This window comes from Streptomyces sp. NPDC047853 (assembly GCF_043204535.1).
Classification (GTDB): Bacteria; Actinomycetota; Actinomycetes; order Streptomycetales; family Streptomycetaceae; genus Streptomyces.
Map to the genome: position 1 here is coordinate 1 of NZ_JBIDCI010000002.1, position 56422 is coordinate 56422.

Annotated in this window: 50 protein-coding genes (1 of these 50 cut by a window edge); 19 read left to right on the plus strand and 31 right to left on the minus strand. The window is 73.0% G+C overall.

The window, feature by feature from the left end:
- The first annotated feature begins 573 nt into the window (after positions 1-573).
- On the plus strand, positions 574-1584 hold the full coding sequence (trpS, locus tag ACGF5T_RS03950) for a tryptophan--tRNA ligase (protein WP_366768915.1): 1011 nt from the start codon (positions 574-576) through the stop codon (positions 1582-1584).
- A 71-nt stretch (positions 1585-1655) separates the two neighbouring features.
- Here the strand turns inward: trpS and proC are convergent, their stop codons facing one another.
- The 6 genes from proC to ACGF5T_RS03980 all read right to left on the minus strand — a co-directional run bounded on the left by proC (position 1656) and on the right by ACGF5T_RS03980 (position 6069).
- Positions 1656-2468, minus strand: coding sequence for a pyrroline-5-carboxylate reductase (gene proC, locus ACGF5T_RS03955; RefSeq protein ID WP_356612577.1), 813 nt, complete (start codon positions 2466-2468; stop codon positions 1656-1658).
- A 118-nt stretch (positions 2469-2586) separates the two neighbouring features.
- Positions 2587-3396 carry an ABC transporter permease gene (locus ACGF5T_RS03960; protein ID WP_366768914.1) on the minus strand — a complete coding sequence of 270 codons (810 nt, stop codon included), beginning with the start codon at positions 3394-3396 and terminating at the stop codon, positions 2587-2589.
- Complete coding sequence (locus ACGF5T_RS03965) at positions 3393-4205, minus strand: ABC transporter ATP-binding protein (RefSeq protein WP_392886796.1); 813 nt, start codon at positions 4203-4205, stop codon at positions 3393-3395. The genes ACGF5T_RS03960 and ACGF5T_RS03965 overlap by 4 nt, the downstream gene beginning before the upstream one ends.
- Positions 4206-4237: 32 nt before the next feature.
- Complete coding sequence (locus tag ACGF5T_RS03970) at positions 4238-5068, minus strand: class I SAM-dependent methyltransferase (protein WP_366768913.1); 831 nt, start codon at positions 5066-5068, stop codon at positions 4238-4240.
- 121 nt (positions 5069-5189) lie between these two features.
- A complete protein-coding gene (locus ACGF5T_RS03975; protein WP_366768912.1) occupies positions 5190-5708 on the minus strand; it encodes an EamA/RhaT family transporter in 519 nt (172 codons plus the stop codon).
- A 43-nt stretch (positions 5709-5751) separates the two neighbouring features.
- Complete coding sequence (locus ACGF5T_RS03980) at positions 5752-6069, minus strand: SH3 domain-containing protein (RefSeq protein ID WP_356612585.1); 318 nt, start codon at positions 6067-6069, stop codon at positions 5752-5754.
- A gap of 182 nt (positions 6070-6251) precedes the next feature.
- On the opposite strand from ACGF5T_RS03980, the gene ACGF5T_RS03985 reads away from it, so the two are divergent.
- Positions 6252-8363, plus strand: coding sequence for a serine/threonine-protein kinase (locus ACGF5T_RS03985; protein WP_366768911.1), 2112 nt, complete (start codon positions 6252-6254; stop codon positions 8361-8363).
- 25 nt (positions 8364-8388) lie between these two features.
- On the opposite strand, the gene ilvD is transcribed toward ACGF5T_RS03985, so the two are convergent.
- The 4 genes from ilvD to ACGF5T_RS04005 all read right to left on the minus strand — a co-directional run bounded on the left by ilvD (position 8389) and on the right by ACGF5T_RS04005 (position 12891).
- The gene (gene ilvD / locus ACGF5T_RS03990) at positions 8389-10242 is read right to left on the minus strand and encodes a dihydroxy-acid dehydratase (RefSeq protein ID WP_356612588.1); all 1854 of its coding nucleotides are present in this window, start codon (positions 10240-10242) and stop codon (positions 8389-8391) included.
- A 134-nt stretch (positions 10243-10376) separates the two neighbouring features.
- Positions 10377-10988, minus strand: a complete 612-nt coding sequence (locus ACGF5T_RS03995) for a TetR family transcriptional regulator (RefSeq protein ID WP_356612589.1) — start codon at positions 10986-10988, stop codon at positions 10377-10379.
- Complete coding sequence (locus tag ACGF5T_RS04000; RefSeq protein ID WP_356612591.1) at positions 10985-11842, minus strand: sugar phosphate isomerase/epimerase; 858 nt, start codon at positions 11840-11842, stop codon at positions 10985-10987. The genes ACGF5T_RS03995 and ACGF5T_RS04000 overlap by 4 nt, the downstream gene beginning before the upstream one ends.
- A gap of 116 nt (positions 11843-11958) precedes the next feature.
- Complete coding sequence (locus ACGF5T_RS04005; protein ID WP_356612593.1) at positions 11959-12891, minus strand: Ppx/GppA phosphatase family protein; 933 nt, start codon at positions 12889-12891, stop codon at positions 11959-11961.
- A gap of 71 nt (positions 12892-12962) precedes the next feature.
- Here ACGF5T_RS04005 and ACGF5T_RS04010 point away from each other — a divergent pair, with 71 nt between their 5' ends.
- A complete protein-coding gene (locus ACGF5T_RS04010) occupies positions 12963-13775 on the plus strand; it encodes a hypothetical protein (RefSeq protein ID WP_366768910.1) in 813 nt (270 codons plus the stop codon).
- 8 nt (positions 13776-13783) lie between these two features.
- On the opposite strand, the gene ACGF5T_RS04015 is transcribed toward ACGF5T_RS04010, so the two are convergent.
- The gene (locus tag ACGF5T_RS04015) at positions 13784-15535 is read right to left on the minus strand and encodes a hypothetical protein (RefSeq protein ID WP_366768916.1); all 1752 of its coding nucleotides are present in this window, start codon (positions 15533-15535) and stop codon (positions 13784-13786) included.
- A gap of 317 nt (positions 15536-15852) precedes the next feature.
- Here ACGF5T_RS04015 and radA point away from each other — a divergent pair, with 317 nt between their 5' ends.
- Together radA and disA are read left to right on the plus strand one after the other, a co-directional pair.
- Positions 15853-17262, plus strand: a complete 1410-nt coding sequence (gene radA, locus ACGF5T_RS04020; RefSeq protein WP_356612598.1) for a DNA repair protein RadA — start codon at positions 15853-15855, stop codon at positions 17260-17262.
- 80 nt (positions 17263-17342) lie between these two features.
- Positions 17343-18467 (plus strand): DNA integrity scanning diadenylate cyclase DisA, encoded by a 1125-nt coding sequence (gene disA, locus ACGF5T_RS04025; protein ID WP_356612599.1) that lies wholly within the window; start codon positions 17343-17345, stop codon positions 18465-18467.
- Positions 18468-18593: 126 nt separating this feature from the next.
- Here the strand turns inward: disA and ACGF5T_RS04030 are convergent, their stop codons facing one another.
- Positions 18594-19442 (minus strand): hypothetical protein, encoded by an 849-nt coding sequence (locus ACGF5T_RS04030; RefSeq protein ID WP_366768909.1) that lies wholly within the window; start codon positions 19440-19442, stop codon positions 18594-18596.
- Between the two features lie 462 nt (positions 19443-19904).
- On the opposite strand from ACGF5T_RS04030, the gene ACGF5T_RS04035 reads away from it, so the two are divergent.
- The 5 genes from ACGF5T_RS04035 (at position 19905) to cseC (ending at position 24968) form a co-directional block, all read left to right on the plus strand.
- Positions 19905-20966, plus strand: coding sequence for an A/G-specific adenine glycosylase (locus ACGF5T_RS04035; protein ID WP_366768908.1), 1062 nt, complete (start codon positions 19905-19907; stop codon positions 20964-20966).
- A gap of 297 nt (positions 20967-21263) precedes the next feature.
- The gene (locus tag ACGF5T_RS04040; RefSeq protein WP_053134953.1) at positions 21264-21803 is read left to right on the plus strand and encodes a SigE family RNA polymerase sigma factor; all 540 of its coding nucleotides are present in this window, start codon (positions 21264-21266) and stop codon (positions 21801-21803) included.
- On the plus strand, positions 21791-22456 hold the full coding sequence (locus tag ACGF5T_RS04045) for a hypothetical protein (protein ID WP_366768907.1): 666 nt from the start codon (positions 21791-21793) through the stop codon (positions 22454-22456). Before ACGF5T_RS04040 ends, ACGF5T_RS04045 begins: the two co-directional genes overlap by 13 nt.
- A 346-nt stretch (positions 22457-22802) precedes the next feature.
- Complete coding sequence (gene cseB, locus ACGF5T_RS04050) at positions 22803-23507, plus strand: two-component system response regulator CseB (protein ID WP_366768906.1); 705 nt, start codon at positions 22803-22805, stop codon at positions 23505-23507.
- A 24-nt stretch (positions 23508-23531) separates the two neighbouring features.
- Entirely contained in the window at positions 23532-24968 is a 1437-nt protein-coding gene (gene cseC, locus ACGF5T_RS04055) for a two-component system sensor histidine kinase CseC (RefSeq protein ID WP_361011740.1), read from the plus strand.
- A 169-nt stretch (positions 24969-25137) separates the two neighbouring features.
- On the opposite strand, the gene ACGF5T_RS04060 is transcribed toward cseC, so the two are convergent.
- Positions 25138-26742 (minus strand): MDR family MFS transporter, encoded by a 1605-nt coding sequence (locus ACGF5T_RS04060; RefSeq protein ID WP_361011743.1) that lies wholly within the window; start codon positions 26740-26742, stop codon positions 25138-25140.
- 158 nt (positions 26743-26900) lie between these two features.
- On the opposite strand from ACGF5T_RS04060, the gene ACGF5T_RS04065 reads away from it, so the two are divergent.
- Positions 26901-27500 (plus strand): helix-turn-helix domain-containing protein, encoded by a 600-nt coding sequence (locus tag ACGF5T_RS04065; RefSeq protein WP_356612612.1) that lies wholly within the window; start codon positions 26901-26903, stop codon positions 27498-27500.
- 10 nt (positions 27501-27510) lie between these two features.
- Here ACGF5T_RS04065 and ACGF5T_RS04070 read toward each other — a convergent pair whose 3' ends face one another.
- Entirely contained in the window at positions 27511-28191 is a 681-nt protein-coding gene (locus ACGF5T_RS04070; RefSeq protein ID WP_366768905.1) for a M23 family metallopeptidase, read from the minus strand.
- Positions 28192-28768: 577 nt separating this feature from the next.
- On the opposite strand from ACGF5T_RS04070, the gene ACGF5T_RS04075 reads away from it, so the two are divergent.
- Positions 28769-29461, plus strand: coding sequence for an HAD family acid phosphatase (locus ACGF5T_RS04075; protein ID WP_356612616.1), 693 nt, complete (start codon positions 28769-28771; stop codon positions 29459-29461).
- A 43-nt stretch (positions 29462-29504) separates the two neighbouring features.
- Positions 29505-32468 carry an NACHT domain-containing protein gene (locus tag ACGF5T_RS04080; RefSeq protein WP_366768903.1) on the plus strand — a complete coding sequence of 988 codons (2964 nt, stop codon included), beginning with the start codon at positions 29505-29507 and terminating at the stop codon, positions 32466-32468.
- A gap of 82 nt (positions 32469-32550) precedes the next feature.
- Here the strand turns inward: ACGF5T_RS04080 and ACGF5T_RS04085 are convergent, their stop codons facing one another.
- Positions 32551-35076 carry an ATP-dependent Clp protease ATP-binding subunit gene (locus tag ACGF5T_RS04085; protein ID WP_053134935.1) on the minus strand — a complete coding sequence of 842 codons (2526 nt, stop codon included), beginning with the start codon at positions 35074-35076 and terminating at the stop codon, positions 32551-32553.
- A gap of 430 nt (positions 35077-35506) precedes the next feature.
- Between ACGF5T_RS04085 and ACGF5T_RS04090 the strand changes: the two genes are divergently transcribed.
- Positions 35507-36175 carry an SCO3374 family protein gene (locus ACGF5T_RS04090; protein ID WP_361011750.1) on the plus strand — a complete coding sequence of 223 codons (669 nt, stop codon included), beginning with the start codon at positions 35507-35509 and terminating at the stop codon, positions 36173-36175.
- A 74-nt stretch (positions 36176-36249) separates the two neighbouring features.
- Here the strand turns inward: ACGF5T_RS04090 and ACGF5T_RS04095 are convergent, their stop codons facing one another.
- The 10 genes from ACGF5T_RS04095 to ACGF5T_RS04140 all read right to left on the minus strand — a co-directional run bounded on the left by ACGF5T_RS04095 (position 36250) and on the right by ACGF5T_RS04140 (position 44936).
- Positions 36250-36585: an Lsr2 family protein gene (locus ACGF5T_RS04095; protein WP_356612621.1), complete on the minus strand. Its 336-nt coding sequence runs from the start codon at positions 36583-36585 to the stop codon at positions 36250-36252.
- A 265-nt stretch (positions 36586-36850) separates the two neighbouring features.
- Positions 36851-37360 (minus strand): amino-acid N-acetyltransferase, encoded by a 510-nt coding sequence (locus ACGF5T_RS04100; protein WP_356612623.1) that lies wholly within the window; start codon positions 37358-37360, stop codon positions 36851-36853.
- Between the two features lie 9 nt (positions 37361-37369).
- Positions 37370-37768: a BlaI/MecI/CopY family transcriptional regulator gene (locus tag ACGF5T_RS04105; RefSeq protein ID WP_383650658.1), complete on the minus strand. Its 399-nt coding sequence runs from the start codon at positions 37766-37768 to the stop codon at positions 37370-37372.
- Positions 37769-37924: 156 nt separating this feature from the next.
- Positions 37925-38104, minus strand: coding sequence for a hypothetical protein (locus ACGF5T_RS04110; RefSeq protein WP_356612626.1), 180 nt, complete (start codon positions 38102-38104; stop codon positions 37925-37927).
- 23 nt (positions 38105-38127) lie between these two features.
- Positions 38128-38730 (minus strand): hypothetical protein, encoded by a 603-nt coding sequence (locus ACGF5T_RS04115; RefSeq protein ID WP_366768902.1) that lies wholly within the window; start codon positions 38728-38730, stop codon positions 38128-38130.
- Between the two features lie 514 nt (positions 38731-39244).
- Complete coding sequence (locus ACGF5T_RS04120) at positions 39245-40042, minus strand: type III pantothenate kinase (RefSeq protein WP_356602087.1); 798 nt, start codon at positions 40040-40042, stop codon at positions 39245-39247.
- A 4-nt stretch (positions 40043-40046) separates the two neighbouring features.
- Complete coding sequence (gene nadC, locus ACGF5T_RS04125; protein WP_366766522.1) at positions 40047-41027, minus strand: carboxylating nicotinate-nucleotide diphosphorylase; 981 nt, start codon at positions 41025-41027, stop codon at positions 40047-40049.
- Positions 41028-41032: 5 nt separating this feature from the next.
- Entirely contained in the window at positions 41033-42766 is a 1734-nt protein-coding gene (locus ACGF5T_RS04130) for an L-aspartate oxidase (protein ID WP_361011755.1), read from the minus strand.
- Complete coding sequence (gene panC / locus ACGF5T_RS04135; RefSeq protein WP_366766427.1) at positions 42763-43776, minus strand: pantoate--beta-alanine ligase; 1014 nt, start codon at positions 43774-43776, stop codon at positions 42763-42765. The genes ACGF5T_RS04130 and panC overlap by 4 nt, the downstream gene beginning before the upstream one ends.
- The gene (locus ACGF5T_RS04140) at positions 43773-44936 is read right to left on the minus strand and encodes a DUF2520 domain-containing protein (RefSeq protein WP_366766428.1); all 1164 of its coding nucleotides are present in this window, start codon (positions 44934-44936) and stop codon (positions 43773-43775) included. The genes panC and ACGF5T_RS04140 overlap by 4 nt, the downstream gene beginning before the upstream one ends.
- A 212-nt stretch (positions 44937-45148) precedes the next feature.
- Between ACGF5T_RS04140 and ACGF5T_RS04145 the strand changes: the two genes are divergently transcribed.
- Complete coding sequence (locus ACGF5T_RS04145; protein WP_366766429.1) at positions 45149-46387, plus strand: beta-eliminating lyase-related protein; 1239 nt, start codon at positions 45149-45151, stop codon at positions 46385-46387.
- 127 nt (positions 46388-46514) lie between these two features.
- Here ACGF5T_RS04145 and ACGF5T_RS04150 read toward each other — a convergent pair whose 3' ends face one another.
- Positions 46515-46691, minus strand: a complete 177-nt coding sequence (locus tag ACGF5T_RS04150) for a hypothetical protein (RefSeq protein ID WP_356602097.1) — start codon at positions 46689-46691, stop codon at positions 46515-46517.
- A gap of 160 nt (positions 46692-46851) precedes the next feature.
- Here ACGF5T_RS04150 and ACGF5T_RS04155 point away from each other — a divergent pair, with 160 nt between their 5' ends.
- A complete protein-coding gene (locus tag ACGF5T_RS04155) occupies positions 46852-47958 on the plus strand; it encodes a DUF5937 family protein (RefSeq protein WP_361011764.1) in 1107 nt (368 codons plus the stop codon).
- A gap of 24 nt (positions 47959-47982) precedes the next feature.
- Here ACGF5T_RS04155 and ACGF5T_RS04160 read toward each other — a convergent pair whose 3' ends face one another.
- Together ACGF5T_RS04160 and ACGF5T_RS04165 are read right to left on the minus strand one after the other, a co-directional pair.
- Positions 47983-48657 (minus strand): response regulator transcription factor, encoded by a 675-nt coding sequence (locus tag ACGF5T_RS04160; RefSeq protein ID WP_356602099.1) that lies wholly within the window; start codon positions 48655-48657, stop codon positions 47983-47985.
- 116 nt (positions 48658-48773) lie between these two features.
- The gene (locus ACGF5T_RS04165) at positions 48774-49976 is read right to left on the minus strand and encodes a sensor histidine kinase (RefSeq protein ID WP_356602101.1); all 1203 of its coding nucleotides are present in this window, start codon (positions 49974-49976) and stop codon (positions 48774-48776) included.
- A 118-nt stretch (positions 49977-50094) separates the two neighbouring features.
- Between ACGF5T_RS04165 and ACGF5T_RS04170 the strand changes: the two genes are divergently transcribed.
- A complete protein-coding gene (locus tag ACGF5T_RS04170; protein ID WP_366766430.1) occupies positions 50095-51294 on the plus strand; it encodes an SAM-dependent methyltransferase in 1200 nt (399 codons plus the stop codon).
- On the opposite strand, the gene ACGF5T_RS04175 is transcribed toward ACGF5T_RS04170, so the two are convergent.
- A complete protein-coding gene (locus tag ACGF5T_RS04175; protein WP_366766431.1) occupies positions 51259-52410 on the minus strand; it encodes an NADH-quinone oxidoreductase subunit D in 1152 nt (383 codons plus the stop codon). The genes ACGF5T_RS04170 and ACGF5T_RS04175 overlap by 36 nt on opposite strands.
- A 31-nt stretch (positions 52411-52441) precedes the next feature.
- Between ACGF5T_RS04175 and ACGF5T_RS04180 the strand changes: the two genes are divergently transcribed.
- Both ACGF5T_RS04180 and ACGF5T_RS04185 read left to right on the plus strand, forming a co-directional pair.
- Entirely contained in the window at positions 52442-52963 is a 522-nt protein-coding gene (locus ACGF5T_RS04180) for a PH domain-containing protein (protein ID WP_356602107.1), read from the plus strand.
- A 164-nt stretch (positions 52964-53127) separates the two neighbouring features.
- Positions 53128-54432: a PH domain-containing protein gene (locus tag ACGF5T_RS04185; RefSeq protein WP_366766432.1), complete on the plus strand. Its 1305-nt coding sequence runs from the start codon at positions 53128-53130 to the stop codon at positions 54430-54432.
- A gap of 48 nt (positions 54433-54480) precedes the next feature.
- Here ACGF5T_RS04185 and ACGF5T_RS04190 read toward each other — a convergent pair whose 3' ends face one another.
- Both ACGF5T_RS04190 and ACGF5T_RS04195 read right to left on the minus strand, forming a co-directional pair.
- Complete coding sequence (locus ACGF5T_RS04190) at positions 54481-55983, minus strand: hypothetical protein (RefSeq protein WP_366766433.1); 1503 nt, start codon at positions 55981-55983, stop codon at positions 54481-54483.
- Positions 55984-56136: 153 nt separating this feature from the next.
- Positions 56137-56422: the final stretch of an alpha/beta hydrolase-fold protein gene (locus ACGF5T_RS04195; RefSeq protein WP_356602113.1), read on the minus strand. It continues 890 nt past the right edge of the window; the window shows 286 of its 1176 coding nt (coding positions 891-1176); its start codon lies off the right edge, out of view; the stop codon is at positions 56137-56139.

A 56422-nucleotide genomic window follows, 5' to 3' on the forward strand; every position in this document is an offset into this window, starting at 1 on the left:
GATCTTTCCGACCCGATTTCCTCGGTGCTTTCCAGGTTCCCGCTTTCGCGTTTCCCTTTCCGGCGGTTCCGACTCTATCAGATCCTTTCGGGCTCCGATTCCCCGTCAGAAGGGGGTGTCTCCGCGGCTGTTGGGCCGTTTCAACGAGGTGAGACTCTAGCGGATTCCCGGCCCCCGAGCTAATCGGGGGTCGCGTCCTTTCGAACGTGGATTCCTCATTCCGTAAATACACACGCACACGTCAACGACGCCGACAATGCGACTGTTCGTCGAAGAGTGGTGGGTACTTGCGGAATCGCTGTCCGGGGACCGACCGGGGTCGGCGCTCACGTCGGACAACTCGGAGAACACTACGAGCGCGGCACCGGTGTGTCAAACCCCGGGCCCGGGGGCCTGCGCGGGCGTAGTGTGGGACGCGTGACGACGCGTACGTGTACCCAGCTCTGGTGGGCCGCCTGACGGCGGCCGTACGTACGTGTGCACTCAACGGCCGCCGCTTCGGCGGCCGTTCTCGTATCTCCCTCCGGGAGGGGCGGCCGACGGTGGCGGCGGTCCTGACCAGGAGGTAGAGGGATGACAAGGGTCTTCAGTGGGGTCAAGCCGACCGGGCACCTGACGCTGGGGAACTATCTGGGGGCCATGCGGCAGTGGGCCGCGGAGGACCAGCATCGGTCGGACGCCCTGTTCTGCGTCGTCGACCTGCACGCGCTGACCGTGGACCACGACCCCGCGCGGGTGCGGAGACTGAGCCGACAGGCCGCGTCCTTGCTGCTGGCGGCGGGGCTGGACCCCGACCTGTGCACCGTGTTCGTACAGAGCCACGTCGACGAGCACGCGCGGCTGTCGTACGTACTGGAGTGCGTCGCCACGGACGGGGAGATGCGGCGGATGATCCAGTACAAGGAGAAGGCCGCGCGGGAACGGGAGCGGGGCGGGAGTGTGCGGCTGTCGCTGCTGACGTATCCCGTGCTGATGGCGGCCGACATCCTGGCGTACGGGACGGACGACGTGCCGGTCGGAAATGACCAGACGCAGCACGTGGAGCTGGCGCGGGATCTCGCGGTGCGGTTCAACCAGCGGTACGGGCACACGTTCGTGGTGCCGCGGGCCACTAATCCGGCGGTGGCGGCCCGGGTGATGAATCTGCAGGAGCCGACCTCGAAGATGGGGAAGAGCGACGACGTCGGGCCCGGGATCGTCTATCTGCTGGACGAGCCGGACGTGGTGCGCAGGAAGGTCGCGCGGGCCGTGACCGACAGCGGGCGGGACGTCGTGTACGACCCGGCGGAGCGGCCCGGGCTCGCGAACCTGCTGGAGATCCTCGCCGCCTGCACGGGCGGGGAGCCGGCGGCACTGGCGGGCGCGTACGACTCGTACGGGGCGTTGAAGAAGGACACCGCGGAGGCGGTGGTCGAGGTGTTGCGGCCCGTGCAGGACCGGCACAAGGAGTTGTGCGCCGATCCCGGGCATGTGGAGCGGGTGCTGCGGGAGGGCGCGGAGAAGGCCCGGGCCATGGCCCGGCCCACCGTGGACGCCGCCTACCGGGCGATCGGACTGTTGCCACCGGTGGGCGGGGATCGGTAGCCCCGCTGGCTGGGACCCGGCCGCCGCGGGTGCTCCCCCGCGGCGGTGGCCCGGGGGCGTGCCCGCAGGTGTCAGTCCTTGGTGCCGGAGGCCAGTTCGCGGCTGCGGTCGCGGGCGGCCTCCAGGGCCGCGATCAGGGCGGCCCTGACGCCGTGGTTCTCCAGTTCGCGGATGGCGTTGATCGTGGTGCCGGCGGGGGACGTCACGTTCTCGCGGAGCCTCACCGGGTGCTCGCCGCTGTCGCGGAGCATGGTCGCGGCGCCGATCGCGGACTGGACGATCAGGTCGTGGGCCTTGTCGCGGGGCAGGCCGAGGAGGATGCCGGCGTCGGTCATCGCTTCGACCAGGTAGAAGAAGTACGCCGGGCCGGAGCCGGAGAGGGCGGTGCAGGCGTCCTGCTGGGACTCGGGGACGCGGAGGGTCTTGCCGACGGCGCCGAAGATCTCCTCGGTGTGGGCCAGGTGGCCGGCGGTGGCGTGGGTGCCGGCGGAGATGACGGACATGGCCTCGTCGACGAGGGCCGGGGTGTTCGTCATGACGCGGACGACCGGGGTGCCGGGGGCGAGGCGCTCCTCGAAGAAGGAGGTCGGGATGCCGGCCGCGCCGCTGATGACCAGGCGGTCGGCGGGGACGTGCGGCGCCAGCTCGTCGAGGAGGGTGCCCATGTCCTGCGGCTTGACCGTGAGGATGAGGGTGTCGGCGGACTTCGCGGCCTCGGCGTTGGTGACGGGGGTGACTCCGTGGCGGGTGCGGAGTTCCTCGGCCCGTTCCCGGCGGCGGGCCGTGACCAGGAGGTCGGCGGGTGCCCAGCCGGCTCCGATCATTCCGCTGAGCAGGGCTTCACCGATCTTGCCGGTGCCGAGGACTGCGACTTTCTGGGTCATGTTTTCGGTGCCCTCCGGGTGCCCTGTGCGGGTGCGTCGTCCGTCGCCATCCTCGCATCCCGGGGAGGCGTGGAGCCGGGGCGTCCGGTGGGCGGGATGCCGGTGGGGCGGATGCCGCCTACGCCGTGCGGCGTTTGAGGGTGGCGGCGCCCAGGGCGAGGACGAGGAGGGCGCAGCCCGCCACGACCAGGGCGTCCCGTACGAAGGCGGCCGTCATGTCGGTGTGGCGCAGGACCTCGTTCATGCCGTCGACCGCGTAGGACATGGGCAGGACGTCGGAGACGGCCTCCAGCGCCGGGTGCATGTCGTCGCGCGGGGTGAAGAGGCCGCACAGGAGGAGCTGGGGGAAGATCACGGCCGGCATGAACTGGACCGCCTGGAACTCGGAGGCCGCGAAGGCCGAGACGAAGAGGCCGAGCGCGGTGCCCAGGAGGGCGTCCAGCAGGGCGACCAGGAGGAGGAGCCAGGGGCTGCCGGTGACGTCGAGGCCCAGGAACCAGACCGCCAGGCCGGTCGCGAGGGCCGACTGGACGATGGCGAGGGCTCCGAAGGCGAGGGCGTAGCCCGCGATGAGGTCGGCCTTGCCCAGCGGCATGGCCAGGAGGCGTTCGAGGGTGCCGGAGGTGCGCTCGCGCAGGGTCGCGATCGAGGTGACCAGGAACATCGTGATCAGCGGGAAGATCCCGAGCAGCGAGGCGCCGATGTTGTCGAAGGTGCGCGGGCTGCCGTCGAAGACGTAGCGCAGCAGGAACAGCATCACGCAGGGGATCAGGAGCAGCAGGGCGATCGTGCGGGGGTCGTGGGCCAGCTGGCGCACGACGCGGGTCGCGGTGGCCGCGGTGCGGGCGGGGCTCAGGGGGCGGGTGGGGGCGGGGGGCACGGCCGTCGGCTTCGTCGGCGTGGTCGGCGTGGTCGTCCGCGTGGTCATCGGGTGGTCTCCTTCGCGCGGGCTGCCTCGGTCGCCTCGTCGACGAGGTGGAGGAAGGCCTCCTCGACCGTCTCGGCGGCGGTGCGGGTGCGCAGGGCGTCGGGGGTGTCCTCGGCGAGGACCCGGCCCTCGCGCATCAGCAGGAGGCGGTCGCAGCGCTCGGCCTCGTCCATGACGTGGGAGGAGACGAGGAGGGTGGCGCCGCGGTCTGCGGCGATGGAGTGGAAGAGGGCCCACAGGTCGCGGCGCAGGACGGGGTCGAGGCCGACGGTCGGTTCGTCGAGGACCAGCAGCTCGGGGGTGCCGAGGAGGGCGACGGCGAGGGAGACGCGGCTGCGCTGGCCGCCGGAGAGGTTGCCGGCCAGGGCGTCGGCGTGGGTGGTGAGGTCGACGTCGGCGACGGCCCGGGTGACGTGCTCGCGCCGGCGGTCGGCGGCGGCGCGGCCGGGGTCGAGTATCGCGGCGAAGTAGTCCAGGTTCTGGCGGACGGTCAGGTCGTCGAAGACCGAGGGGGCCTGGGTGACGTAGCCGATGCGGGTGCGCAGGCCCGGGTGGCCGGCCGGGCGGCCGAGGACGTCCAGGGTGCCGGTGACCTTCGCCTGGGTGCCGGCGATCGCGCGCATCAGGGTCGACTTGCCGCAGCCGGAGGGGCCGAGGAGGCCGGTGATCCGGCCCGGCGGAACCGTGAAGTCGAGGGAGCGCAGGACGGTGCGGGGGCCGCGGACGACGGTGAGGGCCTCGGCGCGGACGGCGGGCGCGGTGGGGGCCGGGCGTGGGGGGTCGGGAGGGCGGGAGGCGTAATTCATCATGTGATGAATAATGCTCTCCCGCCCGGATGCCGTCAAGCGGTCGCGGGGGCCCTGGCGAGCAGGAGGCGGACGTCGTACGTCTCCTCGACGACGCCGTCCGGGAAGTCGGCCAGGAGGTGCCGGCGCTCCTCGGCGAGGAAGGCGGCGCCGCGGTCCTCGCCGTCCGTCAGGAAGACCGAGCGGCTGCCGAGGTTGGCCAGGTGGGTGTCGAGCGGGACGCGGCGGCTCCAGCGGGCGGTGCGGTGGACGAAGTCGAGGAGGCCGGCCGGGTCCGCGGTGCGGGCGCCGACGTCGCGTTGCTGGGCGGAGAGTGCGAGGCCGAAGTGGCGGTCGACACGGACGGCCGCCGCCGCGATCCACGGCACGTCGAGGGCCGCCGTGTTCCACCACAGGGCCAGCGCGCCGCCGGGACGCAGCACGCGCAACGCCTCCGGCACGGCCCGGTCGGGGTCGGTCCAGTGCCAGGCCTGGGCGTACGTGAGGAGGTCGGCGCTGTGGTCGGCGAGCGGGAGGGCGTTGCCGCTGCCCCGGAGGACGGGGACGTCGGGGAGGGTGCGCCGGAACTCCGCGGCCATGCCGGCGCCGGGCTCGACGGCGATCACGTCGGCGCCGCGCGCGTGCAGGAGGGCGGTGGCGATGCCCGTGCCGGCGCCGACGTCCACCACGCGGGAGCCGGCCAGGGGGCGGCCGGCGAGTTCCTCCACCGCGTCGAGGAGGGCGGGCGGGTAGGAGGGGCGGTTGGCCGCGTACTGGGCGGCGGCCGCGTTGAAGGAGTGGGCCCGGGTGGCGCGGGTGACCTCGGGGGCGCGGGGGGTTCCGGCGGGGGGTGGGGTGGTGTTCGAGGTGGTGCCGGGTGTCGTCATACGGCCATGGTGGGGCCGGACGGGGGGCGTGGAGGGGGTGCCGGGGGGCGGGGCGGGGGCGGGTGCCGGGGGTTGAGCCGTGGGGCGTGCGGGGTGCTGCGAGGCGCCGGGGGCCGACAGGTCAGCGGCGGCGTTTCCTGGACGGGTTGCCCGAGCGGCGGGTGGTGCGCTTCTCGTACTCCTCGCGGGCCTTCTCGTACTCGGCGCGGTGGAGTTTCTCGCCCGGGGCCTCGGTGAAGGTGCGGAGGAAGTAGGCGAGGAGGGAGCCGACGAAGCCGATGGCCAGCAGGCCGCGGAGGGAGGCCTGGCGGTCGGGGTCGGGGCGGCTGGTGAAGGTGGACCAGGTGTGCCGGAAGGCCAGGGCGCTGCAGACCGCGAACATCACGACCATCAGCAGCGAGACGGCGCTGCCGACGTCGGCGATCCGGAGGCCGTCGTAGGCGACGCGCAGGACGACGCAGGCGGCGACCGCCGCGGCGAGGGAGCCGACGGCCAGGCCCGCCCGGCGCGCGGGGTAGCCGTGGTCGTGGTGCACCCACGTCGTGCCGTAGAACCGGATGGGTTCGGGGCGGGGGCCGGCGGGGAGGGAGGAGCCCGCGGGGGTGTCCGGGGTGCCGTGCGTACCGTTCTCTGCGCTCACGGTTCGATTATGGCGCCGGATGTGCTGCGGGCTCCGGGTGGGATCAGGCGCAGCGCGGGGCGACGTAGCCGTCGCTGCCGGTCTGCACGTAGGCGTCCGAGACGTACTGGCCGCTGCCGATGTTGTCCCAGATCTTGCTCGTGCCGTACGGGCCGGCCACCGTCGTGCCCGGCCGCTGGCAGTAGATGGGGATCTGGGCGCCCTCGGGCAGGACCCGCACCGTGCCGTAGCCGGTGCCGGGGCCGCTGCGGACGTTGAGGCGGACCCCCGGGGCCACCGAGTAGTACCGGACGACCGCGGCGACCCCCGCGACCGTGGTCGCCGTCTCGGCCGCGGCTTCCTGTACGCGGTCAACTGCCATGTGATGCTCCCCCCGTTGAGCCCCACGAGTCTCGTGGGGCCACGTTGATTCCCCAGGAACAAGCCACGAAACTCCCGTTCGCAACTCGCACGCGGAGGCTAGCAAGCCGCCTCGGTCCCGTACGAACCATCGACTAGGCTCCGAGCGTCGCGCGCGCGGACGAACAGCACGGGGGTGGTCCCATGGCGCCGCAGCGGAACGCCGGGGCGAGCACGGAAGCGGAACTTCCGCAGTACGCCGGTCACTACCGTCTGGAGTCCTGTCTGGGTTCGGGCGGCATGGGCGTCGTGCATCTGGCGCGCAGCACCTCCGGGATGCGCGTCGCGGTGAAGATCGTGCATGCGCCGTACGCCAAGGATCCCGAGTTCAGGGGCCGTTTCCGGCAGGAGGTCGCCGCGGCGCGGCAGGTGAGCGGGGCCTTCACGGCGCCGGTCGTCGATGCCGATCCGGACGCCGCACGGCCCTGGATGGCCACCCTCTACATCCCCGGTCCGACCCTCTCGGAGCAGGTGAAGCGGAACGGTCCCATGGACGAGGACCAGTTGCGCCGGCTGATGGCGGGGCTCGCCGAGGCGTTGCGTGACATCCACCGGGTCGGGGTGGTGCACCGGGACCTGAAGCCGAGCAACGTGCTGCTCGCCGAGGACGGGCCCAAGGTCATCGACTTCGGCATCTCCCGGCCGAAGGACAGCGAACTGCGCACCGAGACGGGCAAGCTGATCGGGACTCCCCCGTTCATGGCGCCCGAGCAGTTCCGGCGGCCCCGCGAGGTCGGTCCCGCCGCCGACGTCTTCGCCCTCGGGTCGCTCATGGTGCACGCGGCGACCGGACGCGGGCCGTTCGACTCCGACAGCCCCTACGTCGTCGCCTACCAGGTCGTGCACGACGAGCCCGACCTGACCGGCGTGTCCGAGTCGCTCGCGCCGTTGGTGCTGCGGTGTCTGGCCAAGGAGCCCGAGGACCGGCCCACGCCGGACGAGCTGATGCGGGAGCTGCGGTCGGTGGCGGCGGCCTACGACACCCAGGTGTTCGTGCCGGGCCGGCGGGCGGAGGAGGCGCCGGCCCCGGAGACGACCGGGGCCGCGGAGGCGGAGGCTCCCGCAGCACCGGCCGCGCGGCGGCTCGGGAAGCGGGCGGCGCTGGTGGCCGGGGCGCTCTGCCTCGCCGTGACCGGTGGGCTCGTCTCGGTCCAGGTGTTCGGCGACGCAAAGCCGGCGCACCGGACGCCCGCCGCCCGGAGCGCACCGGGTGGGTTCGGCGCGTGGGAGGCGGTGCCCGGCTCGCGGGAGGGCGGCACGCCCCTGTGCTCGTACGCGGCGCCGCGTCTGCTGTGCGCGCAGCCCGGGACGGTGTTCGCGGTCGATCCGGCCGACGGGAGCACGCTGTGGCGGCACCCCGTCGAGGAGGCCGTGCGGAGCCAGCCGCCGGTCCTCTCGGGCGGGCTCGTGCAGCCCGACGTCGGGCTGCTCGGCCCCCTGGAGGCGCTCGACCCGGCCACGGGTGAGCCGGCGTGGCGGGAGGAGATGCCCGCGTACGACGGCCTGCGGGTCGTCGGCGACATGCTCCTCCTCACCCGCGCCGACGGGATGGTCACCGGCGTGGACAGCGCCTCGGGGCGGACCCGGTGGTCGGGGCGGATTCCGGGGCAGTCCGTGCCGTACTTCACCTCGTTCGCCGGGGAGCGGCGCCCGGCGGCGTACGCGACCGGCGAGACCGCGGACGGGAACCGGACCCGGGTCACCGCGGTGGACCCGGCCAGCGGGGACGTGCGGTGGGACGCGGAGCTGGAGGGTGCGCTGGCCCTGGTGGGGGCCTCGGGCGGGTCCGTGTACCTCGTCCCCGAAGCGGCGACCCACGGGGACGTGAAGGCCGTGGTCCGCTACACGCCCGCCACCGGGGAGACCCGCCGGGCGGACCTGCCGGTGCCGGTCGAGCAGGCGGCGATCGGCGTCCACGGGGACACCGTCCACCTCGCGGGCGCGGGCGGCTCCCTGGTCGCCGTCGACATGGCGGCGGGGAGACAGAGGTGGCGGCTGGAGACGGGGGTGAGCCGTGGCTCGGTGCCCGTCTCCGACGGCCGGCACGTGTACATGACCGTTCCCGACGGACGGCTGCTGGGCGTCGACGCCCGCGAGGGCAGGCTCCTCGGGCAGACCCGGTCCCGGTTCGGCGCCGAGTCGGACCGGGTGCCCGCGACGCTGCCCGAGCCGCTGCTCGCGGGCGGGCACGTGTACGCCGGGGCGCCCGACGGGACCGTCTTCGGCGTGGCGGGACGGGACCCGGCCGCCTGGTGACCCCGCCGGGCGGCGGACCGGGCGGTCAGCCCAGCTTGCTCACGTCGCGCACCGCGCCCTTGTCGGCGCTGGTCGCCATCGCGGCGTACGCCTTCAGGGCCGCGGAGACCTTGCGGTCGCGGTTCCTCGGGGCGTACCTGCCGCCCAGGGCCTGGTCGCGGCGGGCCAGTTCGGCGTCGTCGACGAGCAGTTCGATGGAGCGGTTCGGGATGTCGATGCGGACCCGGTCGCCGTCCTCGACGAGGGCGATGGTGCCGCCCGCGGCCGCCTCGGGCGAGGCGTGGCCGATGGACAGGCCCGAGGTGCCGCCGGAGAAGCGGCCGTCGGTGACCAGGGCGCAGGTCTTCCCGAGGCCGCGGCCCTTCAGGTACGAGGTCGGGTAGAGCATCTCCTGCATGCCGGGGCCGCCCTTGGGGCCCTCGTAGCGGATGACGACGACGTCGCCCTCCTTGACCTGCTGGGTGAGGATCTTCTGGACGGCCTCCTCCTGCGACTCGCAGACGACCGCCGGGCCCTCGAAGGTCCAGATGGACTCGTCGACGCCGGCCGTCTTCACCACGCAGCCGTCGGCGGCGAGGTTGCCACGCAGGACCGCGAGGCCACCGTCCCTGGAGTAGGCGTGCTCGACGGAGCGGATGCAGCCGCCCTCGGCGTCCTGGTCGAGGGAGTCCCAGCGCTCGGACTGGGAGAAGGCCTCGGCGGAGCGCTTGCAGCCGGGGGCCGCGTGCCACAGCTCGACGGCCTCGGGGGCGGGGGAACCGCCCCGGACGTCCCAGGTCTTCAGCCAGTCGGCCAGCGAGGGGCTGTGGACGGAGTGGACGTCCTCGTCGAGCAGGCCGGCGCGGTGCAGTTCGCCGAGGAGGGCGGGGATGCCGCCGGCGCGGTGCACGTCCTCCATGTAGTACGTGCGGTCCTTGGCGACGTTGGGGGCGACCTTGGCGAGGCACGGGACGCGGCGCGAGAGGGCGTCCATCTCGGGGAGACCGAAGGGGACCTCCGCCTCCTGGGCGGCGGCCAGCAGGTGCAGGATCGTGTTGGTGGAGCCGCCCATCGCGATGTCCAGCGCCATGGCGTTCCCGAAGGCCGCGGGGGTGGCGATGTTGCGGGGCAGGACCGAGTCGTCGTCCTGCTCGTAGTAGCGGCGGGTCAGGTCCAGCACCGTGCGGGCGGCGTTCTCGTAGAGCGCCTTGCGGGCGGTGTGGGTGGCCAGGACCGAGCCGTTGCCCGGCAGGGAGAGGCCGATGGCCTCGGTGAGGCAGTTCATCGAGTTGGCGGTGAACATGCCGGAACAGGAGCCGCAGGTGGGACAGGCGTTCTCCTCGATGCGGAGGATGTCCTCGTCGGAGATCTTGTCGTTGACCGCCTCCGACATCGCGTCGACCAGGTCCAGGGTGCGGACCGTGCCGTCGACCAGGGTGGCGCGGCCGGACTCCATGGGGCCGCCGGAGACGAAGACCGTGGGGATGTTCAGGCGGAGCGCCGCGTTGAGCATGCCCGGGGTGATCTTGTCGCAGTTGGAGATGCAGATCAGGGCGTCGGCGCAGTGCGCCTCGACCATGTACTCCACGCTGTCCGCGATCAGGTCGCGGGAGGGCAGGGAGTAGAGCATGCCGCCGTGGCCCATGGCGATGCCGTCGTCGACGGCGATCGTGTTGAACTCGCGCGGGATGCCGCCGGCCGCGACGACCGCCTCGCTGACGATCCGGCCGACCGGCGCGAGGTGGGTGTGGCCCGGCACGAACTCCGTGAAGCTGTTGGCGACGGCGATGATCGGCTTCCGGCCGATGTCCGCGCCGGGTACACCGGAGGCGCGCATCAGGGCGCGGGCGCCCGCCATGTTGCGGCCGTGGGTGACTGTGCGGGACCTCAGCTCGGGCATCGTCGCTCGCCTCGCTCGTGGGCTCGTTGGGAGAGTAATGACTGCCGTCGAGCGTACGCCGGTCATCCAGGACTCGGGACAGGGTGTCCGGAATGCGGGACGCGCGTCTCGCCGTGCGGCACCGCGGGGCGCGCTCAGGGGCCGGTGAGGTGGCCCTGTACGACCGGTGCCAGGCGGGCGACGAGCTGCTCCGGGTCGGCCGAGGCCAGCGGCTCCGCCTTGATCACGTACCGGAGCACCGCGCACCCGACCAGCTGGGCGGCCGCCAGCTCGGTGCGCAGCTCCGCGTCCGGCCCGTCCAGCTGGGCGGCGACACGGCGCAGCAGCTGCGCGGCGACCAGCCGGCGGAAGACGGCGGCGGCGGTCTCGTTGTCGAAGGCGGAGCGGACGATGGCCAGCAGCGGGGTGCGGGTGGCCGGGTCCTCCCAGAGGCCGAAGAAGAAGCGGGTGAGCCGCTCGCCGACCCCGTCGGCGGGTCCGTCGGCGACCGCCCCCGAGGCCCCGCGGACGGGGGCGAAGGCGACCTCGATCGCCGCCTCGAAGACCTGCTCCTTGGTGCCGAAGTAGTGGTGCACCAGCGCCGGGTCGACGCCGGCGGCCTTGGCGATGCCGCGTACGGACGTCTTCTCGTAGCCGCGCTCGGAGAACTCCTCGCGGGCCGCGGTGAGGATGCGGTCGCGGGTGCCGGCGGACTCCGTGCGCGGGGGGCGGCCCCGGCGCCGGGTGCCTCCGGCCGGGGCGCTCATCGCCGGTGCGCCTTCGCCGGGTCCGCCGGCGCGTCCGCGGGGCCCGCCGAGGCCAGGTGGTGGCGGGTGAAGGCCAGCGCCTCGGCGAGATCGGCCTCACGTTCGGCGCTGGACATCGCGCGACGGGTGTTGACCTCGATGACGACATGGCCGTCGAAGCCGGAGCGGGCGACGCGTTCCAGCACCTCGGCGCAGGGCTGGTTGCCGCGGCCGGGGACGAGGTGCTCGTCCTTGGCGGAGCCCCTGCCGTCGGCGAGGTGGAGATGGCCCAGGCGGTCGCCCATGCGGTCGAGCATGTCCAGCGCGTCGCTCCGGGAGGTCGCGGCGTGGCTCAGGTCGATCGTGAAGTGGCGGTAGTCGTCCTTCGTCACGTCCCAGTCGGGGGCGTACGCCTGCATCTCGCGGTCGCGGTAGCGCCAGGGGTACATGTTCTCGACGGCGAACCGCACGTCGGTCTCGTTCGCCATCCGCCAGATGCCGTTGACGAAGTCCCGGGAGTACTGGCGCTGCCAGCGGAACGGCGGGTGGACGACGACGGTGTCCGCCCCGAGCTTCTCCGCGGCGGCGCGGGCGCGCTGCAGCTTGACCCAGGGGTCGGTGGACCAGACCCGCTGCGTGATGAGCAGGCAGGGGGCGTGCACGGCCAGGATCGGCATGTGGTGGTAGTCGCTGAGTCTGCGCAGCGCGTCGAGGTCCTGGCTGACCGGATCGGTCCACACCATGACTTCGACGCCGTCGTACCCGAGGCGTGCGGCGATCTCGAAGGCCGTCGCCGTCGACTCCGGGTAGACGGAAGCCGTCGACAGGGCGACCTTCGCGTCCGGGATGCGGACTACGTCCCTTGGTTCTGCCACGAGGGCCAGGTTACGGGGTGCGGTCGGGTGCCCGCGGGGCGGCCGTTCGCCGTTGTGGCGAGTCCCATACGGTCTCCTGCGTCCCAGGGCGCGCCCCAGGATGCGCCCAGGGGTGGCTACACCGGCCCCATGTGATCGAGTCTGCGCAGGATCACGCCCTCCCTCAGGGCCCAGGGGCAGATCTCCAGGTTCTCCACGCGGAAGAGGTCCATCGCGGCCTCGGCGACCAGGGCACCGGCGAGGAGCTGGCCCGCGCGGCCCTCGGAGACGCCCGGCAGCTCGGCGCGTTCGGCACTGGTCATGGCGGCCAGGCGGGGCACCCACGCCTCCAGGGAGGCCCGCTTCAGCTCGCGCTGCACGTAGAGGCCCTCGGCGGAGCGGGCGGCGCCGGCGATCCGGGCGAGCTGCCGGAAGGTCTTGGAGGTGGCGACCACGTGGTCCGGGGCGCCGAAGCGGCTGAAGTCGCCGACCGTGCGGGCGATCTCCGTACGGACGTGGCGGCGCAGTCTCCTGACGTCGTCCGCGTCGGGCGGGTCCCCCGGCAGCCAGGCGGCGGTCAGCCGGCCCGCGCCGAGCGGCAGCGACACGGCGGTGTCGGGCTCCTCGTCGATGCCGTAGGCGACCTCCAAGGAGCCGCCGCCGATGTCGAGGACCAACAGCTTGCCCGCGGACCAGCCGAACCAGCGGCGCACGGCGAGGAAGGTGAGCCGGGCCTCCTCGGCGCCGCTGAGGACCGTCAGCTCGACGCCGGTCTCCTCCCGCACGCGCGCGAGGACGTCGTCGGCGTTGGTCGCCTCGCGCACGGCGGAGGTGGCGAACGGCAGGAGATCCTCGACGCCCTTGTCCTCGGCGGCCTGGAGCGCCTCGCGGACGACCGCGACCAGCCGGTCGACGCCGTCGGCACCGATCGCGCCGTCCTCGTCGAGGAGCTGGGCGAGGCGCAGATCCGCCTTGTGCGAGTGGGCGGGCAGCGGGCGCGCGCCCGGGTGCGCGTCCACCACCAGCAGATGCACCGTGTTCGAACCCACGTCCAGGACACCGAGTCTCATGTACGGAACGCTACTGCCAGCGAGGAGTGCGGTGGTGCCGTCATCCGGCGCCGGCGACTTACCCTGGAACCGTGCCAAAGACGAAAAAGGCGAAGGACGAAAAGTCGGCCAAGAAGGACAAGAAGCGTGAAACGGGCGACGAGCAGGGGCTCGACTTCGCGCGCGCGTGGGTGGAGTTTCCGGACCCGGCGGACGACGAGCAGGTCTTCCGCTGCGATCTGACATGGCTGACCTCTCGCTGGAACTGCATCTTCGGCAGCGGCTGCCAGGGCATCCAGGCGGGCCGCGCGGACGACGGGTGCTGCTCGCTGGGCGCCCACTTCTCCGACGAGGACGACGAGAAGCGGGTCGCCGAGCACGTGGCGAGGCTCACGCCGGACGTCTGGCAGCACCATGCCGAGGGCACGCGGGGCGGCTGGATCTCCGAGGACGACGAGGGCTCCCGCCAGACCCGGCCCTTCCAGGGCTCGTGCATCTTCCAGAACCGGCCCGGCTTCGCCGGCGGCGCGGGCTGCTCGCTGCACATCCTGGCCCTGAAGGAGGGGCGGGAGCCGCTGGAGACCAAGCCCGACGTGTGCTGGCAGCTTCCGGTCCGGCGGACCTACGAGTGGATCGACCGGCCCGACGACACGCGCGTGCTCCAGGTGTCCATCGGTGAGTACGACCGCCGCGGCTGGGGCCCCGGCGGCCACGACCTGCACTGGTGGTGCACCTCGGCGACCTCGGCGCACGGCGCGGGCGACCCGGTGTACGTCTCGTACCGGCCGGAGCTGACCGAGTTGATGGGCAAGGCGGGCTACGACCGGCTGGTCGAGCTGTGCGAGCAGCGGCTCGCCTCGCAGCTGCCGCTGGTGGCCCCGCACCCCGCCGACCCGGTCCGCTGAGCGCGCCGCTACGAGGCGGAGCGGCTCGGGCCGTCGCCGGGCGGCGGTGACGAACCGCCCGTGCCGCCGGTGGGCGACGGGTCGTCGGTGGGTGTCGGGTCGGGGTCGGCCGAGGTCGGCGGTGGGTCGTCGGTGGGCGAGGGGTCCGGCGGCGCCGAGGTGGACGGTGAGGGGTCCGGGCCCGGGTCGGTCGGGGGCGGGGAGTGGTCGGGCGTGCTGGGCCGCGGGTTCGGACGGGAGGGGGCGGGCGCCGTGCCGTACCCGTTGATGGAGACGACGGCGCCGGCCGGTGAGACGGCCACCCGTGCGCTCCAGTGACCGGAGGGCTCGCGCAGGTGGTCGACGTACACCTTGACGGTGCGTGACTCGCCGGGGCGCAGGGTGCCCGAGGACTGGCTCAGGTAGAGCCAGGACGCGCCGGTGGACGCGGACCAGGCCACGGGGGCGTCGCCGGTCGCGGTGAGGGTGATCAGGGTCGTGTCGCCGTCGTGGCCGGCCGTCACGTCGAGGTGCCCGGCCCCCTTCGCGCCGGCGCCGGAGACGCTGACGACCTCCACGGAGACGTCGGCCTTGCCGTTCCTGCCGAAGCGGGTGCCGGGGGTGGTGCGCGTGTTGCCGGTGTTCTCGTAGCCGTAGGCGCCGCCCGCGGACGCGCCGTCCCGGCCGCCGGGGCTGTGCCCCTCGCTGGCGCTGGACGAGCGGCCGTCCTCGCCCTCGACGACCGGGGTGCCGCGGTAGGCCGCCCACAGGGCGAGCACCGGGGCCGCGACGACGGTGGCGACGACGGTGGTGGTGACGGCACGGGCGCGCAGGCGGTCCCGCCGGGCCGCGCGGTCCTTGGGGTCCATCGGGAAGCCGCGCCGGTCGAAACGGGGTGCGGTGCCTCCCGCGCGCGGGAGGTGCGTCATGGCCATGTGCAGCGCCGCGCGGGGTGCCTCCAGGACGGGCAGCTCGGCGGGCGTCACGCTGGTGCCGGGCCAGCGGCCGGGGACCGCGCGCTCCGCGGTACGGCGGCAGCGCGGGCAGTCGTCGACGTGCCGGACCAGCTCGCGGCGCAGGGCGGCGCTCAGGACGTACTGGTTGTCGCCGGTGAGGCGGGCCACGCCCGCGCAGGTGCCGGTCTGGACGACGGCCAGCGCGGCGCTGGTGCGCTCGACCTCGCAGGCGGCCGCGGCGAGCAGTTCGCGGGTGGCCGCCAGGTCCATGCCGAGGACGGCGGCGACCTCGTGGGCGGCGAGATGGTGGCGCACGGCGAGTTCGAGCGCCTCGCGCTGCTCCGGGGTGGTGCCGGCGGCCTCCGGCCAGGCGAGGAGGGCGAGTTCGCGGCGGTGGCGGCGCTGGTCCTCGTCGTCCCCGGCGGGCGGGGGCGGGGAGGCGGGCCGCTGCTGCGCGGTGCGCTGCCGGGCGGCGTCCGGGCGGCCCGCCGCGTGGTTGCCCGGACGTTTCTGCTTGGCCTCGGCGAGCTTGCGCAGGCACGCCCAGCGGGCCAGGGCGTAGAGCCAGGCCCTGCGGTCGTCGGCGGACCCGGGCCCGCGGTGGCCGCGGCGCTCGGCGAGCGCCAGGACGTCGCCCAGGGCGGCGATCGCGGAATCGTGGTCGCAGAGCACGGACAGGCAGTAGGTGAACAGGCCGTCCAGATACGCGTCGTAGCGCGCGGGCGGCCGTTGCGCCAGCGTGCGCGCCGCGGTGCGGTCACGCGCTTCCCGGTGCGCCCGGTGTGCGCCGGTCGTGCGGGTCGTGGTTTCCGGACTGCTCCTCATCACTCGGCGACCGTAGGGGCCCATGGGTGGCGCGAACTGGCGCATGGGCCCCTTTTAATCCGTACGGGTGAAACGATCCCTCATAAGGGGACAGGAGGCCGGTGTTCCGTGGCCGTTTCGGGGCGGACGTGGCCCGATCGGGGCGGTCGGGGTCGGTCGGGGGGGCGAGGTCGGTCGAGGGGGCGAGGTCGGTCGAGGGGCCGGGGTCGGTCGAGGGGGCGAGGTCGGTCGAGGGGCCGGGGCCGGTCGGCACGCGGGCGGGCGGGCGGGGCAGGCGGGCGGACCGCGTTGTCAGTGGGGGCGGTTACGGTTCGTGCATGGCTGCCCGTGCGAAGACCACCAAGGACCGGCCGTCCTACCGCTGCACCGAGTGCGGCTGGCAGACGGCCAAGTGGCTCGGCCGCTGCCCCGAATGCCAGGCGTGGGGCACGGTCGAGGAGTACGGCGCGCCCGCGGTACGTACGACGACGCCGGGGCGCGTCACCACCTCCGCGCTGCCCATCGGCCAGGTCGACGGCCGGCAGGCCACCGCGCGCTCGACCGGCGTGCCCGAGCTGGACCGGGTGCTCGGCGGCGGACTCGTGCCGGGCGCCGTGGTGCTGGTGGCGGGCGAGCCCGGCGTCGGCAAGTCCACCCTGCTGCTGGACGTGGCGGCCAAGTCGGCGAGCGAGGAGCACAAGACGCTCTACGTCACCGGTGAGGAGTCGGCGAGCCAGGTCCGGCTGCGCGCCGACCGCATCAAGGCCATCGACGACCACCTGTACCTCGCCGCCGAGACCGACCTCGCGGCGGTGCTGGGCCACCTGGACGCGGTCAAGCCCTCGCTGCTGATCCTCGACTCCGTGCAGACCGTGGCCTCTCCCGAGATCGACGGCGCTCCCGGCGGCATGGCCCAGGTGCGGGAGGTGGCGGGGGCGCTGATCCGCGCCTCCAAGGACCGCGGGATGTCCACCCTGCTGGTGGGTCACGTCACCAAGGACGGCGCCATCGCGGGCCCGCGGCTGCTGGAGCACCTCGTGGACGTCGTGCTGCACTTCGAGGGCGACCGGCACGCCCGCCTGAGGCTGGTGCGGGGCGTCAAGAACCGGTACGGCACCACCGACGAGGTCGGCTGCTTCGAGCTGCACGACGAGGGCATCACCGGCCTGACCGACCCGAGCGGTCTGTTCCTCACCCGGCGTGCCGAGCCGGTGCCCGGCACCTGTCTGACCGTCACGCTGGAGGGGCGCCGTCCGCTGGTGGCCGAGGTGCAGGCGCTGACCGTCGACTCCCAGATCCCGTCCCCCCGGCGCACCACGTCCGGTCTGGAGACCTCCCGCGTCTCCATGATGCTGGCCGTCCTGGAACAGCGCGGCCGCATCAGCGCGCTGGGCAAAAGGGACATCTACTCCGCGACGGTGGGCGGGGTGAAGCTCTCCGAGCCGGCCGCCGACCTGGCCGTCGCGCTCGCGCTGGCGAGTGCCGCGAGCGACACCCCGCTGCCCAAGAACCTCGTCGCGATCGGCGAGGTCGGCCTCGCCGGAGAGGTGAGACGGGTCACGGGCGTGCAGCGCAGGCTCTCCGAGGCGCACCGCCTGGGCTTCACCCACGCCCTGGTACCGACCGACCCCGGACGGGTCCCTGACGGTATGAAGGTCCTGGAGGTCGCGGACATAGGGGACGCCCTGCGGGTGCTTCCGCGCTCGCGTCGGCGAGAGGCCCCACGGGACGAGGAGGACCGCCGGTAGACTTTGCCCTGGTCTCGTCCGTCCGTACGACCGAGTGTGCGACACGGGAGCGCCAGACGACCTGCGACCGGAGGAGTGCAGTGGCAGCCAACGACCGGGCAGCAGCTCCCGGAAAGTCCGGTGGGAGTGCCGGTGCCGATGGCCTGATGCGCGCCTCGCTGAGCGCGGTGGCGCCCGGCACGCTCCTGCGGGACGGCCTGGAACGGGTCCTTCGCGGCAACACCGGCGGTCTGATCGTGCTGGGCTCCGACAAGACCGTCGAGTCGATGTGCACGGGCGGCTTCGTGCTGGACGTCGAGTTCACGGCGACCCGGCTGCGCGAGCTGTGCAAGCTCGACGGCGGCATCGTGCTCTCCTCGGACCTCGGCAAGATCCTGCGGGCGGGCGTGCAGCTGCTCCCCGACCCGACGATCCCCACCGAGGAGACCGGCACCCGCCACCGTACGGCGGACCGGGTCAGCAAGCAGGTCGGCTTCCCGGTCGTCTCCGTCTCCCAGTCCATGCGCCTCATCGCCCTCTACGTCGACGGCCAGCGCCGCGTTCTGGAGGACTCCGCGGCGATCCTGTCCCGCGCCAACCAGGCGCTGGCGACCCTGGAGCGCTACAAGCTGCGCCTCGACGAGGTCGCGGGCACGCTGTCGGCGCTGGAGATCGAGGACCTGGTCACCGTCCGCGACGTCTCGGCGGTGTCCCAGCGGCTGGAGATGGTGCGGCGCATCGCGACCGAGATCGCCGAGTACGTGGTGGAGCTGGGCACGGACGGGCGTCTGCTGGCGCTCCAGCTGGACGAGTTGATCGCCGGCGTGGAACCCGAGCGCGAACTGGTCGTGCGCGACTACGTGCCCGAGCCGACCGCCAAGCGCTCCCGCACCGTCGACGAGGCGCTCGTCGAGCTGGACAAGCTGAGCCACGCCGAGCTGCTCGAACTGTCCACGGTGGCCCGTGCCCTGGGCTACACCGGCTCACCGGAGACCCTGGACACGGCGGTGTCGCCGCGCGGCTTCCGGCTGCTGGCGAAGGTGCCGCGGCTGCCCGGGGCGATCATCGACCGCCTGGTGGAGCACTTCGGCGGACTGCAGAAGCTGCTCGCCGCCAGTGTGGACGACCTCCAGACGGTGGACGGCGTCGGTGAGGCGCGGGCGCGCAGCGTGCGGGAGGGCCTGTCGCGGCTCGCGGAGTCGTCGATCCTGGAGCGCTACGTCTGAGGCCGCGAGAGGCGCGTCCGGGGCGGGCCCGGGGCGCCGAGCCTGGGGCTTGTGTCAGGTCCCCCCGGGGGCTTTGCGTCAGGTCCCCGCGAGGGCCCTGCGTCAGGCCCCCCGCGGGGGCCCGCGTCAGTCGTTCTTCAGCACGAACGACGTCCGCACCTTCTCGAATCCGGCCGCCTTGGCCTCCACCAGGTACGTCCCCGCCTTGGCCGACCCCGCGGGCGGCGTCCCGCACTCCTCGGCGCTCGGCTTGCGGTCCCACTTCACGGTGTAGGTGATGCCGCTGCCGGCCGCCACCCGGTACTGCAGGCTGCCCGCGCCCTTGACGCAGGCGTCGGAGGACCAGTACGCGTCCTCGCCCTCGGCCGGCGTGATCGTCAACACCGCGCGCTTGGGGCCGAGATCGACCTTGCAGTCGCTGCCAGAGGTGTTCCGCGCGGTCAGTTCGAAGGTGGGGGTCTCACCGGGCGCGTAGTTGTTGCGGACGCTCCGCAGGCTCAACTTGACCGCTCCGGACGTGCAGTTGGGGAGGCTGGTGCCACCCGGCAGCGCGTCACCCGCGCCGACGCCGGTCGCCGCACCGCCCGCCGAACCACCGGAGCCCGCACCGCCGGAGCCGCCGGCACCACCGGCCCCACCACTCGAACCGGAACCGTCGCCGGAACCGTCGCCGCTCCCGGACCCCGAGCCGGAACCGGATCCGGAACCGCTGGAGTCCCCGCTGCCCGACTCGTCACGGCCGCCCGGCGCCTGACTGATCGCCGGCCCGGAGCCCGAAGGTCCAGGAGTGATCGAAGGGGCCGGGTTCTTGCCGTCGGCGCCGTCCTCACGGCCCTTGCCGCCGTCACCGCCGCCGGACACCACGATCAAGGTGATCAGCAGTGCCAACAGAGCGAGCAGGGACAGCAGTACGGCCCTCCGTCGCCAGTAGATGGAGGAGGGAAGCGGCCCGACCGGATTGCGCAGAGATCCCACGGCGCAAACTGTACGAGAGATCGGCGCGTTCCCTTGTCCCACCCGCCGTTCGGGGCAGCAACTTTTACGGATCATCATCCCGGAGACGGTCCCGACCCCCCGCCGATCGTCGGGCGCGGTGCGCCTTGATCGCAGGGTGTCACCGAATCCGGGGACCGCTTACCGTCCGTGAACACGGCTTTCGGGGGACGACGCGTGGCGCGGCGGCGACACCGGCTCCCCCCGGACACCTCCTCACCGGTTCGCGATCGCGGCGCTTGCACCTGTGGCCATGGCTGTGGTGCAGGGGTCGGGTGTCGGAAGCGGTCGGGTGTCGGAAGCGGTCAGGTGCCGGAAGCGGTCGGTTGCCGGTGCTGGAGGCCCTCGGCCGTGCGGTGCCCGCGTCGGTCGTCGGGTGTCCCGCCCGCCACAGGGTGGTGGTGCACCCGCGCGGCGGTCCTCCCGTGGCAGGATCGGAGGGTCATGACTGCGCCCACGAAGCCCTCGCACGACGGCCCCTCCGACCCCGCCGCGAACCCGCCCCGCACCCCGGACCAGGCGCTGGCCGCCCCGGACACCGTCCCGGACCAGGCCCCGGCCCCGGACCAAGCCCCGGCCCCGGACACCGCCACGGTCCCGGGCCCCGCCCCGGCCGGAGAGCCGGACGCCTCCGGTGTGCCGCTGCACGCCCCCGTCATCGACTGGTTCGACGAGCACGCCCGCGACCTGCCCTGGCGGCGCCCGGAAGCCGGCGCCTGGGGGGTGATGGTCAGTGAGTTCATGCTCCAGCAGACGCCGGTGAGCCGCGTCCTGCCCGTCTACGAACAGTGGCTGGCCCGCTGGCCGCGCCCCGCCGACCTCGCCGCGGAAGCGCCCGGCGAGGCCGTCCGCGCCTGGGGCCGGCTCGGCTACCCCCGCCGCGCCCTGCGCCTGCACGGCGCCGCCGCGGCCATAACGGAACGGCACGGCGGCGACGTACCCGCGGACCACGCGCAGCTGCTGGCGCTGCCCGGCATCGGGGAGTACACGGCCGCCGCGGTGGCCTCCTTCGCCTACGGCCAGCGGCACGCCGTGCTGGACACCAACGTCCGCCGGGTCTTCGCCCGCGCGGTCACCGGCGTGCAGTACCCGCCGAACGCCACCACCGCCGCCGAGCGGAAGCTGGCCCGGGCGCTGCTGCCGGACGACGAGGCGAGCGCCGCGCGCTGGGCCGCCGCCTCCATGGAGCTGGGCGCCCTCGTCTGCACGGCGAAGAACGAGTCCTGCCACCGCTGTCCGATCGCGGGCCAGTGCGCCTGGCGGCTGGCCGGCAAGCCCGCCCACGACGGACCGCCGCGGCGCGGTCAGACGTACGCCGGCACCGACCGGCAGGTGCGCGGCCGGCTGCTCGCGGTGCTCCGGGACGCGCACGTGCCGGTGCCTCAGTCGGCCCTCGACCAGGTGTGGCACGAACCGGTCCAGCGCGCCCGCGCGCTGGACGGCCTCGTCGCCGACGGTCTGGTGGAGCCGCTGGCGGACGGGACGTACCGGCTGCCGCTGAGCTGACGCACGGCCGCGGCACACCGGTGGACACCGTGCCGCGACGGCTTCCGTGACAGCGGCATCGACGGACAAATCGCCACCCATCCCCCGCAAGTACCCCATCGCTCGGTCCGGTTCCCGCCTCCGTTACACAACCGACGGACAGCCGAGGGTTTGCCGCAGGCTGCTTCGCACAGCGCCGTGACAACGCTTCCCTACCTTCGTTTGTGTGCCCCCAGGGCACGGGACGACTACGGACCACAGGCAGTGGGACCGGCGGTGCGCAAGGCCGCCGGAACGGGGATCGGAAGGCGGTTGACCATGGCGCAGGGCGAGGTGCTCGAGTTCGAGGAGTACGTCCGTACCCGGCAGGACGCGCTGTTGCGCAGCGCACGGCGCCTGGTCCCCGACCCCGTCGACGCCCAGGACCTGCTGCAGACCGCGCTGGCCCGGACGTACCGCCGCTGGTCGACCATCGAGGACAAGCGGCTGGCGGACGCCTACCTGCGCCGGGTGATGATCAACACGCGGACCGAGTGGTGGCGGGCGCGGAAGCTGGAGGAGGTGCCGACCGAGCAGCTCCCGGAGTCCTGCGTGGACGACTCGACCGAGCAGCACGCGGACCGCGCCCTGCTGATGGACGTCATGAAGGTGCTCGCCCCGAAGCAGCGCAGTGTCGTGGTGCTGCGACACTGGGAGCAGATGTCAACGGAGGAGACGGCCGCCGCCCTCGGCATGTCGGCCGGTACGGTCAAGAGCACGCTGCACCGGGCGCTCGCCCGGCTCCGCGAGGAGCTGGTCGCCCGCGATCTGGACGCACGGGCGCTGGAGCGTGAGGAGCGGGAGCGTTGCGCGGCCTGACCGTCGGTCGATCACCCGGGGAGGCCCGGAAGAGCGTGCAGGCGGCGAGTACGGCGTTGGCCGTGTTCGTCGCCCTCGGCGTCTCCCTCGCCGGGTGCGGAGCCGGTGGCACCGGCGCCCGCGACGAGGGCCCGGCCCACGCGGACACGGTCGGCGGCGCCGCCTCCTCCACGCCCGCGGCCTCCCCCTCCAAGGTTCCCGACCGCGTGGACGCGGTGCGGTTGGTCAAGACCGATCCCGAGGTCTCCGCGGAGGTCAAGCGCGAGCTGAAGCCGTGTGTCGCCGACCAGTACCCCGTCGACGTGTCGTACGGGAAGGTGACCGGGGGCTCGGCGGAGGACGTCGTCGTCAACGTGCTGACGTGCGGTGACGCGGTGGGTGTGGGCAGTTACGTGTACCGCGAGGAGGGGGGCGCGTACCAGAATGTGTTCAAGGCCGAGGAGCCCCCGGTCTACGCGGAGATCGACCGCGGTGACCTGGTGGTGACCAAGCAGGTCTACGAGAAGGGTGACCCGGTGTCCAGTCCGTCCGCCGAGAACGTGATCACGTACCGCTGGGCCTCGAACCGGTTCACCGAGGAGTACCGCACGCACAACGACTACAGCAACGCGGTCGGCAGCGCGCCCTCACCGGCTCCGGAGCCGGACAGCTGACGCGCGCGGACGGCCGGCGCGCGGGTGACGGCCGACGTGGTGGACGGCGTCCGCACGTGACGCCGACGCACACGGACGGTCTGCCCGCGGGTGACGACCGCGGGCCCGGACGGCCGACGGGCCCGGACACCTGGCGCGCACGAAGACCCGAGGCGCACGAAGACCCGACGCGCGCGGACACCGTCGGGAAACCCACGAGACACCCCCCGCGCAGGGCACCGGACGCCCCCGTGAACCGAGCGGGCCGCTCGGACCGATGGAGACATGAACACCGACCGAGAAGTGAACGCGGCGCGCGCTCCCCGCGTCTCCCCAGTGACGGCACACGAGGACTGAGAGCACCGGGATGGCAGACCAGACACACGTCCTGTTCGTCGAGGACGACGACGTCATCCGCGAGGCGACCCAGCTCGCCCTGGAGCGGGACGGCTTCGCGGTCACCGCGATGCCCGACGGGTTGTCGGGCCTGGAGGCGTTCCGGGCCGACCGCCCCGACATCGCGCTGCTGGACGTCATGGTCCCCGGCCTGGACGGGGTCAGCCTGTGCCGCCGGATCCGGAACGAGTCCACCGTGCCGGTGATCATGCTGTCGGCGCGGGCGGACTCCATCGACGTCGTCCTCGGACTGGAGGCGGGCGCCGACGACTACGTCACCAAGCCGTTCGACGGGGCCGTGCTGGTCGCCCGGATCCGGGCGGTGCTGCGCCGTTTCGGTCACGCGGGCGGCGGCGACCGGTCGGACGCGGGGGCCGGCGCGGACACCGGGGGCCTGCTGACCTTCGGTGAGCTGGAGGTCGACACCGAGGGCATGGAGGTGCGCCGGGCCGGGCGGCCGGTGGCGCTGACCCCGACCGAGATGCGGCTGCTGCTGGAGTTCTCCTCCGCGCCGGGCACGGTGCTCTCCCGCGACAAGCTCCTGGAACGGGTGTGGGACTACGGCTGGGGCGGGGACACCCGCGTCGTCGACGTCCATGTGCAGCGGCTGCGCACCAAGATCGGCCAGGACCGGATCGAGACGGTCCGCGGCTTCGGCTACAAGTTGAAGGCCTGAGCGGGGATACGGGGACACAGGGACATGCGGAGGTTCTTCCGACGCCCGACCGCCTCGCCACCGGGGCGCCCGGGCAACCGCAGAGGGCCGGGCAACCGTGCGCTGAGCATCCGTACCGGCCTGCGCTGGAAACTCAGCGCCGCCATCGCGCTGGTCGGCGCGCTGGTCGCGATCGCGCTGAGCCTGGTCGTGCACAACGCGGCCCGGGTGTCGATGCTGGACAACGCGCGCGACCTCGCGGACGACCGGGTCCTGATCGCCCAGCGCAACTACGAGCTGTCCGGGCGGCAGAACTTCCCCAACGCCCAGATCGACGACCCCGAGCTGCCGGCCGAGCTGCGCAGGAAGGTCGAGGACGGGCGGCGGGCGACGTACGTCTCCGAGGGGGCGGACGGGGTGACGGACATCTGGGCGGCGGTGCCGCTGAAGGACGGGCACGTGATGTCCCTGCACTCCGGGTTCACCGACCGCAGCGCGGACATCCTCAAGGACCTCGACCAGGCCCTGGTCATCGGCTCCATCGCGGTCGTCCTCGGGGGCAGCGCGCTCGGCGTGCTCATCGGCGGCCAGTTGTCGCGCCGGCTGCGCAAGGCCGCCACCGCCGCGCACCGGGTCGCGGGCGGTGAGCCCGACGTCCGCGTCCGGGACGCCATCGGCGGGGTCGTCCGGGACGAGACCGACGACCTGGCGAGCGCCGTGGACGCCATGGCGGACGCCCTGCAGAAGCGGCTGGAGGCCGAACGCCGGGTCACCGCCGACATCGCGCACGAGCTGCGCACTCCGGTGACCGGGCTGCTGACCGCCGCCGAGCTGCTGCCCCCGGGCCGGCCGACCGAGCTGGTGCTGGACCGGGCGAAGGCGATGCGCACGCTCGTCGAGGACGTCCTGGAGGTGGCCCGGCTGGACGGGGCCTCCGAGCGGGCCGAGCTCCAGGACATCATGCTGGGCGACTTCGTGACCCGGCGGGTGGCGGCCAAGGACCCGGCCGTCGCGGTCCACGTGGTGCACGAGTCGGAGGTCACCACCGACCCGCGCCGTCTGGAACGCGTGCTGTTCAACCTGCTCGCCAACGCCGCCCGGCACGGCCGGTCGCCCGTCGAGGTCAGCGTCGAGGGCCGGGTGATCCGGGTCCGCGACCACGGTCCCGGCTTCCCCGAGGCCCTGCTCGCCGAGGGGCCGAGCCGCTTCCGCACCGGCAGCACGGACCGGGCCGGCCGCGGTCACGGGCTCGGCCTGACCATCGCGGCCGGCCAGGCGCGGGTCCTGGGGGCGCGGCTCACCTTCCGCAACGTACGGCCCGCCGGAGCGCCCGAGCACGTGCCGGCCGAGGGGGCGGTCGCCGTCCTGTGGCTGCCGGAGCACGCGCCGACGAACACCGGGAGCTACCCGATGCTGCCGGACCGCGCCCACATCGGCTCCCCGGGCGGGCGGCGGCCCCAGGGCCTGTCCGACAGGCCCTAGCAGGCGAAGTCCCGGTCCATGACACACTCCATGACACACCGCAGGGCCCCGGGGAGCTTGCCCCGGGGCCCTGCGTGGTGCGGGATCGCGCGTGGTGCGGGGCCCTGCGTGGTGTGGGTCCCCGCGTAATGCGGGACCCCGCGTAATGCGCGACCCCGCGTCGTGCGGGTCAGACCGACTCGGTCACCGGCCTCTTCGCCGTGGCCCCGTCCTCGTCGCCGCCCGCGTCGTCCGGGCCGTCCGCCGTCTTCGGGCCGGCCCCCTTCAGCGGGACCTCTTTCACGAAGACCGCCGCGACCAGGGCCAGCACCGCCACGACGGCGCCGAGCAGGAACGCCCCGTGCGTCCCGGAGGACACCGCGTGCTGATACGCCTCGCGCGCCGCCTCCGGCAGCCTGGCCAGGCTGTCCGCGTCCAGCTGCGCCGACTGCTCGGTCACCTTGGAGCCCAGTGCGCCGGCCCGCTCGGTCATGACGTCCTGGACCCGGTGGTTGAACAGGGCGCCCATGATCGCGACGCCGAAGGAGGAGCCGAGGGTGCGGAAGAGGGTGGTGGACGAGGACGCGACGCCCATGTCCTTCATCTCCACGCTGTTCTGCGCCACCAGCATGGTGATCTGCATGAGGCAGCCCATGCCGAGGCCGACGACGGCCATGTAGACGCCGGAGGTGAAGCGGCTGGTGTCGGTGTCCATCAGCGACAGCAGGTACAGCCCGACGGTCATCAGGACACCGCCGGCCAGCGGGAAGATCTTGTAGCGCCCGGTGTTCGTGGTGACCCGGCCGGCCACCATCGACGTGACGAGCATCGCGCCCAGCATCGGCAGGAGCAGCAGCCCGGAGTTGGTGGCGGACGCGCCCTGCACGGACTGCTGGTAGAGCGGCAGGAAGAGGGTGGCGCCGAACATCACGAAGCCGGTGATGAAGCCGATGAGGGACATCAGCGTGAAGTTGCGGCTGCGGAAGATGTGCAGCGGCACGATCGGCTCCGCGGCCCTGGTCTGCCAGAACGCGAACCCGACCAGCGCGGCGACGCCGATGCCGATCAGCTCCATGATCCGCGCGGAGGTCCAGGCGTACTCGGTGCCGCCCCAGGTGGTGACGAGGACGATCGCGGTGATGCCGACCGTGAGCAGTGCGGCGCCCAGGTAGTCGATGCGCGCCTCGCTGCGCTTCTTCGGCAGGTGCAGCACGGCGCTGACGGCGACCAGCGCGACCGCGCCGAGCGGCAGGTTGATGTAGAAGGACCAGCGCCAGCCCCAGTGGTCGGTGATGGTGCCGCCGACCAGCGGTCCGCCGATCATCGCGAGCGCCATGACGCCGGCCATCATGCCCTGGTACTTGCCGCGCTCACGCGGCGGTATGAGGTCGCCGATGATGGCCATGACGCCGACCATCAGACCACCGGCGCCGAGTCCCTGGACGGCACGGAAGCCGATGAGCTGACCCATGTCCTGGGCCATGCCGCTGAGCGCGGAGCCGACCAGGAAGATGACGATCGACGTCATGAACGCGCCCTTGCGCCCGTACATGTCGCCGAGCTTGCCCCACAGCGGGGTGGAGGCCGCGGTCGCGAGGGTGTAGGCGGTGACCACCCAGGACAGGTGCTCCAGGCCGCCCAGCTCGCCCACGATGGTGGGCATCGCGGTGCCGATGATCATGTTGTCCAGCATCGCGAGCATCATCGCGATCATGAGCGCGAGCAGCACCACCCGCACGCTCCTCGGCTGCTTGCCGTCCTTCTCCACGGTCCCTGCCGCCGCTGTGTCCGCCATTGCCCTTCACTCCCCCAGCCACTGCCACTTACTTGCCGACCGGCAAGTTGACTACACTCGGGAAAGTAGACGCGTAACTAGCCGGGCGTCAAGTAAGTTTTTCGGAAAGGCGTCCGGGGCGGTCCCGCATGTGCGCGGAACAGGAGGTGCGTAGGAGGATGGGCGGCACGATGGACAGCACCAAGCAGCAGCGGCGCCGCGGGGACACCCGCCAGCGCATCCAGGACGTGGCACTGGAGCTCTTCGCCGAGCACGGGTACGAGAAGACCTCGCTGCGCGAGATCGCCGAGCGCCTGGACGTCACCAAGGCGGCGCTCTATTACCACTTCAAGACCAAGGAAGAGATCCTGGTCAGCATCTTCGAGGATCTCTCGCGGCCGATCGAGGACCTGATCGCCTGGGGCTCGCGGCAGCCGCACACGCTGGAAACCAAGCAGGAGATCGTCCGCCGCTACGGTGAGGCCCTGGCGGCCGCCGCGCCGCTCTTCCGCTTCATGCAGGAGAACCAGGCGACGGTGCGGGACCTGCGCATCGGCGAGATGTTCAAGACCCGCATGCTCGGTCTGCGCGACATCCTCATAGACCCGGAAGCGGACCTGGTCGACCAGGTCCGCTGTGTGAGTGCGCTGTTCACGCTGCACGCCGGGATGTTCGTGCTCCAGGACCTGGAGGGCGACCCCGAGAAGAAGCGCGCGGCCGTTCTCGAGGTCGCCACCGGTCTGGTGACCCAGGCGCACCGGGGAGCCGACGGCTCCTGACCGGTCACGGTCAGACGGTCACGCCCTTGTCGCGCAGGAAGGCGACGGGGTCGACGGCCGAGCCGTAGTTCGGGGTCGTACGGATCTCGAAGTGAAGGTGCGGACCGCTGGAGTTGCCGGTGTTGCCGGACTTGGCGATCGACTGGCCGGTCTTCACGATCTGGCCGGCCTTCACGTTGACCTTCGACAGGTGCGCGTACTGGGAGTACGTGCCGTTGCCGTGCTTGATCACGACGGCGTTGCCGTAGGCGGGGCCGTCACCGGCGCCGTTGCCGCCGGCCTTGACCACGGTGCCGCCGTGCGTGGCGACGACGTTGGTGCCGATCGGCACGGCGAAGTCCTGGCCGCTGTGCTTGCTCGCCCACATGCCGCCGTTCTGGGCGAAGCTGGCGCTGAGGGTGTACTTCTTCACCGGGTCCACCCAGGAGGCGGCCTTCTTCTTGGCGGCCGTCTTCTTGGCGGCGACGGTCTTCGCGCTCGTGGCCTTCTCGGCCTGCGCCGCCTTGGCCTGCGCCGCGGCCTGGGCCTCGACGGCGCTCGCCGTGGTGGAGGAGGTGGAAGCCGCCGTGGTGCCGGTGGCGGCCGCGACCCCGGCTCCCAGTGCGACCGAGGCTCCGAGGCCGGCGGCCATCACCGCGGCGCGGGTGCGGATGGTCGTACGGGAAGAACGGGACGTGACACGCGGAAACATTCGAACCTCATGGGGACGGGAACGGGGGGTGCCCTCCGGCGTGACGCCGAGGCGCTCACCGGGCGGGCTCCACCTTGGTAACCCGACCGGCCCGAACCGCACAAAGGTGTGACCTACGACGTTATTTAGTACTTGTTGAGGAAACTTCCCGACTCTTGACAGAGCCGCCATTACGGACAAAACCAGCTCAGGGCCCCGGAAAACCCCCCTACCCCTCGTCCGATCTGTCCGTTTTCGTCGTTCTTGCGGCCTCCCCTATTCCGCGTAGTACACCCCGGATCACCTGTGCGGCACATCACCGGCGGTCGCGGTCGAGACCCCCCGTGATGTGACCGGGGCTACTCCCTTCCGGCCTAACCCGCCCATCGCACAAGGGGGTTCATGGGGGCCCGGAACGTGGTCGGGGTCACGCAAAAGGGGCCTTTTCCCTCCGCCGCGGACCCTCCCGGACGCGCGAACCAGACACCTACCGCCCAGTAACCCAATCGTTGCCGTACGGCCACTTGCTCAGGTGAGCATGCTCGCGACAACTTTGCCGTCAGGTATTCGCGCAGGCATGAGAGGACCCCAACCCCCCATGACCGAACAGACCGGACAGACGAGACAGACCCGGCACGCCTGGAAGCGCGCCGCGGGCACGGCCGCCGTCACCGCTGCGGCGCTCACCGCGACGGTCGTACCGGCCGTCGCCGCCACCCCCGCCGACACGCGGCCCGCCCGGGCGGCGTCCGCCCCGGCGACGCCCGCTGCGGCGCCGGTGGCCGCGTCCGCCGCCGACGTCGGCTACGACACGTGGCAGAAGGACTGCCGGGCCGTGATGGACCAGGCACTGCCGTACCTCAAGGAGCGGATCGCCGACAGCCGGCCCGGCGAGAAGCAGGCCATCGTCCTCGACATCGACAACACCTCCCTGGAGACCGACTTCGGCTTCAGCTACCCCCAGCCCGCCAACCGGCCGGTCCTGGAAGCCGCCGAGTACGCCCAGGACCACGGCGTCGCCCTGTTCTTCGTGACCGCCCGGCCGGGCATCATCTCGGCGCCCACCGAGTGGAACCTCGACCACGCCGGCTACGAGTCCTCCGGCCTGTACGTGCGCGGCTTCCTCGACCTGTTCCGCGACGTCGCCGAGTACAAGACCGCCCAGCGCGCCAAGATCGAGTCCAAGGGCTACACGATCATCGCGAACATCGGCAACAGCGCCACCGACCTGTCGGGCGGCCACGCCGAGAAGACGTTCAAGCTGCCGGACTACGACGGCCAGTTGTCCTGACCCCCGGTAGGCTCCCGAGGTCGACCGACCACGGGGGTGGCGCATGGAACCGGCGGTACTCGGCGGGAAGTTGGCGTCCAGCCTGGTCGCCCCGCTGGTGAGGAAGCTGTTCGTCACGGGCGGGCCCGGCGCCGGGCTGGTCGACCGACCGGTCCGGCTGACCCACCTGGTCTCCTTCCGGGGCGAGCAGCGCACCCTCGGGGAGAAGGAGGTGCGCAGGCTCGCGGGGCGGCTGGTCGGGGACTCCCTGGACTCCCCCGGTGAGCCGCCCTTCCCGCCGGACGAGACGGAGGCGGTCACCACCGCCCTGACGGTTCGTCTGCTGACCCTCGGCGACCTGGACATGGACGACGTCCAGGCCGTCCGCCTGGGTCACCAGGAGCTGGCCAAGCAGTTGGGGTACCGGGCGCCCTCGGCCACCGGAGGTCTGTCCGCCGACGCCTGCTACTTCCTCGACTCGGTGACGGAGTGGGCCTGCCTGCACATCCTGGAGTTCTTCACCCGCCGCTCCACCTTCGTCGCCCGGACCCTGGTGGAGCAGTCGCGGTGGCACGCGGAGCTGATCGCCAGGGTCGACGAGCTGATCGCCCGCACCCCGCGCCCCGACGCCCGCGACACCGCCTTCGAACGCCGGTACCTGCCCCACATCGCCGAGCGGCACAACCACCTCACCATCTACGGCATCGACCTGCGGGACTCACCGGACAGATGGCCCCTGGAGGTCGCCTACCTGAGCCTGGAGGCGACCGGCGAGGAGGAGGGCGCCGCCCTCGCCGGCGAGCCGGCCGATCCGGCGCACACCGTCCGTGTGCCGGCCGAGGACGCACTGCGCACCCGCGACCGGCTGCTCCTGCGCGGCGACGCGGGTTCCGGCAAGACGACGCTCGTGCAGTGGCTGGCGGTGACCGCCGCGCGGGACGGCGACCGCATCCCGTACGTCCTCCCGCTGCGGACCCTGGTCCGCGCGGGCGCCCTTCCGTCCCCCGCCGGTTTCCTGACCGCGGTGGGCTGCCCGCTCACCCCGCCCGACGGCTGGGCGGAGCGCGTTCTCACGGCCGGCCGCGGCCTGCTCCTGATCGACGGGCTGGACGAGATCCCCGCCGCCGACCGGCACCGCGCCCGCGACTGGCTCCTCGCCCTGATCCGGGCCTTCCCCGGCAACCGCTGGCTGCTCACCTCCCGGCCCACCGCCGTACGCCCCGACTGGCTGGTCGCCGAGGGCTTCCGGGAACTGACCCTCGCCCCGATGCGCCGGGCCGACCTCACCACCTTCGTACGGCGCTGGCACGCGGCGGCCGACGCCCCCGCGTACGAGGCGAGACTGCTGGACGCCCTGCACACCAAGCGCGACCTGGCCCGCCTCGCCACCAACCCGCTGATGTGCGGCCTGATCTGCGCCCTGCACCGGGAGCGAAGGGGCTACCTCCCGACCGGCCGCAAGGAGCTGTACGACGCCGCCCTGACGATGCTGTTGGCCCGCCGGGACCGGGAGCGGGGCATGGAGGCGGTGGAACTCGGCGAGGAGGCACAGCTGGAGCTGCTCCAGCGGCTGGCCTACGCGCTGGTGCTGAGCGGGCGCACGGAGATGGACCTGGCCACGGCCGAAGGAATCGTGGAACGCTCGCTGCCGTCGATCGCCTCGGCGGCGGGGCAGGGCGACGCGGTGACGGTCCTGCGGGCCCTCGTGCTGCGGAGCGGGCTGCTCCGGCGGCCCGGCGAGGACTCCCTGCATTTCGTCCACCGCACCTTCCAGGACTATCTCGGCGCCCGGTACGCGGTCGAGGAGGGCCACCTCGACGTCATCGCGAGCCGTGCGGACGACCCCCACTGGGAGGACGTGATCCGCATGGCGGTGGCCCACGCCCGGCCCGGGGAGCGGGCCATGCTGCTGCGCCGGCTGCTGGCGCGGGACACCCCGCGCCTGACGCTGCTGGCCCTGGCCTGCCTGGAGCACGCCACCGCCCTCGACCCGGCGGTACGGGCGGAGGTGGAGGCACGGGCGGGGGCGCTGATCCCGCCGCGGTCGACCGAGGACGCGAGGGCCCTGGCCGAGGCGGGGCCCCTGGTCCTGGAGCTGCTGCCGGGTCCGGAGGGACTGACGGACGCGGAGGCCCACGGGGTCACGGTGACGGCATCGCTGCTGGCGGCGCACGAGCCGGACGGGGCGCTCGCGGTGCTCCGCCGGTTCCGCGGGCACCCCTCACTCGGCGTGCGGCGGCAGCTGGTCGGCACGTGGGGCCGGTTCGATCCCCTCGGGTACGCGAGGGAGGTACTGGACCACTTGGACCGGACGGAGCTGTTCCTGACGTGCACGACGGAGGGGCAGCGCGCGGCTCTCGCGGACCTGCGGCCGCCGTGGAGTCTGCTCCGGTTCGAGGGACCGCACGCGGTGGCCGACATCCTCGGAGCCGTGCCGCGGCCGGAGACGATCCAGACGCTCCATTTCGTGCGGAACACCGAGCTGACCGACCTCGACCCGCTGATCGCCTTCGCGTCCCTGCGCCACCTCTCCCTGACGGACTGCGGGGACGCACGGGGTCTGCACCGCCTCACCGCGCTACGACTCGAAGGCCTCACGGTCCGCGGCACCACCGATGTCACGGGCCTGGACGCCCTCGACTCGCTGGGGCGGCTCTCCCTGCTGCTGCGGCTCCCGGGCAGCCGGCTCACCGATGCGCTTCCGGTGGCGGCACCCCTGCGGGAGCTCCACCTCGGCCGGTTCACCACCATGGACACCGGGCTCCGGGGCCTGTCGCACTGGTCCACGCTCGAGCGCCTCACCCTGCAGGGCCATCACGTCGTCCCGGCCGACTGGGTGGAGATGTCCCTGCTGCCGCGGTTGGACTCCGTGGACATCGACGCCTCGGACCTCGTCGAAGGCCTGGACGAGCCGCCCGCGCTGCCCGCGCTGCCCGGCGTGCGTACCGTCCGGGTGACCAGGACCCGCGGCGGTGACGCCGCCCGGCTGGCCGTCCTCTTCCCCCGCGCCGTGATCACCGTGTCCTGAAGGCGGACGGACGGGACGTGAAAGGGGCCGCACCGAGACCTTGGTCTCGGTGCGGCCCCTTTCCAGGCTCACCCCCGGAGGGCTACGCCTCCTTGCTCAGGTTCGGACCGGCGCCGCCGGCCGCCTGCTCGATCGGCGGGACGTCGGGGAGGGCCGACTTCTCCTCGCCGCGGAAGGTGAAGGTCTGGGTCTCGCCCTCGCCCTCGGTGTCCACGACCACGATGTGACCGGGGCGCAGCTCGCCGAAGAGGATCTTCTCCGACAGCGTGTCCTCGACCTCGCGCTGGATGGTGCGGCGCAGCGGACGCGCACCCAGCACCGGGTCGTAGCCCTTCTTGGACAGCAGCTCCTTCGCGGACTGGGAGAGCTCGATGCCCATGTCCCGGTCCTTGAGGCGCTCGTCGACCTTGTCGATCATCAGGTCGACGATCCGCAGGATGTCGGCCTGGCTGAGCTGCGGGAAGACGACCACGTCGTCGACGCGGTTGAGGAACTCGGGCCGGAAGTGCTGCTTGAGCTCGTCCTGGACCTTGTTCTTCATGCGCTCGTAGTTGGTCTTCGTGTCGCCCGCGGCGGCGAAGCCGAGGTTGAAGCCCTTGGAGATGTCCCGGGTGCCGAGGTTGGTCGTCATGATGATGACCGTGTTCTTGAAGTCCACGACCCGGCCCTGGGAGTCGGTCAGGCGACCGTCCTCCAGGATCTGCAGCAGCGAGTTGAAGATGTCCGGGTGGGCCTTCTCGACCTCGTCGAAGAGGACGACGGAGAACGGCTTGCGGCGGACCTTCTCGGTCAGCTGGCCGCCCTCCTCGTAGCCCACGTAGCCGGGGGGCGAACCGAAGAGACGCGAGACCGTGTGCTTCTCGCTGAACTCCGACATGTCGAGGGAGATCAGCGCGTCCTCGTCACCGAAGAGGAACTCGGCGAGCGCCTTGGACAGCTCGGTCTTACCGACACCGGACGGGCCGGCGAAGATGAACGAGCCACCCGGACGCTTCGGGTCCTTCAGACCGGCACGGGTACGGCGGATCGCCTTGGACAGCGCCTTGACGGCGTCGACCTGGCCGATGACCCGCTTGTGGAGCTCGTCCTCCATGCGCAGCAGGCGGGACGACTCCTCCTCCGTGAGCTTGAAGACCGGGATGCCGGTGGCGGTCGCGAGGACCTCGGCGATCAGCTCGCCGTCGACCTCGGCCACGACGTCCATGTCGCCGGCCTTCCACTCCTTCTCCCGCTTGGCCTTGGCGGCCAGGAGCTGCTTCTCCTTGTCGCGGAGGGAGGCGGCCTTCTCGAAGTCCTGCGAGTCGATCGCGGACTCCTTGTCGCGGCGGACGCCGGCGATCTTCTCGTCGAACTCGCGCAGGTCCGGCGGCGCGGTCATCCGGCGGATGCGCATCCGGGAGCCGGCCTCGTCGATCAGGTCGATCGCCTTGTCCGGCAGGAAGCGGTCCGAGATGTAGCGGTCGGCGAGGGTGGCCGCCTGGACCAGGGCCTCGTCCGTGATGGAGACGCGGTGGTGGGCCTCGTACCGGTCACGGAGACCCTTGAGGATCTCGATCGTGTGCGGCAGCGACGGCTCCGCGACCTGGATCGGCTGGAAGCGGCGCTCGAGGGCCGCGTCCTTCTCCAGGTGCTTGCGGTACTCGTCCAGCGTCGTGGCACCGATGGTCTGGAGCTCACCACGGGCCAGCATCGGCTTGAGGATGCTCGCGGCGTCGATGGCGCCCTCTGCGGCACCCGCACCGACCAGCGTGTGCAGCTCGTCGATGAACAGGATGATGTCGCCGCGGGTGCGGATCTCCTTGAGCACCTTCTTCAGGCGCTCCTCGAAGTCACCGCGGTAGCGGGAGCCGGCGACCAGCGCGCCGAGGTCCAGGGTGTAGAGGTGCTTGTCCTTGAGGGTCTCGGGCACCTCGCCCTTGACGATGGCCTGCGCGAGGCCCTCGACGACGGCGGTCTTGCCGACGCCGGGCTCACCGATCAGGACCGGGTTGTTCTTGGTGCGGCGGGACAGCACCTGCATGACCCGCTCGATCTCCTTCTCGCGCCCGATGACCGGGTCGAGCTTGGACTCACGAGCGGCCTGGGTGAGGTTCCGGCCGAACTGGTCGAGGACCAGGGACGTGGAGGGGGTGCCCTCCGCAGGACCGCCGGCGGTGGCGGTCTCCTTGCCCTGGTAGCCGGAGAGCAGCTGGATGACCTGCTGCCGCACCCGGTTGAGATCGGCGCCCAGCTTGACCAGGACCTGGGCGGCGACGCCCTCGCCCTCACGGATCAGGCCGAGCAGGATGTGCTCCGTGCCGATGTAGTTGTGACCGAGCTGGAGGGCCTCGCGGAGCGACAGCTCCAGGACCTTCTTGGCACGGGGGGTGAAGGGAATGTGACCCGACGGGGCCTGCTGGCCCTGCCCGATGATCTCCTCCACCTGCTGGCGGACCGCCTCGAGCGAAATCCCGAGGCTCTCAAGGGCCTTGGCGGCGACACCCTCACCCTCGTGGATCAGGCCCAGGAGGATGTGCTCGGTGCCGATGTAGTTGTGGTTGAGCATCCGGGCTTCTTCCTGAGCCAGGACGACAACCCGCCGCGCGCGGTCGGTGAACCTCTCGAACATCGTTAATCGCTCCTCAGAGCGGTCAGGCAGTAAGGGGAACTTCCCCTCCCTGTCCTTCCGCAGCTTAGTCCCGCAAGCGGGGACCGCTCATTCCAACTGCCGACACCGTCGATGGCCTCCTGACCCCTGACGCCGACATCTGCCACAACCCGATGGTGCGAGACGATGTTCCCGCAGGCCAGGCACTTACCCCAGTCGCCAGTACGCCGATGGCGAACGTGAGACGGCCCAATCCGCGTGTCGCCCCCTCCCACTAGGGATGTCTTACCCGCTGGGACGGACACTCCATGCGGCGCGCACCGGTTCCCTCCGCTACGGGCGAACAACCTTGTGCCTCCCCGCGCCCCCGCACGCCCCCACGTTCAGCACGGAACGCGTCCGCAGCACCACCCAGCGTAACCCGGACGCCGTTTCGACCGTTGCACTTGGCATGGTTGGCGCCCCCCTCCCGGTCCCTCCGGCCTTTCCGGCCGCTCCGGCCCCCACGGTGCCGTTCCCCCGCCGACCGCTCGAGGCGGGCGGCGCGCCGGAGCCCGTGCGGCGGTGGTACGAGTGCGCGCTCGGCTGGCCGACGGCGCCGGGGTCCCCGGTGCGGCTCCGTACCGGTGTCCGCTTCGACGTCCTGGAGGTCCCCGCCGAGGCCGGCCACGCGGCTCTGGAGCGCTTCGGCCCGGCCGCGCACGGGCCGGGTTTCCCCGTGGCCGTTCACGGCGAGCGGATGCTGCTGCTCGTGGCGGCGGGCAGCACGGAGGAGATGCCGGGGCTGCTGGAGTGGCTGGAGTGGGGCTCGCTGCCGCTCGACCTCACGGCGGTCGGCGCCGGCGGCCTCCTGGACGCGCCGCTGCCCGCCGGATGCGGCGCGGCCGGTCCGCCGCCGCGTCCCCCGGAGCGCGAGGGCCTGCGGGGGGCCGCCGTGTGGCTGCGGCCCCCGGAACCGGGGTGCGAGGTCGAGGCCTCGCTGCCGACGCTGTCGGCCATGGGGGGCACGGGAACCGCCCCCGATCTCGCACGGCTGGTCCACACCCTGGCGACCCAGTGCCACCGGATCGGACTCGCCCGGCCTTCCCGGTTCGCGCGTCCCTCGCGGGCGCCGCGCTGACGGCCTCCGGGCCGGCGGCTGAGCCCGGGGTGCGGGCCGGGCCGACTGCTGGGCCCGTGGTGCGGGGCGGGTGATCAGCCGTTGGCCTTCTCGTACGCCTCGCGAATCATCGCGGGGACACGACCGCGGTCGTTGACGTCGTAGCCGTTCTCCTTGGCCCAGGCGCGGATCGCCGCGGTGTCCTGGCTGCCACCGGAGGAGGTACGCGCCTTGCCGCGACCGCCCGAGGCGCGGCCCCCGGTGCGACGACCACCCTTCACGTACGGGTCGAGAAGCCCACGGAGCTTGTCCGCATTGGAGGTGGTGAGGTCGATCTCGTACGTCTTGCCGTCCAACGCGAACGTCACGGTCTCGTCTGCCTCGCCACCGTCGAGGTCGTCGACAAGAAGGACCTGAACCTTCTGTGCCACCGGATTTCCTTTCATCGATAACCTGAGGGCCGGAGGTCCGTCGGCGTCCGCCGTATCGCCAACCCTTGTTATATGCAGTACTGCAGTACGTCGGAAAGCAAACCGCTTTTGCCGGAAAAACACAAACCCCCGACGGAGACCGGTAGCCCGCTCCCGGGCCGGAAAGATACGCGTTTCGGACATAGGGAACCCGAGCCAACCCGCGCACGGCCTGTCGGTGGAATAAACCTGGCGAAGTGCTGCGGATGGCATCGATGCCCGATGATCACAGATGCAGAAGCATCCGGCTGTTGCCCAAGGTGTTCGGTTTCACTCGTTCGAGACCGAGGAACTCCGCGACACCCTCGTCATAGGAACGCAGCAGCTCCGCGTAGACATCGGTGTCGACGGGAGTCTCCCCGATCTCCACGAACCCGTGCTTGGCGAAGAAGTCCACTTCGAAGGTGAGGCAGAAAACGCGCCGAACACCGAGCCAGCGAGCCGTGTCCAGCAACTTCTCCAGCAACCGGTGCCCGACGCCGACGCCCTTCAGGCCGGGCTTGACCGCGAGAGTCCGTACTTCCGCGAGGTCTTCCCACATCACGTGCAGGGCGCCGCAGCCGACCACCTCGGCGTTGTCGTCCCGTTCCGCGACCCAGAACTCCTGGATGCTCTCGTAAAGCGTCACCATCGCTTTGTCGAGCAGGATGCGGTCACGGACGTACGCGTCGAGGAGCCGGCGCACGTCCGGGACATCGCTGGTGCGGGCCCGTCGGACGCTGATGGCTTTTGACATGTGGGGACGCTATCGCTCGCCCACGTCCGGTACGGAGCCGGGGTTGGGTGCGGGGGTTTCCGGTCCCCTCACGATGCGGATGGCGTCTCCGAGAGCCTGGCGCTGTTCCTCGCTCATCATGCCGAAGAAGGCGATGAGGGCGGCCGTGGGGTTGTCGCTCTGCGACCACGCGTCGTTCATCAGCGCGGCGGCGTAGGCGGCGCGGGTGGAGACCGCCTCATATCGATAGGCCCGGCCTTCCGACTCTCGTCGCACCCAGCCCTTCTGATGGAGATTGTCCAAAACGGTCATCACCGTGGTGTACGCGATGGACCGTTCCTGTTGCAGGTCTTCCAGGACTTCTCGAACGGTCACGGGGCGGTTCCACTTCCACACCCTCGTCATGACCGCGTCTTCGAGTTCTCCCAATGGGCGAGGCACACCTCGACGATAGTGGGAGAACCCGGCGATGGCGTGGCGGACGTGCGGTTTCGCCGTCAAACGAGCACAAAAAGGGCGTACGGCCCGCCGTGGAGCGGGGGCCGTACGCCGGTGTCCGACGTGGGGGGGGGAGGGAGCCGGAGGTCAGGCCTCGGAGCGGGCGGACGGCTGGCGGGCGCCCTCCGCTCGCGCGAGGGCGGCGTCCACGGCCGCGTCCTCCTTGGCCTTGTTGGCGCCGCCCTGGGTCTTCACGATCACCCTGATCACGCCGATGAAGAACACGGCCATCACGGCCGGGGGCAGGAGCGCGGAGACGTAGTCCATGACCCCAGGGTAGCCAGGCCCGGTCAGCCGGCGGCGAGGTGGTGCCGGGAGGCGGGGGCGGGAGGGGCCGGCTTGCGGCGGGGGAAGACCTCGCCGGGGGTGGGGACGGGGCGTTTCGGCGTGGCCGGAGCTGGGCGGGGGGCCGGCTTCTGTGCGGGCTTCTTCTCGGGCTGCTGGCCGCCGGGGAGGGCGTGGAGGCGGGTGCGCGCGGCGGGGAGGACGACGGTGGTCGCGGGGGCCGCCGTGCCTGCCCTGGGGCGTGGGGGTCTGCAGCGGTCGAGCAGGGCGGCCGCGGTGGCGTTACCGCGCAGGGCTCCCAGGGCGGCGAGGTCGTCCGCGTTCGGGCGGTGACCGGCGCCCAGCGCCTCGTCCAGGAGCGTGAGGTAACCGGTGGCGGTGCCGGGGAGGGCGGCGCGGTACCGGGCGAGGTCGGCCACCAGGAAGGCGCGCAGCCGGGCGCTCTCCCGCATCGCCTCGTCGAGCGACTCTGCGAGGCGGAGGCAGTCCTGGGCCTCCTCCGCCGTGACGGGGCTGGGGTTCAGGGCGAGGGCGAGGGCGCGCCGGAGCACACGCAGCTCCTGGGCACCGAACGCCATACCGCCGCGGGATCCGTAGGGCGTGGGCATGCGGCGACGATACGCGCTAATCAGACAAACTCGGCATAGGGGATGGGTGTGGCGTGGGGGGCCACTCGGATGCGGGGGCCTCCGGCGGTGGTGCGGGGTGCCTGCGGCGGGCTGTGGGGGGTTCGGTGCGGGGGCCTGCGGCAGGCTGTGCGGGTTCGGTGCGAGGGCCTGCGGCGGGCTGTGCGGGTTCGGTGGGGGTGCGCGGTGCGCGGGTGGGGGGTCGGGGCCGGGCCGGGGGGTGTCCGTCCTCGGAACGGCGCGGAATCGGTCGGGGAACGGGGTGCCGTTCGTTGACGCGCCAACCGCTGCGGGCGGACACCCCCCGGCCCGGCCCCTTCTCGCCGTCCGCGGGTGCGGGTCCTCGCCCCCGGCTCGCCTCTTCCCGTCGTGCGCGGGTGCGGGTCCTCGCTCCCGTGGCCCGTTCCTGCTCGTCGTACGGGGCTGGGTGGGGCCACCGGCGCGCAGGCGGTGGTTGCTGGGCGCCGGTGGTTGCGGGTCGGGCGTGGTGCGGGGGCTACATGCGGGAGACGTTTCGTTCGTAGACCAGGCGGAGGCCCATCAGGGTCAGCCACGGCTCGTGTTCGTCGATGACCGAGGACTCGCCCAGGACCATCGGCGCGAGCCCGCCCGTCGCGATGACCGTGACGTCGTCGGGGTCGGTGGCCAGTTCGCGGGCCATGCGGTTCACGACGCCGTCGACCTGGCCGGCGAAGCCGTAGACGATGCCGGACTGCATGGCCTCGACCGTGTTCTTGCCGATCACGCTGCGGGGGCGGGCCACCTCGATCTTGCGGAGCTGGGCGCCCTTGACGCCGAGTGCCTCCACCGAGATCTCGATGCCGGGGGCGATGACGCCGCCGATGTACTCGCCCCGCGCGCTGACGGCGTCGAAGGTCGTCGCCGTGCCGAAGTCGACGACGATCGCCGGGCCGCCGTAGAGCTCGACGGCCGCGACCGCGTTGATGATGCGGTCGGCGCCGACCTCCTTGGGGTGGTCGGTGAGGATCGGGACGCCCGTCTTGACGCCCGGTTCGACGAGGACCGCGGGGACGTCGCCGTAGTAGCGGCGGGTGACCTCGCGGAGTTCGTGCAGGACCGAGGGGACCGTCGCGCAGATGGCGATGCCGTCGATGCCGTCGCCCAGTTCGTCGCCGAGGAGCGGGTGCATGCCCATCAGGCCCTGGAGGAGGACGGCCAGTTCGTCGGCCGTGCGGCGCGGGTCCGTCGAGATGCGCCAGTGCTCGACGATGTCCTCGCCGTCGAAGAGGCCGAGGACGGTGTGGGTGTTGCCTACGTCGATCGTCAGCAGCATGGCTCTACTCCGCCGCTCGCAGGTCCAGGCCGATGTCCAGGATCGGGGAGCTGTGGGTGAGGGCGCCCACGGCCAGGTAGTCGACTCCCGTGGCCGCGTACGCCTTGGCGTTGGCGAGGGTGAGGCGGCCCGAGGCCTCCAGGGCGGCGCGGCCGGCGACCAGGGCGACGGCCTCCTCGCACTCGTCCGGGGTGAAGTTGTCCAGGAGGATGAGGTCGGCGCCCGCGTCCACGACGTCGCGGAGCTGGTGCAGGGTGTCGACCTCGACCTCGATGGGGAGGTCGGGGAAACGCTCGCGCACCGCCTGGAAGGCCTGTGCGACGCCGCCCGCGGCCACCACGTGGTTGTCCTTGACCAGGGCCGCGTCCGAGAGGGACATGCGGTGGTTGACGCCGCCGCCGCAGCGGACCGCGAACTTCTCGAGGCTGCGCAGGCCCGGGGTGGTCTTGCGGGTGTCCCGGACCCTGGCCTTGGTGCCCTCCAGGACGTCCGCCCACGCGCGCGTGGCCGTCGCGATGCCCGACAGGCGGCACAGGAGGTTCAGCGCGCTGCGTTCGGCGGTGAGGATGTCGCGGGTGCGGGTGGTGACCGAGAGGAGCTTCTGGCCGGCTTCGACGCGGTCGCCGTCCTCCAGGTGGCGCTCCACCTCGAACTCGTCCGTGCAGACCACCGAGAGGACCGCCTCGGCGACCCGGAGGCCCGCCACGACGCCGGCCTCCCGCGCGGTGAAGTCGGCGGTGGCCACGGCTTCCTCGGGGATGGTCGCGACCGTCGTCACGTCGACGCCGCCCGCCAGGTCCTCCTGGACGGCGATGTTCGCCACGTCCTCGACCTCCACCGGGTCGAGACCCGAGTCGAGGAGGAGGGCCGCGAGTGCGGGATCGAGGCCGCACTCCATGAAGGTCTCTTCGTCGGTGTCCGCGCCGCAGGCGCAGCCGTCGCCGCAGCCTCCGCCGGAAGCGAGGGGAAGGTCGGGGGTGTTCACTGCTGTCACTGCTCCTGAGGACGCTGCGGGCACTGGGGGCTGTGGGTGGTCGGGGGGAAGTCTGCGGTCTCCGTGGTGTGCACGGCGAGGGTCCGGTCCGGGTTCAGGCGTACGACGATGTGGCGGCGCCAGGTCGTGTCGTCGCGGTCCGCGTGGTCCTCGCGCCAGTGGCAGCCGCGGGTCTCCTCGCGTCGCCGCGCGGCGGCCACCAGGACGCGGGCCACGCACAGGAGGTTGGTGGCCTCCCAGGTGTCGACGCCCGGCTCGGACGTCTTGCCGTTCTCGTACAGGGCTTCGCGGGCCTCGGTGTGCAGGTCGTGCAGCTGGTCGGCCGCGCGCGCGAGGGAGTCGGCCGAGCGCAGGACGCCCGCGCCCGCGGTCATGATCCGCTGGACGGTGAGGCGGGCTTCGGGCGGGAGGAGGGGGTGCGCGGGGTGCGCCCGCTGCGGGAGCGGCGCGGGCACGGGCGCGTGGAGGACGTCGGCCGTGTGGCTCGCCGCGATGTCGGCGGCGATGCGTTCGGCGTAGACCAGGCCCTCCAGGAGGGAGTTGGAGGCCAGGCGGTTGGCGCCGTGCACGCCGGTGCAGGCGACCTCGCCGCAGGCGTACAGGCCCGGGACGGTCGTGCGGCCGTGGGCGTCGGTGCGGACGCCGCCGGAGGCGTAGTGGGCGGCGGGCGCGACCGGGACGGGCTCGGTGACCGGGTCGATGCCGTGGGCGCGGCAGGCGGCGAGGATCGTCGGGAAACGGCGCTCCCACATCGCCGCCCCGAAGTGGCGGGCGTCCAGGTACATGTGCTCGGTGCCCCGCTCCTGCATGCGGCGCGTGATGCCCTTGGCGACGATGTCGCGGGGGGCCAGCTCGGCCAGCTCGTGCTGTCCCACCATGAAGCGCACGCCGTCCGCGTCCACCAGGTGGGCGCCCTCGCCCCGTACCGCCTCCGACACCAAGGGCTGCTGGCCCTCGGCGTCCGGGCCGAGGAAGAGGACCGTGGGGTGGAACTGGACGAACTCGAGGTCGCTCACCTCCGCGCCCGCGCGCAGGGCGAGCGCGACGCCGTCGCCCGTGGAGACGGACGGGTTCGTCGTCGCCGAGAAGACCTGGCCCATGCCGCCGGTGGCGAGGACCACCGCGGGGGCGTGGACCGCCCCGACGCCGTCGTGCTGGCCCTCGCCCATGACGTGCAGGGTGACGCCGGCGGTCCGGCCGTCGGCGTCCGTGAGGAGGTCCAGGACGAGGGCGTTCTCGATCGTGCGCATCCCTCGCGCGCGTACCGCCTCGACCAGGGCGCGGGAGATCTCCGCGCCCGTGGCGTCGCCGCCGGCGTGGGCGATGCGGCGGCGGTGGTGGCCGCCCTCCCGGGTGAGGGCCAGGCCGCCCTCGGTGGACTCGTCGAAGTGCGCGCCGGTGGCGATGAGGCGGCGTACGGCGTCCGGGCCCTCGGTGACCAGGGTGCGGACCGCCTGCTCGTCGCAGAGGCCCGCGCCGGCCACCAGGGTGTCGTCCAGGTGCTGCTCGGGGGTGTCGCCCTCGCCGAGGGCCGCGGCGATGCCGCCCTGCGCCCAGCGCGTGGAACCGTCGTCGAGGCGGGCCTTGGTGACGACGACCGTCCGCAGGCCCGCGGCCTCGCAGCGCAGGGCCGCGGTGAGTCCGGCGACGCCGGAGCCGACGACCACCACGTCCGCGGCGATGGCCCAGCCGGGCGCGGGGGCGTGCAGTCGTATGCCTGTGCTGGTCACGAGGCGGCTCCGAACGTGAGGGGGACGTTGTCGATCAGCCGGGTCGCGCCGACCCGGGCGGCGACCGCGAGGACGGCCTCGCCGGTGTGGTCGTCGCCGATCTCCGTGAAGTCGGAGGGGTCGACCAGGGCGAGGTAGTCCAGCTCCAGCGGCGGGTCGAGACGGGCGGCCTCGTCCAGGACCAGGCGGGCGGCGGCGCGGACGGCCGTGGCACTCGCCGGGGCGCTCTTCGGGGCCGAGGTGGCGACGGCGTGCGCGTCGGCCGCCGCGCGGGACTCGCCCAGGGCGCTGAGCGCCTCGGCGCGCGCCTGCGTGGCGGGTACCTCACGGGCCCGCGCGCGCAGCGCCTCCTGGGCGGCGTGCCGGTCCAGGCCGGCGAACAGGGCCTGGGAGAGGGCGAGGGCCGTGCGCCGGTCTTGGGGCGTGAGGTAGCGGTTGCGGCTCGACAGGGCCAGGCCGTCCTCCTCGCGCACGGTGGGGACGCCGACGATGTCCACGCCGAAGTTCAGGTCGCGGACCATCCGGCGGATCAGGGCCAGCTGCTGGGCGTCCTTCTGACCGTAGAGGGCGAGGTCCGGGCGGGTGAGGTGGAGCAGCTTGGCGACGACGGTGAGCATGCCGTCGAAGTGGCCGGGGCGGGAGGCACCCTCCAGGCGCTCGCCCATGGGGCCCGCCGTGACGCGCACCTCGGGCTCGCCGCCCGGGTAGACCTCGTCCACGGAGGGGGCGAAGACGACGTCCGCGCCCGCCTGTCCGGCGATCTCCAGGTCGGCGTCCAGGGTGCGCGGGTACCGGTCGAGGTCCTCGCCCGCGCCGAACTGGAGCGGGTTGACGAAGACGGTGACGACGACCTCGCCGTCGCGGCCCGCGAGGTCGCGTGCCGCGCGGACCAGGGTGGCGTGGCCCTCGTGCAGGGCGCCCATGGTCATCACGACGGCCCGGCGGCCGCGCCGCACGCGCGCGTGGAGCTCGTCGGCGGTGCGCAGCAGGACGGGCGGGGTGGTGGTCATCGGGCGTCTCCCTCGGGGCCGGTGCCGGGGCCGGGGCCGTCCGTTCCGTCCGGTCCGTCTGTTCCGTCCGGTCCGTCTGTTCCGTCCGGACCTTCTGTTCCTTCCGGCCCGTTCGGACCGTTCGGACCGTCGCGGTCGTCGGTGTTCGCTGTGTCCTGGGTGCCTGCCGGGCCTTCAGGGCTCGCCGTGTCGCCGGTGCGGGCCGTGCCCGCGGGGCCGGGGGCGCCTTCGGTGCTCGTGGGGGTGCCTGCCGCGCCGGTTCCGTCGGCGAGGACCCCGAGCAGGTCCTCGGCGAGTTCGGCCTTCAGCAGGCCGTGGCCCAGGGCCCGGTCGGCGGTCGCGCGGGCCATCGCCACGTAGCCCGCCACGGCCTGCGGGGCGTGGACGCGCAGCTCCGCGATGTGCGCGGCGACCGTGCCCGCGTCCCCGCGCGCGACGGGGCCGGTGAGGGCCGCGTCCCCGGAGCGCAGGGCGTTGTCCAGAGCGGCGCCCAGCAGCGGGCCGAGCATCCGGTCGGGGGCCTCGACGCCGGCCGTGCGCAGCAGCTCCATGGACTGGGCGACCAGGGTGACCAGGTGGTTGGCACCGAGGGCGAGGGCGGCGTGGTACAGCGGGCGCTTCTCCTCCGCGATCCACTCCGGCTCGCCGCCCATCTCGATGACCAGGGCCTCGGCGGCCAGACGCAGCTCCTCGGGAGCGGTGACGCCGAACGAGCAGCCGGCCAGGCGTTGGACGTCCACGGGCGTGCCGGTGAAGGTCATCGCGGGGTGCAGGGCCAGCGGCAGGGCGCCGGCGCGCAGCGCGGGGTCGAGGATCCTGGCGCCGAACCGCCCGGAGGTGTGCACGAGCAGCTGACCCGGCCGCACCGCCCCCGTCTCGGCGAGCCCGGTCACCAGGTCCGGCAGGGCGTCGTCGGGGACCGTCAGCAGGACCAGCTCGGCTCGCTGGAGGACCTCCGCCGGCGGCACGAGCGGCACGTCGGGGAGGAGAGCGGCGGCACGCCGTCTGGACGCGTCGGAGACACCGGAGACGGCCACCGGCCGGTGCCCGGCGAGCTGGAGGGACGCGGCCAGCGCGGGGCCCACGCGTCCGGCGCCGACGACGCCTACCGTGAGCCGCGCGGGGCGGTCCTTGGGGTCTGGCTGTGGGGTTGTGTTCACGCGACGGCGGCCTTCCCGTTCCAGTCCGCTCGGGGTACCGGACGATTTCTCGTCATGTTAACGCGATTGGTTCGGGGCACGTCCGGTTGTCCACAGGCTGTGGGTTTCCGTGCGGCGGCGGGGCACACCTCCCCGCGCGCGTGATCGGGCGTGGCGGAAGCTGTGGGAAAACCGGTGTGTCCCCGTCGGCGTCCGCGCGGCATGATCCCGGCATGAGCGATGCGGCGGAGCAGACGGAGCGGGACGGGCTCGCGGGGCGGGCGGGGCGGCCCGGGCGGCCGGCCGGGGTGCCGGACTCGGCCGGGGCGGAGGCGGCGCACGCGCACGGCCCCGGTCTGCGGGAGCGGCGCGTGGCCGCCCATCGCGGTGCCCGGCGCGTGCTCGCCGCACCGGGTTTCGGTACGACCCTGCGCGAGCGGCTCGCGCTGCTGGAGGGGGCAGCCGAGCTGTACGACCTCGACGAGGCCTCCGACATGTACGGCGACGGCATCGTGGAGGCCCTGGAGGAGAGGACCGCCGCCCTGCTCGGCACCGAGGCCGCCGCGTTCTTCCCGACCGGCACCATGGCCCAGCAGGTGGCGCTGCGCTGCTGGGCGGGGCGCACCGGCGACCCGGTGGTCGCCCTGCACGGGCTCAGCCACCCCGAGGTGCACGAGCGCAACGCCTTCAGCCTGGTCAGCGGGCTGCGCCCGGTACGGCTGACCAGTGAGCCGCGAATGCCGACGGCCGAGGAGGTGCGCGGTTTCGAGGAACCCTTCGGGGCGCTGATGCTGGAGCTGCCCCTCAGGGAGGCCGGTTTCGTGCTGCCCACCTGGGAGGAGCTCACCGAGGTCGTCGACGCCGCGCGGGAGCGCGACGCGGTCGTCCACTTCGACGGTGCCCGGCTGTGGGAGTCCACCGTGCACTTCGGCCGGTCCGCGGCCGAGATCGCGGGTCTCGCGGACAGCGTGTACGTCTCGTTCTACAAGTCCCTCAAGGGCTACGGCGGCGCCGCCCTCGCCGGCCCCCGGACCCTCGTCGAGGAGGCCAGGGCATGGCGGCACCGGTACGGCGGCGCGGTCTTCCAGCAGTTCGCCACGGTGCTGTCGGCGCTGGCCGGCCTGGAGCGCGAGCTGCCCCGGCTGCCGGAGTACGTGGCCCACGCGCGCGTGGTGGCCGCCGCGCTGCGGGAGGGCTTCGCGGCGGCCGGGCTGCCGTGGGCGCGGGTGCACCCCGAGGTACCGCACACCCACGAGTTCCAGGTCTGGATGCCGTACGAGGCCGAAGTCGTCGGCGAGGCCGCGGTCCGGCAGGGCGAGGAGACCGGCACCCTGCTCTTCTCCCGGGGCTGGCGGACCCCCGGCCCGGGGCTCGCCGTCACCGAGGTCGGGGTGGAGGCGGAGGGCCTCCGGTGGACGGCCGACGACGTGAAGGCCGCGGTGGCCGACTTCGCGGCCAGGCTGACCGGCTGACCCGCGCAGCGGCTCACCGGCGCCGACCCGCTGACGGCTCAGGACCACCGGCCGACCGGCTCCGACCGAGCCCGACCGGGTCCGACCGGCTCCGACAGCTCCGACAGCTCCGACAGCTCCGACCGGCCTACTGCCCGCCGCGGGTCGGCCGCACCGGGCGGCCGGCGAGGACCGCGCGGAAGCGGCGGCGGTCGCGCCAGGCGCGCACGACCCGCCGGTCATGGGTGCCGGGCGCCGGCGGGGCGGGTGCGCCCAGTTGCCGGGCGCGATGAAGGTCGAGGAGGTACTGCTGCGTGACGCTCATGCGGATCTCCTTCTCCGGGGGACGTGGGGGGAGGCCGGGCTGCCGCGGGCCGCCCCGGTGGGTGTCCAGCCTGCGCCGCCACGGGCGCGGTGGTCGCGTCGATTGACCGCGACGGTCAATCGACGGCGGTGTTGTCAGTGGCGGGGTGCACCATGAGGACATGAGCGTGCGCATCGACATCGCGGGGCTGCGGCCGGAGAGGGTCGCCGTCGTGCCCTCCCCGCTGGCCGAGCTGGGCATGGCGCTGCACGCGCTGTCCGAGCCGGGGCACCACCCGGGCCTGCAGGGCTGGGCGACGGGCGTGACCGCCGGGCTCGACTCCCCTCTGGCCGACCGGATGTGCGAGGCCGACTTCCTGTGGCGGACGACGTTCTCGGACCTCTTCATGCCGTTCGCGGGCGTCCCGGGCCGCAGCACCCTGCCCGGCGCCACCCTCGCCGAGGACCTGGACCTGCTGGACAAGCTGTCCGACGAGCAGTTCGTGGACGCGGCGCTGGAGTTCACCTGCGCCCTGCCCTACAGCACCCGCGGGGTCTCCGCGCTCACGGACGCCGGGGTGCGCCGGCGGGCGCTGGACCTGGCCGCCGCCCGGGGGCCGCAGCAGCTGCGCTTCAGTGAGCGGCTGCTGGTCGATCCGCCCCGCATCCGGGGCTGGCTGCGGCAGTTCGCCCAGGACTGCGACGAGGCGTTCTTCGCGGAGGCCTGGTCCCGGTTGCGCCACCAGCTGGCGGCCGACGCCCGGCACAAGACGGAGATCCTGCGGCGCAAGGGCCTGGCCGAGGCGCTGGCCGCCGTGTCCCCGGCGGTGGAGCTGGACGAGTCCTCGGGGCGGATCACGGTCGACAAGCTGGGGGACGGTGTCACGGCCACCGGGGACGGCGGCCTGCTGCTGGTGCCCACCAGCCTCGGCTGGCCCCACCTGTCCGTCCTGCACCGCTACGACTGGCAGCCGGCGCTGCACTACCCCGTCGGCTCCCCGGAGCTGGCCTCCCCGCCGTCGGTGGAGCAGCTCACCCTGCGGATGACCGCGCTGTCGCACCCGGTCCGGATGCGGATCTGCCGCTATCTGGCGCGCAGTTCGTACACCACCAGCGAGCTGGCGCAGGTGCACGGCATGACGGCCCCGGAGATATCCCGGCACCTGGCGGTGCTGAAGAAGGCGGGCCTCATCACGACCCGCCGCCGCGGGCGGTACGTCCTGCACCAGCTGGACGTGACGGTGGTGGCCCGGCTGGGCAGCGACTTCCTGGAGGGCATCCTCCGCTGACCCGCGACCGGGGCCGCCCGGCCGTCAGCCCTGCCCGCCTCCGGCCCGGACCAGCCCCGTCTCGTAGGCGAGGACGACGATCTGCACCCGGTCGCGCAGGCCGAGCTTGGTCAGGATGCGGCCCACGTGCGTCTTCACGGTCGCCTCGGACAGCACGAGCCGGGCCGCGATCTCGCCGTTGGACAGGCCCTGGGCGACCAGCACCATGACCTCCCGCTCGCGTCCGGTGAGCCGTTGCAGTTCCTTGTGCCGGGGCTCCTGCCCGGTGGTCGGCAGCATCGGGGCGAACCGGTCCAGCAGCCGGCGGGTGGTCGAGGGGGCGACCACCGCGTCGCCGCTGTGCACGGAGCGGATCGCGGCGAGCAGTTCGCCGGGCGGCACGTCCTTCAGCATGAAACCGGAGGCGCCCGCCTTCAGCGCCGAGAAGGCATACTCGTCGAGGTCGAAGGTGGTCAGGATCAGCACCTTCGGCGCGTCCGGGTCCACACAGATCCGGTTGGTGGTCTCGACGCCGTCGAGCTTGGGCATGCGGACGTCCATCAGGACGACGTCCACGGCGGTCGACCGCAGCACCTGGAGAGCCTCGACGCCGTCCCCGGCCTCGGCGACGACCTCCATGTCCGGCTGGGCCGCCAGCACCATCCGGAAACCGGTGCGCAGCAGCACCTGGTCGTCGACGAGCATGACGCGGATCGCCATCGGGGCCTCTTCCGTTCTCCGGCCGTCCGGTCGTGCCGGGTGCGCCGGTCTCTGGGGCCGGGTCGCCGGCCGGTTGTGACAGGTGTCAACGCCGTACATGCGTACAGGCGGGGATGTCAGTGTGCGGGTTTCAGCGGCAGCAGCGCGCTGATGCGGAATCCTCCGCCCTGCCGCGGGCCCGCGTCCAGGGTGCCGCCGACCATGCCGACGCGTTCCCGCATGCCGATCAGGCCGTGCCCCTGGCCGTCGAAGCCGCCCTCCTCGTACAGCTCGTGGGGGGCGCCCTTGCCGTCGTCCTCGACGAGCAGCCCGAGACCGTCGTCGAAGTAGACCAGCCGCACGCTCGCGCCCGCGTTGGGGCCGCCGTGCTTGCGGGTGTTGGTGAGCGCCTCCTGCACGATGCGGTACGCGGTCAGCTCGACCCCGCTGGGCAGGGTGCGCGGGGTCCCCTCCACCTTGAAGTCCACCGGCAGCCCCGAGCTGCGGCACTGCTCGACGAGGTCCTCGATCTGCCGGACGTCCGGCTGCGGGACGTACTCGCCGGCCTCCTGGTGCTCGCCGGTGCGCAGCACGCCGAGCAGGCGACGCATCTCCGCGAGGGCCTGGCGGCCGGTGGAGGAGATGGTCTCCAGGGCCTTCCTCGCCTGGTCGGGGGCGGCGTCCATGACGTAGGCCGCGCCGTCCGCCTGCACGACCATCACGGAGACGTTGTGCGCGACGACGTCGTGCAGCTCGCGCGCGATCCGGGCGCGCTCGGCGGCCACCGCGACCTTGGACTGCGCCTCGCGCTCCTTCTCCAGCCGGGCGGCCCGCTCCTCCAGCTGCGCGAAGTAGGCGCGGCGGGTGCGGAGGGAGTCACCGAGCACCCAGGCCAGCGCGAAGGGCACCGTCTGGAAGACCGTTATCGCGACGTTGTTGCCTATGCTCACGCCCTCCATGGGCCAGCGCAGCTGCGCGACCGGCGCCGCGCACAACCCCATGGTCAGGGCGGCCCTGGAGGCCCAGCGGGCGCCGGTCACGGCCACCGTGTAGACGATCACCAGGAGGGCGAAGTCGGCCGCCATCGTCGACACGTCGAGCGCGACCTGGCCGAGGCCCACCGCGGCGGCCAGCAGCAGCATCTTCTCCGGCACGAGCCGGCGCAGCGCGATCACGACGCACAGCAGCAGGACGCACGGGATGATCAGCGCCATGGCGTCCGTCCCCCGGGCCTCCCGCACCGGGTCCACGGACACGACGGAGATCGCGAACAGGACCAGAGCCCAGGAACAGTCGACCCCGGTCGGGTGTCGGCGGAGGAAATCGTAGAGGCGCTGCACGTAAACCAGCGTAGGGAAGCGCGATAGGTGCAGGGGTCAACCGGAGGGCCGATCCGCGCCCCCTGCGCATACTCCGCAAGGTGGAGGCCCCGCTCTCCTGTGCGCCTAGCCTGGGCCTGTGACGCGAGGGACAACAGGGATCAGAGCGGCCTCAGAGGCGCATGAGCGCTGGCGGGGCTGGAGGGAAGCGACGCAGGAGGCCCTCTACGGTCCGGCCGGCTTCTACCGCGTCCGGCCCGAGGGCCCGGCCGGGCACTTCCGCACGTCGGTGCACGCGTCGCCGCTGTTCGCCGGGGCCGTGGCGCGGCTGCTGTGCCGGGTCGACGAGGCGCTCGGGCGGCCCGCGTCGCTGGGCTTCGTGGACCTGGCGGCCGGGCGGGGCGAGCTGGTCACCGGGGTGCTGGCCGCGCTGCCCGGCGACGTGGCCGCCCGCACGCGCGCGTACGCCGTCGAAGTCGCCGGACGCCCTCGGGGACTGGACCACCGGATCGAGTGGCTCGCCGAGCCGCCGGGCGGGGTGACGGGGCTGCTGTTCGCCAACGAGTGGCTGGACAACGTGCCCGTGGACGTGGCCGAGGTGGATTCCGCCGGTGTGGCGCGGCGGGTGCTCGTGCGGGACGACGGCACCGAACGGCTCGGGGAGCCGGTGGGCGGGGCGGAGGCGCGGTGGCTGGCGCGGTGGTGGCCGCTGTCCGGGGCGCAGGGGCTGCGGGCCGAGATCGGCCTGCCCCGGGACACCGCCTGGGCGTCCGCGGTGGCGGCGCTCGACGCAGGGCTCGCGGTGGCCGCCGACTACGCCCACACCACGGCCGCCCGCCCGCCTTGCGGGTCGCTCACCGGTTTCCGGGAAGGCAGGGAGACGGCGCCGGTGCCCGACGGGACGTGCGACATCACCGCGCACGTCGCCCTGGACGCGTGCGCGGCGGCAGGCGGTCCGGCGCGGCACGCCGACGGGTGCGGGACGCGGCCCGCCGACAGGCGCGGGACGCGGCGACCCGGCAGTACCGGGACGCGCCGAGCCGATGACGATGCGGCGCCGCACGCCGAGAGGTGTGTTCCGCAGTGCACGCCCTCCGGTGCGCTCCTGCGCCCGCAGCGCGAGGCCCTGCGCGCCCTCGGCGTCGCGGGCGCACGCCCTCCGCTCGCGCTGGCCTCCACCGACCCGGCGGCGTACGTACGCGCCCTCGCGCGCGCCTCGCAGGCGGCCGAGCTGACCGCGCCGGGCGGGCTGGGCGACTTCATGTGGCTGCTCCAGCCGGTGGGGGCCGTCGACGCGTCCGCGCTACTTGTCGATGTCGCCGACCACGAAGAAGAGTGACCCGAGGATCGCCACCATGTCCGCGACCAGCGTCCCGGGCAGCAGCTCGGCGAGCGCCTGGATGTTGTTGTACGAGGCCGAGCGCAGCTTCAGCCGGTACGGGGTCTTCTCGCCCTTGCTGACCAGGTAGTAGCCGTTGATGCCGAGCGGGTTCTCGGTCCAGGCGTACGTGTGGCCCTCGGGCGCCTTCAGCACCTTGGGGAGCCGTTGGTTGACCGGCCCGGGCGGCAGCTCGGCCAGGCGGTCCAGGCAGGCGTCGGCGAGGTCGAGGGCGTTGTGCGTCTGCTCCAGGAGGCACTCGAAGCGGGCGAGGCAGTCGCCCTCGGTCCGGGTGACGACCTTCAGGGTGTCCTGGAGTTCGCCGTAGGCGAGGTACGGCTCGTCGCGGCGCAGGTCGAAGTCGACGCCCGAGGCGCGCGCGATCGGCCCGCTGACCCCGTAGGCGTGCACGGCCTCGGGGCTGAGGGCGCCGACCCCTCGGGTGCGGCCCCGGAAGATCTCGTTGCCCAGCACCAGGTCGTCGAAGACGTCCATGCGCGAGCGCACCGCGGCGACGGCACCGCGCGCGCGGCCGGTCCAGCCGGCCGGCAGGTCCTCCTTGAGGCCGCCGACGCGGTTGAACATGTAGTGCATGCGCCCGCCGGAGACCTCCTCCATCACGTTCTGGAGGACCTCCCGTTCCCGGAAGGCGTAGAAGACCGGGGTGATACCGCCCAGTTCCAGCGGGTACGACCCGAGGAACATCAGGTGGTTGAGCACGCGGTTGAGTTCCGCGAGCAGCGTCCGCAGCCACACCGCGCGCGGGGGGACCTCCATGCCGAGCATCCGCTCCACGGCGAGGACCAAGCCCAGCTCGTTGGAGAACGCCGACAGCCAGTCGTGGCGGTTGGCGAGCACGATGATCTGACGGTAGTCCCGGGCCTCGAACAGCTTCTCCGCGCCGCGGTGCATGTAGCCGATCACGGGCTCGGCGCTCGTGATGCGCTCGCCGTCCAGCACCAGCTTGAGTCGCAGCACGCCGTGCGTGGACGGGTGCTGCGGCCCGATGTTGAGCACCATGTCGGTGCTCTCCGCGGCGCCGCCGATACCGACCATGGTCTCCGTCTTGGGAGTCATGCGCCCAGTCTCCCCTACGTACGCTGGCTCCATGGAGACGGGGAGCCCTGACGACACGGGCACGGCGGAAGCGACACGGGCGGCGCCGGACGAGCCGGTGTGGACCGGCCTGCCACCGGGACTGTTGCGCATGCGGCGGCTGTTGCTGGTGGTGTGGCTGGGGTTGCTCGCGCTCGCCGCGGGCCTCCTGCTCGGGCTGTTCCTGGGCCCCGTCTGGGCGACGTCGGCGGTGCTCCCGCTGGCCGTGGCGGCCTGGGGCTGGGTGATGCTGGAGCGCAACTGGCTCTCCTGGCGCTACGCCGAGCGAGCGGACGACCTGCTGATCAGCCGGGGCGTGCTGTGGCGCGAGGAGACCGTCGTCCCGTACGGGCGGATGCAACTGGTCGAGGTCACCTCCGGGCCGGTCGAGCGGTACTTCGGCCTGGCCAGCGTGCAACTGCACACCGCTGCCGCCGCGACCGACGCGACCATCCCCGGCCTCGACCCGGCCGAGGCCGAGCGTCTGCGCGACCGGCTCACCGAGCTGGGCGAAGCACGATCGGCGGGGCTGTGACCACGCACGGGGCGGAGGACGGCCGACCGCGAACGGAAGACCTCGCAGCCGACACCGGGGCCGAGACCGACGCACCCCACAGCGAAGCCGGAACCGGGACCGGCGCGCCCGATGGTGAAGCCGGGACCGGGACCGGCGCGCCCCACAGCGAAGCCGGGACCGGCGTGGCCGCGGGCGGTGTCGTCGAACGGCGGTTGCATCCCGTCACGCCGTTGCGGCGGGCGTGGGCGCCGGTGGCCGTGCTGGTCGGGTGGGCCGTGCACGATCCGGACCAGGCGCAGCGCCAGCTCACCCGGCTGACGACGACACACCTGCTGATCGGCCTCGCCGTCCTCATCCCGGCCGCCGCCCTGTACGGCTTCCTGACCTGGTGGTTCACCCACTTCGCGGTGACCGACACCGAACTGCGCATCCGGACCGGCCTGCTGTTCCGGCGCACCGCCCACATCCGCCTGGAACGTATCCAGGCCGTCGACGTCACCCAGCCGCTGCTCGCCCGCGTCGCCGGGGTCGCGAAACTGAAACTCGACGTCATAGGCACCGGCAAGAAGGACGAGCTGGCCTTCCTGGGCGCCGACGAGGCGAGCGCGCTGCGGGCCGAGCTGCTCGCCCGTGCGGCCGGCCTCGCCCCGGAGACCGCGCACGAGGTCGGCGAGGCGCCTTCCCGGCAGATGCTGCGCGTGCCGCCGCGGGTGCTCGCCGTCTCGCTGCTGCTGACCGGCGCGACCTGGGGCAAGTTGATCGCCGCCGTCCTCGTACCGACGCTCCTGTGGCTGGCCACCCACAACCTGTGGACGGTGCTGGCGACCGCCCTGCCCCTGCTGGGCGCCGCGGGCGCGGGCAGCGTGGGCCGGTTCGTCGGGGAGTACGACTGGACGGTGGCCGAGTCCCCGGACGGCCTGCGCATCGACCGCGGCCTGCTGGACCGCACGCACGAGACCGTGCCGCCCGGCCGGGTGCAGACCGTGCGGATCGTGGAGCCGCTGCTGTGGCGGCGCCGGGGGTGGGTGCGGGTGGAGCTGGACGTGGCCGGGTCGTCGAACTCGGTGCTGCTGCCGGTCGCTCCGCGGGAGATCGCGGAGTCGGTCGTCGCACGGGTGCTGCCCGGGGTGACCGTGCCGGCCTACGGGGAGCTGTCACGGCCGCCGCGCCGCGCCGGGCGATGCCGGCCGTTGTGGTGGCGCGGCTACGGGCTCGTCGTCACGGACGCCGTCTTCGCCGCCCGGTACGGGCTGCTGCGCCGCACCCTGGCACTGGTGCCGCACGCCAAGGTGCAGAGCGTGCGCCGCACCCAGGGGCCCTGGCAGCGGGCGCTGCGGCTGGCCGGCGTACGGGTGGACACGGGAGCCAACAAGACCGTGACCGCGCGGCTGCGGGACGCGGACGAGGCGGCGGAGCTGCTGCGCGCGCAGGCGGAACGCTCCCGGACCGGGCGGCGGGACGCGCTGCCGGACCGGTGGATGGCCTGAGAGCGGCGGACGCCCCGGCCACCCGCCGCGCCGCCCCGCGGACCGGCGTCAGGACACCGCGCTGCGCAGCCCCTGCACGTCGATCTGCTCGGTCTCGTCGTGGGCCGTCAGGTCGATCACCTGGCCCACTCCCCTGGACTCCTCGCCGGCCGGCTTGAAGGCGGCCTCCGCCTCGGCCTTGTGCAGGGCGAGGGCCTCCTGGCCGACCACGTCGGCGAGGTCCTCGTTCTGGACGGCCTCCAGGGTGTCGGACGGAGCCCGCCCGTCCTCGGTGTCCCTGGCGTTCTCGGTGTCTTGGGTGTCTTGGGTGTCTTGGGTGTCTTGGGTGCCGAAGAAGTCGAAACCGCCCTCGACCACGGGTCGGCGCACCGGAGCCGTCGGGACGACGGCCACCGCGGTCGGCACCGTGAAGTGACCGGACGCCTGCCGGGTGGCCTGCCTGGGCTGCGCGGACGGCTCGTCGGGCCGCTCACCGGGCTGCTCGGAACGCTGCTTCCGCTCTTCGGGCCGCTCGGACTGCTCGCCCCGGTCACCGGACTGCTCGGGCCGCTCGTTCCGTTCGGGCCGCTCGTCGGTCTGCTCCTCGGGCCGCTCGGGCTCCTGCGCCTGCTCCGGTCGGCCGGGCCGGGGCGTCGGGGAGGCGGCGGCGGTGCGCTCGTGTCCCCCGGCCGCGGGCTGCCCCGGCGCCTCGTCCGCCGGCGCGGACTCGGCCGCCGCCGCGCGCTCGCCGCCGCCGTTGCCCCCGCCGTCACCGTCGTCGCCGCCACCGTCCTCGGAGTCGCCGTCGCCGTCACGGTCGGCGGCGTCCGGTGCGGTGGGCGCGTCCTCGTCCAACCGGGCCAGGGCGGCGTTCGCGCGCAGGAACAGCCGGGAACCCTCGGGGGAGAAGACTGCCGGGGCCTCCTTGGCCGCCTCTTCGCCCTCTCCGACCGGCGTCCCACCGGCCGGGGCCTCCCCCTCCACCGGTCCCCCACCGGCCGAAGCCTGCGCCCCACCGGCCGTGGCCTGCGCCCCACCGGCCGTGGCCTGCGCCGCACCGGCCGTGGCCTCCTCCGCCGATGCGGTTCGTGCCGCCGGCAGGGCGCGCGCCGGGGGCACCGCCTCTATCTCCAGCAGCCTGCGGCCCTCCAGCGCGCTGGCCCGCTCGGTCTCCGCCGTGGCGTAGCGCCGCAGCAGGGCGGCGTGTTCGTTGCGCAGCCCCGCCAGCTCCGTGCGCTTGGCGCGCAGCCGGTGCTCCAGCTTCACGCGCAGCTCGCGCGACTCCTCCAGGTCGGACTCCAGTTCGGCGACCCGCTCCTCGTACCGCCACTCGTCGCTCGCCCGCGCGCGCGTGAGGTCGGCGACGCGCCTGCCCGCCTGCGCGTCCCAGTGGCGCATGACGACCGCGCCGGCGACGGCGGTCACCGCGGCGGCCGCGGCCAGAGAGCGCAGGATCATCGCTTCGCTGAACACCCAGGGGCCGAGGGCGCAGACGAGGGAGACGCCTGCGATCGCCGACGGAGGAAGCAGCCTGTGCAGGGGCGGGGAATGGCGGTGACGTCCACGTGGCATGGCCAGAAACTTACCGCGCGTAGGCGAATCTTGGCGCCCCGCCCCGTAAAAACACATCACTCTCCGACGTGTTCACAGGACATCGGGAATCCACATGGTCACCGACCACCGAATTGCACAAGATCATTTCTACTGCGCACCTCATCAGTGCCCCTACGACCGCCCGCCGGACCGCACATCCGGCTGCCCGTCCGACCGCCCGTCCGACCGCCCGCCGAGCCGCTCGCCCAGCCACCGCAAGGTCGCCGGAATCTCGCGCCGCCAGGTATTGAAGTTGTGCCCGCCGCTTTCCAGGATGATCGACGAGATCCGCGTGGGACTCTTCTCCTTCACGCGCTCGATGAACTCCAGCGTGTCCTTGTAGTTCGACTCACCGGACCTGCTGCTGGTGACGAGCAGTGAAGTGTCGGGCGCGGGAAGGTGGTCGAGACACCACCAC

Excerpts from the sequence above, each read along its gene's own strand:
- ACGF5T_RS04040 (WP_053134953.1), top strand. The coding sequence starts at position 21,264 with ATGGCGCAGGGCGAGGTGCTCGAGTTCGAGGAGTACGTCCGTACCCGG.
- cseC (WP_361011740.1), top strand. The coding sequence starts at position 23,532 with ATGCGGAGGTTCTTCCGACGCCCGACCGCCTCGCCACCGGGGCGCCCG.
- ACGF5T_RS03965 (WP_392886796.1), bottom strand. The coding sequence starts at position 4,205 with ATGATGAATTACGCCTCCCGCCCTCCCGACCCCCCACGCCCGGCCCCC.
- ACGF5T_RS04110 (WP_356612626.1), bottom strand. The coding sequence starts at position 38,104 with ATGGACTACGTCTCCGCGCTCCTGCCCCCGGCCGTGATGGCCGTGTTC.
- ACGF5T_RS04160 (WP_356602099.1), bottom strand. The coding sequence starts at position 48,657 with ATGGCGATCCGCGTCATGCTCGTCGACGACCAGGTGCTGCTGCGCACC.
- ACGF5T_RS04075 (WP_356612616.1), top strand. The coding sequence starts at position 28,769 with ATGACCGAACAGACCGGACAGACGAGACAGACCCGGCACGCCTGGAAG.
- ACGF5T_RS04180 (WP_356602107.1), top strand. The coding sequence starts at position 52,442 with ATGGAGACGGGGAGCCCTGACGACACGGGCACGGCGGAAGCGACACGG.
- ACGF5T_RS04005 (WP_356612593.1), bottom strand. The coding sequence starts at position 12,891 with ATGAGACTCGGTGTCCTGGACGTGGGTTCGAACACGGTGCATCTGCTG.
- ACGF5T_RS04085 (WP_053134935.1), bottom strand. The coding sequence starts at position 35,076 with ATGTTCGAGAGGTTCACCGACCGCGCGCGGCGGGTTGTCGTCCTGGCT.
- ACGF5T_RS04065 (WP_356612612.1), top strand. The coding sequence starts at position 26,901 with ATGGGCGGCACGATGGACAGCACCAAGCAGCAGCGGCGCCGCGGGGAC.
- ACGF5T_RS04115 (WP_366768902.1), bottom strand. The coding sequence starts at position 38,730 with ATGCCCACGCCCTACGGATCCCGCGGCGGTATGGCGTTCGGTGCCCAG.
- ACGF5T_RS04150 (WP_356602097.1), bottom strand. The coding sequence starts at position 46,691 with ATGAGCGTCACGCAGCAGTACCTCCTCGACCTTCATCGCGCCCGGCAA.
- ACGF5T_RS04100 (WP_356612623.1), bottom strand. The coding sequence starts at position 37,360 with ATGTCAAAAGCCATCAGCGTCCGACGGGCCCGCACCAGCGATGTCCCG.
- ACGF5T_RS04155 (WP_361011764.1), top strand. The coding sequence starts at position 46,852 with ATGAGCGTGCGCATCGACATCGCGGGGCTGCGGCCGGAGAGGGTCGCC.
- ACGF5T_RS03995 (WP_356612589.1), bottom strand. The coding sequence starts at position 10,988 with ATGAGCGCCCCGGCCGGAGGCACCCGGCGCCGGGGCCGCCCCCCGCGC.
- ACGF5T_RS03960 (WP_366768914.1), bottom strand. The coding sequence starts at position 3,396 with ATGACCACGCGGACGACCACGCCGACCACGCCGACGAAGCCGACGGCC.
- radA (WP_356612598.1), top strand. The coding sequence starts at position 15,853 with ATGGCTGCCCGTGCGAAGACCACCAAGGACCGGCCGTCCTACCGCTGC.
- ACGF5T_RS04145 (WP_366766429.1), top strand. The coding sequence starts at position 45,149 with ATGAGCGATGCGGCGGAGCAGACGGAGCGGGACGGGCTCGCGGGGCGG.
- ACGF5T_RS04035 (WP_366768908.1), top strand. The coding sequence starts at position 19,905 with ATGACTGCGCCCACGAAGCCCTCGCACGACGGCCCCTCCGACCCCGCC.
- ACGF5T_RS04190 (WP_366766433.1), bottom strand. The coding sequence starts at position 55,983 with ATGCCACGTGGACGTCACCGCCATTCCCCGCCCCTGCACAGGCTGCTT.
- cseB (WP_366768906.1), top strand. The coding sequence starts at position 22,803 with ATGGCAGACCAGACACACGTCCTGTTCGTCGAGGACGACGACGTCATC.
- trpS (WP_366768915.1), top strand. The coding sequence starts at position 574 with ATGACAAGGGTCTTCAGTGGGGTCAAGCCGACCGGGCACCTGACGCTG.
- ACGF5T_RS04090 (WP_361011750.1), top strand. The coding sequence starts at position 35,507 with ATGGTTGGCGCCCCCCTCCCGGTCCCTCCGGCCTTTCCGGCCGCTCCG.
- ACGF5T_RS04120 (WP_356602087.1), bottom strand. The coding sequence starts at position 40,042 with ATGCTGCTGACGATCGACGTAGGCAACACCCACACCGTCCTCGGCCTC.
- ACGF5T_RS04070 (WP_366768905.1), bottom strand. The coding sequence starts at position 28,191 with ATGTTTCCGCGTGTCACGTCCCGTTCTTCCCGTACGACCATCCGCACC.
- ACGF5T_RS04175 (WP_366766431.1), bottom strand. The coding sequence starts at position 52,410 with ATGACTCCCAAGACGGAGACCATGGTCGGTATCGGCGGCGCCGCGGAG.
- panC (WP_366766427.1), bottom strand. The coding sequence starts at position 43,776 with ATGACCACCACCCCGCCCGTCCTGCTGCGCACCGCCGACGAGCTCCAC.
- ACGF5T_RS03970 (WP_366768913.1), bottom strand. The coding sequence starts at position 5,068 with ATGACGACACCCGGCACCACCTCGAACACCACCCCACCCCCCGCCGGA.
- ACGF5T_RS04015 (WP_366768916.1), bottom strand. The coding sequence starts at position 15,535 with ATGAGGAGCAGTCCGGAAACCACGACCCGCACGACCGGCGCACACCGG.
- ACGF5T_RS04060 (WP_361011743.1), bottom strand. The coding sequence starts at position 26,742 with ATGGCGGACACAGCGGCGGCAGGGACCGTGGAGAAGGACGGCAAGCAG.
- proC (WP_356612577.1), bottom strand. The coding sequence starts at position 2,468 with ATGACCCAGAAAGTCGCAGTCCTCGGCACCGGCAAGATCGGTGAAGCC.
- ACGF5T_RS03985 (WP_366768911.1), top strand. The coding sequence starts at position 6,252 with ATGGCGCCGCAGCGGAACGCCGGGGCGAGCACGGAAGCGGAACTTCCG.
- ACGF5T_RS03980 (WP_356612585.1), bottom strand. The coding sequence starts at position 6,069 with ATGGCAGTTGACCGCGTACAGGAAGCCGCGGCCGAGACGGCGACCACG.
- ilvD (WP_356612588.1), bottom strand. The coding sequence starts at position 10,242 with ATGCCCGAGCTGAGGTCCCGCACAGTCACCCACGGCCGCAACATGGCG.
- ACGF5T_RS04080 (WP_366768903.1), top strand. The coding sequence starts at position 29,505 with ATGGAACCGGCGGTACTCGGCGGGAAGTTGGCGTCCAGCCTGGTCGCC.